Here is a 57,671-nt window from a genome sequence, read left to right on the forward strand (position 1 = left end):
GAGCAGAGGAGCAGGGGGGCAGGGGGGCAGAGGAGCAGAGGGGCAGGGGGGCAGGGGGGCAGGGGAGGAATTCCTGACTCTTGACTCTTCTATTAGCCTTGAGAAGGAATAAATTCGCTTTCTGGTTTTGGCGCTTCTTGATACATTTGCCATTCCTGCCAGAGTAAAGCAGACAAATGTACTATGGCGAGAATTAGCGTCGCTACCGAAATCAGATAACTGTGGATTGTGTAAAGGTGTTCGACGGTAATTGTGTTAATGGCTCCACCACCAGTCAGGATTTCGCGCAGTTGCCCACCAATCAAAGGAATGGCTTCGATGGTTCCTAGCTCAATGCTAAAACGCCAGTACCCTTCCTGAGTCCAATCTAAAATCATCGCTGTCCAATCCAGCCCGATCGCACTTAAGGTTAACAAAATCACACTAATCCAAGCGGCCAGCCAACTCTTACGAAATTGCCGACCTAAAAACATCACCACAATTTGAATTAGAGCGATCGCAATTACTCCGTTACCAGCAATTTCATGCGCTCTCCAAAACAACCAGCCGTATGGTAGTTGTGTATTAATCATCTTCAATGAGTTATAAGCTCCGCCTGCTGTCGGTTCATAGTAAAAAGACAGCAAAATTCCGGTAGAGATATAAATTAAACACAGAGTGAAAATCACGACTGATAATATCGTCGCTATTCGTCGCAAAATCTTATCGAACTGGGTGCTTTGCATGGCTCACCCCTCCTGTTCTTAACTAAGTATTTATTCTTATTACAATTTTAGCTAAGAAATTTTAATAAATTTTACTTTTCTTATATAAAAATAAAGTTTTTTAAATCAAATATTGCACCCAAGCTTTTAAGGGTTCTGGTGAACCATACCAAATTCCAGGACTTCTGGGAGAATGCTTGACACCTTCAATTACCAGATTTTCCGCCCCCTCCAAATGAGCAGCTTCAATGGGCGTAATGCCATCTCCCCAAGTGTTACCCTTACCACAGGTTAATTGGTAACTACTGTAAGCTAACCAACTACCAGGCCGCCTTTTCCCAAAGATAGTTTTGCCAGCCACACAAACGTAACGAACGTTTTTGTAAAAAGCTCCTGGGTAGTTATTGGTGACAAAATCTAGATTGGAGCGTGTCCAGCGTTCTTGGCTAATATGAGGTGTACCCAAGGTGACGAAAGTAGCAACCAAGGGATGGGCTTGCCAGAGAAATGGTTTGACATCACCGCCTGCTAAATAGGGCTTTTCTCCCATGTAAATCCGGGATATCCAACCTCCGGCTGAGTGACCAATTAAGTTAATTTGAGTAGCATTATGTTGCTGCAATATATGCTCGATCGTGCGATCGAGTTGTTGCAAAATCGATATTACGGGTCTTACTCCCAGAGTGGGGAGCCAGTCACGCCGTCGCAGTGGCACTGTAACTGTGGGAAAATTTAACTGCTGTAGGGATTGTTCTAGTTGACGATAAGCGATCGCACTTTCTAGATATCCAGGTAAAATAACTGTCGGTAACGGCATTGAAAATTTTGGATGCAATGATTGAAGGTTTGAACTTTTTTGACGAAGAAGTAGTCATATTCAAGAGTTAGAATTGCGATCGCCTGACTTACCCCTTAGAGAAAAACCAATAGCTTTGGTGGAATTTAAGGCTAGAATGTCAATAAAATTGTACAGTTTGCAACAGTTTGAAGGGCTACCGATGTGGTAGTATTTTCAAATAGGGCCTGGTCTCGAATAAACACGTGTGTCATCTGTTACAGAAGTGTAGTTGACTGAAAAACAGTTGAAAAAACAAGGCAACTTCGGCAGATGTTTTGATGTATTCAAGCTTGTGCGTTTACTTAAACTTTATAAAACTCCCAGATATTAATCTGAATTGTGTGCGTCATAAGAATAAAAAATCAAAAGTAGTAATTTTTCAAATATCTGTTTAGCAAGCTCGAATTTTGAAAATATGATACAGCGTCATTAGATTAATAAAAACTTGAATAAATGGCAATTTTGGCGTTTTGATTGCCAACCGGGGAAGTTATTATTTCCTTATGAAGAACGCATATTTTGCAAGATATTGCAATGCCGGAAAGAGAAAATCGCTAGTCAACTGCAACTGAGTGAGTGAACGATAACAGCCATGTCTTACGTCTCCCTGCTGAAAAATATACCAGAAATCTTAAGCCAGCCAATTGGGATAGCAGCTATAGCATCCCTTGGTATCCACGGTGCGATCGCCATGATCGTACCATTGATGCCGATGGAGTCTAACAAGCCCAAAGAAACAGCATCATCCAAAACAGTTGGACTTTTGGAATTGAGCCAAGCCGATCAAAACCGTTTGCCGCAAAGCACACCCCAAATTGGTTTACAACAATTACCTCCAGTCGCCCCACTTGCAGCTCCAAACTTTAGCGTCCAACCGGGATTAACCCCATTAGCGCCATCACCATCAAGCCAGCTGGTATTACCTCCGCTACCGGCATCATCGAATAACTATCGAGTCTCTTCCTTGCCTACAAAGCAGTCTTTGCGGATGATTCCTAGTGATAATTTGCGGTTTGACGCGTCTAAATTTGATAGTTCTAAATTTAATACCAGCGCCAGATTCTCTCGACCAGTTTCTCGTGTGAATGTGAATGAGAGCGTCGCCAAATACGAGCCACCTAAGCCGCTAGCTGTAAATAGGTTGCCAGAATTGCAGTCACAGCAAATACCTGCCGATCTTCTGCGGAATCCCCAGCCTCCAATCTTATCTGACACTGCACCCGTTGCAACAGCACAGGTAAATACAGCACAGGTAAATACGACTTCGCAACCAATGACGCAACCAATTCCGAATGCGTCATCTACAATTGCTCAAAACCCGCTAATAAATTCTCTAAAACAACCTCCCAGGAATGGGGATACTTTAATTGGAACTAGGGGAAGCACCCTACAAACAGCGGATTTATCGGCGAAGGGAACTCAACAGACAATTGCACAGCTAGACTCCTACGCCAACCTGAGAAAGGAAGTCCAGCGACAATACCCCAACGCTGAACAAAAACCAGTCATCCGTCAAACATTATCCACGAATAAGTCAAATCTAGAAGGTGCTGTTTTGGGAGTATTGGTTGTAGATCCTGATGGTAAGGTCTTAGATATCAAATTTCAAGACAAGTTAATTTCCCCGGAATTGCAATTAAAAGCAAGGCAATACTTCAACAAGCAGTCCCCCAAGGGTGATAAACAGATTAGTTCCTATCCATTTAACCTACGTTTCCAAAACAGCACGAGCAATCTTACTGGGACTACTCAAGAGCAAAACCCCTCGTCATTATCTACACCGGGAATCAATAACAATCAGCTTACCCCCTCACCAGCAGCTACTTTTAAACCATTACCTAATTTACAAATCAGGAATAACCCGCCTACGTCCTCACCAACAGGTACTCTAAAACCATTAATTACACCAGCAGCTACTCCCAAACCATTATCTGAACTGCAAATTAAAAATAACCAGTCTACGCCTTCATCGGCAGCTACTACTTCTGAACCTTTATTGTTGCCAAGAATCAATCAGGGTCAGTCTACATCTGCTGCTGAATCAGATAAAAAATTAGTAGAACGGTTGCGCGAAGTCAAGGAAAACAGACAAAAGTCTAATCCAGAAAAATAATCGCCCGTTGATAATTTCGGATTCAGGTAGGGGTAATATTATCTAGACCATTTGCAGTGTCTCATAAACAAGCAGTTACTCTACGAGTTGTCCCCTGGAGTAACCGCAGGGTATTATCCCTATCTGAAAAATTTTTTGCATAACTCCTGTTTAAAATACAATACGTTTGGGTTAAGAGTTATTGGTGTAGTTTCAAGACAGGATAAATCGCGTCTCTACATCATGGTTTTGGGTTTAAAATATTGTTTTTGGTAGTTGACAAATTAGCGATCGCTAGTTCGTCATACATAATACTTAATTTAGAAGTTCGTTAAAAGGTTCCAAGAAAGAAATGCACAGAGGGATTTCCAACAAATAAATTCTCTAATGTTTTCGGGTGAGCGTCTAGCTAGCTATTAACTAAAGATAGGCAAACGCTCACCACAAAAAAACTATACAGTATAGCTACTTTACCAACCTTGTTCTGCATTTTGAAAAACGTAAGCAGCTACCTCTAGAATCTCCTCAGAACTTAACTTGGCTTTAAAAGCAGGCATGGCATTTTTACCATTTTGTACTTGATGGATAATCGCCTCGATTGAGTCTTGATTATAATTTTCTAGGTACTTTGACAATGCTTCCTTTTTCAAGGTTTTCTGGTTGATAAGGATGTTACCGCCACCTATATGGCAAGAAGCGCAGTTAGCCTCGAAAATTTTAGCACCGTTAGATGTTTCGGCAGCTAGTGCTGGACTAATGAATGTGAATTTGAATAGGGCGATCGCCGACAGTAGAATTAATAAAAGTATTCTCAACAGTATTTCCTCGCAACAAGCCTCCAGCAAGAGTATAAACGCGATTAATCCCTGATTAAGTCAAATTTGATCAAAATTGGCGGTAACAAGTTCACTCCTCGATACGCTACACATTGTTTAGCGTCTTAGGGAAGGATAGAACTCGTTACCGCCATTTCTGCATTTTGTGCGTCACTCTAGGAGTGTAGCGTGTGGCGATGAGCTAATTTCACTGAGTAATCATCTCGTGTCAAACGCTGGTGTTTCTAGCTATTGGACAGTGATTGTACCAACCATACCAGCACCACGATGAGGTTCACAGTAGAAGGTGTAGTCACCAGCAGGTGCGTCTGCTGCAAAGGTGGTTGTTTCCTTTTGGCCAGGACTCATGAGCAACTTCTTATGAGACAGAGATTTAGCTAAATCGGCGCTTTTAGTGGGGTTTTTGGTAGCATCAAACACAACATTATGGGGAGGAACTTTATTGTTCACCCATTCAATAGTGTCACCTGGTTTGACGGTCAACTTTTTCGGTTCAAATGCTAGCAGTCCTTTATCGCTACCCAATTTCACCTGGTAGGTTTCAGCCGAAGCACTGGGAGTAAAAACAGCAAAGCTGCTAACAACTAAAAGGATTGTCAACACAGCTAAACTAAGGCGTCGCCAGCTTGCCGAAATTAATTTCATAGCTCTCTCCTAACAAACAATTTTTTTCCCTTTCTCATTTTAAATAAAATCAACACCAAATATGACAATCTGTCATAGATCAATTTTTTTTTTAAGAATGGAGAGCAATTTATTGCAAAAAGCTGTCCAATAAGCAGTAAATGGGGAATGGGGAACGGGGAATTAGGAGTAGGGACTGAATTCTTCCCAATACCCTATTCCCAATGCCCAATACCCTATTCCCAATGACTCAACTCCGGGATTTAGTAATAGATTTTTCCGCCTCCCCACTTAGTACCAACGATTTTGGGTTGTAAGAGAATATGACCGGCGATCGCTTCCAAGTCATCATCCGTCAGATTTCGCACTGCTGTGAAAATATCTGCACTTTTGAGACTGGGGTGTATTTCGGAAATTTCTTCTTCCCCGTCGTAAGTAGTGGGATTTTTCAGGTAATCTACTAAACCTTCAATGTTGTTACGGTTAGGTGTTGCCAGTGCCAAGTCCTCTGGAGTGAGTCCCACGTTTTGGTTTGTCTTGGTAACTCCACCAGCATGACATTGGGCGCAAGCGTAATTAAATAAGCGTTTGCCTTCTTTGACTTGTTTAAGGCTGAGTACAACGGTATCACCTTGAGCATTTAATGGCACTGTTCGGGTAGCTTTGTCTAGTTCCACTGCTGTCGCGCTACCGACAATCAACTGAAACGAGAGTAAAACAGTAGCCACAACAACGCCAATTAGTCTTATAAACATGTTTCCCCTTAAAGATTTTGACGCTCAACACAGCTAAGAACGCGATTCTCAATCTCCAAGCTGCTAATTGCTAATGACTCATTAGTTTTTTATCATTAGCTATCAGTTATTAGCGAAAGTTCTGAGATAACCCTTCAGGGGACTTCGTTATCACCCGCTGAGTTACTAGTACCTTTCGGGCGCATCTCAGACGATATTTGGGAAATAATTGCCCTTGCATCTTCTAACGCCAAACGGGTCTTTTGGTGTTTGTAGGCGATTCCCAGTTGGTTGCACAGAGAAAACACTTGTTCTACAGGAATGCTGTAGTCAGCTGCTATCTCTGCGATCGATAGGTCTGCAAAACCCATAATGCTTGTTTACTGATAGATAGAGATTGAGTCGCTGTAATACCAATATCACGTTAGGAGTGCAATTTGTTGCCCAAAATACTGTTTTGGGAATAGGGCATAGGGAATGGGGCGTGGGGAATCGGGCATAGGGAACAGAGAGAGCAAAGGAGAATAATTAACGCCCAATGCCCAATGCCCAATGCCTATTAACCTTTTCCCCCGGTAAAGGTGACGCTTTGAATAAAGTAACGATTAAAAAAAGCATAAATACCTAAAGCTGGCAGGGTAAAGACCATAGAAGCCGCCATAATGTAGTTCCAATAGCTGATGTATTGACCTTTGAAGGTGTTCAGCCCCAAAGGAAGGGTAAACATTTCTGGGTCAAATAGGATAACTATGGGCAGTAAAAAATTATTCCAACTTCCCATGAACACAAAAACTGCTTGTGCTGCTAGTGCTGGTTTTGCCAAAGGTAAAACAATGTGTCGAAAAATTCCAAAGGTATTTAAGCCATCGAGTTGAGCTGCTTCTTCTAGCTCTTTAGGAAAATTAACGAAAAACTGTCGCATCATGAAGATAAAAGTGGCATTAACCATGCTAGGAACAATCATGCCTTGATAAGAATTCAGCCAGCCGATCGCTTTCAAAATCAAAAATGTGGGAATTAGGGTGATTTGCGTCGGTACTGCCAGCACAGCCAAAATTAGGAAGAACCAAAAGCGCTTGCCCACAAAGCGCAGTCTTGCCAAAGCATAACCAGCCATTGAATTTAACAATAAGTTTAAAAGCGTGACGCTGACAGCGATCGCTACACTGTTGAACAACCAGCGCCAAAACAGCGGTTCTTGGAGAAAGATTTGTCTGTAGTTATCGAGAGTAAAATTCTTAGGGAGAAAGTTGGGTTCACCACTGACAATCTCTGTTAGCGGCTTAAATGATGCTGAAAGTGCCCAGAGAAAGGGAATTAGGGTAACGATCGCATAGAGTGTCAGCAAGACGTACAACAGGGCTTTGAGCCAGGAGAAGCCAGAAATGTTAGTCAAATCTGTTCGCCTCCAAAAAGTCGCCGCTGAATCAAAGTGATGGCAATGATGACTGATGCTAACAGAAATGCGATCGCAGATGCATATCCCATTTGTAAATTTCGAAATACAGCTTGATAAATCAGCAGCACCACAGTTAAGGTAGCGTTGTTTGGCCCGCCAGTACCGCCAGAGAAGATGTAAGACTGGTCAAAAAGTTGAAAAGTCCCAATTACCCCCACTGTTACCACAAAGAAGGTTACAGGCTTAAGCAAGGGAAGAGTAATGTGGATAAATTGCTGCCATCCATTTGCGCCATCAAGTTCCGCGGCCTCGTAAAGTGTTTGGGGTATATCTTGCAACGCCGCCAGATAAATCACCATGAAAAACGGTGCAGTTGACCAAATGTTCATGATCGTAATGCCTTTGAGCGCAACTGCTGGATCGCCCAACCAATTATAAGTAGGTAGCCCCACAAAGGCGAGAAAATCGTTTAGTAGCCCATCAGTGTTATAAATCCACATAAAGATGAGCGTCAGCACTGCTGAAGAGGTGACTGTCGGCAAAAAATAGAGGATACGCCACCAGTTTTTACCGCGAATCCCAGAATTCAGAGTTACTGCCAGAATTAAAACCAGGATAGTTTGAGTTGGCACAACAATAGCTACATATTCGGCTGTGTTTCTCAAAGCAATCCAAACTCTTTCATCTTCAGCTAATCGCGTGAAGTTCCGAAAACCAATGAATTCGTACTTAATACCGCCAAGAAGTTGGACTTTTTGCAGGGAAAGAAAAACGGCGTAGAGAATGGGTAAGACTACAAAAGTTCCTAAAACTAGAATGGTGGGCATCATGAACATATACCCAGCCAAGTCTTCAGTGATGTTCCATCTGGAATTTCTGCGCCGCCTGTTGATTTCAAACACTACTGAACCTCCGCTTAATCCCGCATTAACCCGACTGTAGCGATGGGTTGTGCATGATTATTTATCGTACTCCTGTACAAAAATATTTAATCTCATTAAATAATTCTCTACCTTTGGAAAGCGTAGATAAAAGCAGCAAGTCAAAAGACATCGCTTGTGTAAGTTAGCTGGATATGCAACTTAGGTTTCATTGTCCATCGGCATTAGAAATTCAAGCTCATCAGCAAGAAGATGCTTTAGGATACTCGGTAGATAGAGTTCCTAGTAAAATTCCTTTTACTTTTACTCTCAGGTGTAAATACCCAAATGAAGCTTCTATTGAACATAAAGAGGAAGTGTACGCCCATTTCCGTCTACTATTGGAACTTCCATATTATGAAATAGAGGAAGATGATGCATCTTTGCAAAATTATTTTGTAGAATTACAAAAGGCTCAAATACAAGCTGAGTCTCAGTTATTGCTGAAGATGAAAGCTGAACATTTTTACACTCTGAAATGGCAGCAGGAAAGTAAAGAATATATCTATCTTAAATATTTTGCTATTAAAACATTGGAAATTCTAGGATATGGATTGTCTAATGTCGGCTGTGAAGTTAAGTTGACTTCTAGAGATGAAGATACATCAGACGATGACGAAGAGTACCAAAGTGAAATCATAGAGGTCTATGTAAAAAATCGGATAGTGGTTGAGATAGAAACTCTAAAATACCAAGAATTTCAGGATAACAATCTCTTTTTAGATTCAATTAAAAGAGTTTTGAGGAAATCAAAAGTATGGCCAAATAAACTAGAAAGTCTTTGGTTGGTAATTTCCGGTTTTGAGATAGCACGCAACTATTACCAACTGAAAAAAGTGAAGGAAATATTAAAATATAAGTTTTCTGGATATTATGGCGATCGCTTCCAGGTTGTAATCATGGCTCCTGATTATGAAAAACACCAATTAGTCCCAGTATCCTTTGACTCTATCGACTATCCATCTTTTAATTATGGAGCTAAAAAACCTAGTTTAGTACAAGCATATCCAATTACTAACCGCGTCAAAGAATTTAAACTTAACTTTAGCCAAGTACAAGGGCTGAATGAAGAAAAAGAGAAACTAACTAGACTCCTGAAGCTGCAATCTAAAGGATATAAGAGTTCAATTGGTGGAATTCTTTTCTATGGCTTACCGGGATGTGGTAAAACTTTACTAGCAAATGCCTTTGCTAATGAGTCTGGGAGATATTTCTTGAAATTCTCTCCTGCTGATATTGTCAGTGTTTGGATAGGGCAAAGTCAAAAGAATATTCGAGATATCTTTGCTCAAGCTAAGAAAAAAGCTCCTTCACTTTTATTCATTGATGGGTTAGACAGTATTGGGTTTAATCGTAACGATGACAACGCACACACAGACCAAAAGGCAACTATCAACCAATTACTCATAGAATTAAATAATCTGCAAAATAGTGATGTAATTGTCATCGCTGCTACTAATTATTTGAGTGGTATTGATAGTGCTTTGAAGCGTTCTGGTAGATTGGATTGGAAGATTCCTGTTTTCCCACCCGATCGAGTAGAAAGAATAGATTTATTCAAACACTATCTGTCAAAAATAGATATGAATCAGCTAGTTAACTTTGAAATTATAGCAGATAAAAGTGGGAGATTTACTTCATCAGATATTGAGTTGGTTTGCCGGGAAGTCAGAAATGCTATTCTTCTAGAAGAAATAAGTTCGGCTTTAACAACTTCAGATGTAATTACTTACATTAATAATTTACAAGATGGTGGCTTAAGTCTTAACGAAGGACAAGTCAAAGATTTTTTGGAAGAGTGTAGGAGAATGAGTGTCAAAAATACTAAGTTAGAAACTCTGAAATTAGAATGGGGATTGTATTAGCAATAGGCTAAGAAAAATGGCTTAGGCGTAGCCAGTCGTAGACATCGCACCTTTTAGCAGTGTTGGAAAATAACTTTAGTAAAATGCGATACTTTCATTCTCGTAAACTGCTACTAAGAAGTATAAAAGTAGTAGCGATCGCCTACATTTAAACTTGTCTATTACTACTTTTTCGGCAGCGTTATTTTATCTTTCGTCCTACTTCGCAATTTTTAACACTACCGAGTTACATTGACTTCAAACTTCCCTACAAGGATGAACGCTTACCCATTGCTAATTCTGATGAATACATCCACGCCTGGTGGATTCAAGCGCCATCAGCCCAAGAGAAACTCTTTCCTATCCCAAATAAACCTGTAATATTTCTTAAATCGCCAAAGGTGATTTTATATTTTTGTGGTGCTGCTCCTGAACCCAAACAACTTTTATTAATTCCAAAAGTAGAACATTTCTAAATTTACCAACCTGGAATAAATTCGTATTTGCAAGGAATGCAAAAGTTTATCGAAAATGTGGAGTCTCGCCAGAAAATGGATAGTGAGAAATAGGATAATTTTTAATTGCTTAATTCATTGTTTTAATTTGCTGATTTGCTTCATTCTCTGCCTTCAGCATCGCTTGTTTTAATGGTTGTTGCCTCAACAAGGCGCTGACAAACTGATTTTCAAAGTTATTTACGATGCCTACGGCGGGCTACGCCTACGCACTTGGATACTGACCCACCTGCCACGGCGTAGCGTAATTAACACCCGCGACTAATGGCGATCGCAATGAGTCTTGGTGATAGCCGATAAATATTGAGCAATAGTTCATGCTATATCCTCTTAGAATATGACTATAGTCATGACTACGGTTATTATGAAATCAATTTCCAAAAGTAAACTCAAATCTCAACTTCTTGAGTTCTTGCGACTTGTGGAGTCAGAAGGAGAAGAAATAGTAGTTACCGATCGCGGTAAGCCAGTGGTGAAAATTTCCAAATACGCACAAGCACCTTCAACAGAAGAGTTATTTGGGGAAATGCGCGGTAAAGTGAAGTACTTTGAGGATTTAACTACACCAACCACTGAGGAATGGACACAATTGTGAAGATAGTCCTTGACACTTGTGCCCTAATCTGGTGGAGTTTAGATCCAGCCAAACTTTCTGAACAAGCTAAAGAAGCGTGCAACCAGATGGAAAGGGATAAAAATGGTCTTGTCCCTTCCATAGCTATATGGGAAATTGCGATAAAAATCAAAAATAAAAAACTAGATTTAGGAGTTAATCTTAACGATTACGTAGTGAGGCTGAAAAAGTCTAGTACCGTTCAGATTATACCCATTGATGAAAATATTTGGATGGAAAGTGTCAATTTAGAATGGGGTCATCGAGATCCAGTAGATCGAGTTGTTGTTGCACTAGCCAGAAGTAATCAAGCTGCAATAATTACATCTGATAAGGAAATAGCAAATTTTTACTCAGAGGTGATTTGGTAGAGGCAAGAAAGATTACTTACTTAGACTAAGCATTACTCCATCGTCTTAATTTGCTGATTTGCTTCATTTTCTGCGTTCAGCATCGCCTGCTTTAATGGTTGTTGCCCCAACAAGGCGCTGACAAACTGGTTATCAAAATTATTCACGATCGCACTTGGATATTTCCCCACCTGCCAGGATGTAGCATAATCCACTCCTGCCACTAATGGCGATCGCAATGGATCTCGATCGTAGCCTAAGTTCTTGGCCACTGATTTACGTGTTGGCAAAGCAAAGCCTGTTCCTGTCCATTTTTGCATTCCTTCTTTACCCGTGAGATAGGAAATCAATTCCCAAGCTTCGGCTTTGTGCTGTGCAAGATTATTCATCACGTAGGCAACGGTAAACACCATCGTCCCTTTTTTATCATTAATACTAGGTACTGGTGCAGTAGCAAACTCTACTTGGGGAAAGGTTTCAGTTAGATAGGGAATTGCCCAGTTACCTTCAATCACCATTGCTACTTTACTCTGACCAAACATTTCACTACCTGAGTTTGTCCCTACATCAGATTTTTGGGCAGAGGAGCGGTCTTTTTGATACTGGTTTATTACCAACTCTAAACCCTGTAAACCTGACTCACTGGCAAAAGTAGCATAACCATTTTTATCTACGAGTTGTCCACCAAAGGCTTTAATTTTATAAGCCTGACGCGCCAATTCTGGAATTTCGCCAAAACCGTATCTGTTAATTTTGCCTGTCAATTGCTTCGAGTAGTTACGTAATTCATCCCAAGTCGCTGGCGGATTACTCAAGCCTGCCTTGGCGAAGGCTTTTTTGTTATAAAACAGAGCCAGGGTTGAATAGTCTTTGGGAAGACCGTAAATCTGATTTTGGTATTTGAAACTGTCAAGTAGGGCATCCTCAAAATCTGTTAGGTCAAATTCGGGGGTGATGTAGTTTTCTAACGGTTCTAAGACATTCTGACTCATTAAGAAAGGAGCTTCCAGCGCATCCAGATAAAAGACATCGGGCGCAGCTTCCCCAACTAAACGAGTTTTGATTACATCCATGTATTGGTCGGAAATTACCTCATATTTGACCTTAATAGTTGGATGTTGTGCTTCAAAGTCTTGCAGTACTTGTCTCAAGAGTTTTTGCTCAACGGGAGAGCCTCCCCAACCACTAAGTTTGATGGTGACTGCGGTAGATACTAACGGTTTGCTGGGTAATTGTAGGCTTTGACAAGCAATAATAGCGATCGCGATCGCCATCATTAATGCCAAAAAATTAAATAATCCTTTATTGTTCACAAACAAATAATATTCTCTTTCCTCGCTTATACCTTGTGTTATTAAGGAATGATATTTTACTTATTTGAAATTTTGGCTGAAAATTGCAAGCTAAAATAACGAAAAATTATCAGCAATGCTAATTCAAGCATACTGAGTCCCTTTCCAACCTGATTTGTCCGAGGATACTTCACCCATAATTTATGTTGATGGATTCTGTTCAGATTGAAACAACTGCGCCACTGACTCTGGAATTTACCCAGATTGCCTCACCACCAACAGCAATCTCTTCAAACTCTCGAATTCCCAAGGATACTATTCGCACTAGTTTAAAAGCTTCCACTGCCGATTCTGTCTTAGCAGCGGTTTACTCCCTTGGAACTGGCGGGATTTTACTCAGCAATTTCTTAGTGGAATTGGGTGCTAGTCCAGTGGTATTTGGGATGCTGTCCTCTATCCCCATGTTGGTCAATCTCATTCAGCCGTTAGGTGCTTACTTGTCTGAACGCAGCACTAGCCGCTTTCAATATGCTCTTCGGACACACGGAATTGGTCGGCTGCTATGGCTGGTTTTAGTGATTGGTATTGTAAGTGCAAGCTGTGGAGTAATTAATACTCACCAGTTAGTGATATTGACACTCTTGATTGTTCTATTCAGCAATCTTTTGGGGGGACTAGGAAGCGCATCGTGGCTAAGTTGGCTAGCAACGATCGTTCCCCGGCGATTGCGAGGCAGGTATTTTGGAACACGCAATAGTGCCGCTAGTCTGACTAATTTGATTTGTGTACCAATGGCCGGTCTAGTTGTATCACATTGGTATGGGGGATCTCTACAAGGTTATGGGGTAGTCCTACTAGTAGGCATTGTGTTTGGGATTGTGGGATTGGGGTGTCAATATTTCCAGGTGGATATGAATCCGCGATTGCAAAACACTTATTGTGGTAAGTTAGTTCAAACAAGTGAGATTCAGGCAGAGGTCGTAAAAGATGAAGCAGAAACTCTACCTGAATCAAATTGTCAACTCTCTATACCTACTCCAGAAAACCAATCTGATAACAGCGTCTGGAAAAACTCTAACTTTTTGAGATTTCTCCTGTATTTCAGCTTCTGGACGCTTGCTGTTAACCTCAGCAGTCCTTTTTTTAACCTCTATATGCTCGACACCCTGAATTTGGATGTGAGCTATGTGACTTTCTACAACAGTCTTCAGGCGGGGGCGACTTTGCTGATGCTTATCTTGTGGGGAAAATTAGCAGACAAGATAGGCAATCGTCCCATCCTCATCTGTGTTGGAATTTTGGTTGCAGCCACACCACTGCTTTGGCTGGGGATTGGTGTTAACTACCTTGACATCTGGTTGTGGTTACCCCTGTTACACATCTTGCTTGGAAGTACTTGGGCGGCGATTGACTTGTGCAACAACAATATACAATTGGCGATCGCACCAATTAAAAATCAGTCTATCTATTTTGCGATCGCAGCTGCGGTTGCTGGAGCGAGTGGTGCTTTAGGCATAACTATAGGCAGCTTCATCGTCCAATTTGCTCAGTTTGGAGGCTTATTGGGCTTGTTCGCCCTCTCTAGCCTATTTCGATTAGCAGCACTTGTTCCACTCATGTTTCTTCAAGAGCCAGGCAGAGGATGAGAAGAATGAGGAGGATAAGGTAGTATTTTCTCCCTTGTCTTCCCCTGCTTCCCCTGCCTCCCCTGCCTCCCCTGCTCCCCCTGCCTCCCCTGCTCTACTCTGCGGCAGTAGAAGTCAAGGACATTGTTTCCCACAACACCATGTGAGGTGTTGTTAATACAGGCTGGTGTAGGGCAATCAGCTGGGCTAGAGTGTTCTTTAATTGGGTACGGGGTACGATATCATCAACAAAACCGTGCTGGAGCAAATCTTCAGCAGTCTGGAAATTTTCGGGTAGTTTTTCCCGCAAGGTTTGCTCAATCACTCGCCGACCAGCAAAACCAATGGTTGCTTTGGGTTCTGCCAAAATTAGATCGCCCAACATTGCAAAACTAGCGGTAACGCCGCCCGTTGTCGGATTGGTCAAAACTGGAATATATAATAGTCGGGCATCTTTATGGCGCTGTAGGGCTGCGGAGATTTTCGCCATCTGCATCAAAGAGAGCATTCCTTCTTGCATTCTCGCGCCACCGGAGGTGCAGATGATAACTACAGGATACCGCCGTTGAGTGGCTTGCTCAATCATCCGGGTGAGTCTTTCTCCCACGACCGAACCCATACTACCACCCATGAAGCGGAAGTCCATAACCCCAAGGGCAATGGGCAAACCATTGATTTGACCTAAACCAGTTCTAACGGCGTCTATTAAGCCAATTTTATCTTGTGTTTCCCGCAAGCGATCGCTGTAGAGTTTGCGATCGCGAAATTCCAGCGGATCGGTTGGACGCAAATGCTCGTCTAGCGGTTTCCAGGTATTATTATCTATCAATTGACGGATGCGCTCATCGCTGTCTACCCGATTGTGATGGCCACATTCGGCACAAACCATCTGATTTGCTTTCAGGTCTTTTGTGTATGCCAACACGCTGCACTTAGAACATTTATGCCATAAACCATCAGCAATTTCACGTTCTTGGCGCTCAAGGCTGGTAGATCCTGATTTCCGTCGATTTGCAAACCAATCAAATAGAGACTTTAAACCGCGTGATTCTTCGTTGTTAGCCATTTTTTATTTTATTTTAAGTGGGCATGAGGTCGAAAACATGTCAAACCGTATTGGGTTGTCCTTAGCCTTTTGTCATTTGTCTTTATTAATGACCCTTCGGGTTCGCCAGTTACTCATGGGGGAAACCCCCAAGACCGTACTGGCTCACTAAAGGCTACATCGTCAAACTACGCTTTTAAGCAATTCAGACCTTAATTTTCATCTTTGGTTGCCAGCTTAACGAAAATACTTATGCCAATACAAGTCTCTTGGTCTTTATTTTCAGCAGACTTAATTATATGGACGTACTGACAAAGCCATGAGAATACCAACCTCCAAATTAAGATGCTCTCCCTCTCCCACCCAAATCAATGATTCATATTGCTAGGTTTTGAACGATCGGCATCTGTTGCACTAGTTGTGCTTGCCAACGGTTAATCGTCGTTAAGAGGGTAATACAAGTCACAAGCAGAATATTATCAAAATATGAAGGGTTGATGGGGTAATGTTGGTTACAGTCACGAATTATAAAGAAGAGGCAGAGGGGCAGAGGGGCAGAGGGGCAGAGGGGTAGAGGGGCAGAGGGGCAGAGGGGTAGGGGGAAAGGGGGAGAATAATAAAATTAATCTCTTTCTCGGGAGCAACGCGAAAGAGCGAGATCCTCGTGAAATAGGCAAGGGAGGCAGGGGAAGAGAAAGAACTAAATGTATAAGTAATCTATTTCGGTAGTAAATAAGTACTAAAAATGTCTCTTTATTCCCCCTGCTCCCCTGCTCCCCTGCTCCCCTGCTCCCCTGCTCCCCTGCTCCCCTGCTCCCCTCCAATTCAAGACGCTGGAAAAAATAACCGCAGGTAGCTAGACAAAATGGCTTCGCCGCTAAACAGAGTAATTACAGATCCTAAAGCCAGAAAAGGGCCAAAAGGCATCTTTTGTCCTAAGCTTTGTCGAGATTTTTTTTGACTCGCGGTGCCTCTACGCATAATGACAGCACTACCAATTAACGCTCCCAGGAAACAAGCAATAAAACTAGCCAAAAGTAAATATTTCCAGCCTAACCAGGCTCCCATCATGGCTGCTAACTTGGCGTCACCTGCACCCATTGCAGTTTTACCAAAGGCAATGGAACCCAATAAGGCGATCGCATCAAATAACCATAAGCCCAATACTGCACCAACTATCGCCATCATCAGGTGATTTACCAATGCCACAGAACTAGCCTCTGGTAAAAAACCAACCACCATTTGAAACAAAATCCCCACCACTAAACCCGACTGAGTAAGCGGATTGGGTAGAGTCATTGTATCTAGGTCGATAAGCGATAGCGCCAATAACCAACTACAAAAAGCCCAATAGCCTATTGTTAAAATCGAAACTTGAAATACTAAAAAAATTAGCAAAAAAATTATGCCCGTCACCCCTTCTACCACGGGATAACGGACAGAAATTTTGCTTTTGCAATATCGACACCGCCCTCTTAATGAAATCCAGCCGAATACTGGTACATTGTCGTAAGCTTTTAGCTGGTTTAAGCATTTAGGACAACGAGAAGGTGGCCAAAGAATTGACAACCCAGCGGGTAGCCGATAAACAATAACGTTGAGAAAACTGCCAATAGATGCACCCAAAGCAAAGACCATTACACTCGCCGGAATGGCGAACAAAATGTCCATACAGTCATTTGTCCTTTGTCAATTTGTCCTGTGTCATTTGTCCTTTGTCATTTGTCCTTTGTCAATAACAAATGACCAATGACTAATGACCAATGACCAATGACCAATGACCAATGACCAATGACCAATGACCAATGACCAATGACCAATGACCAATGACCAATGACTAATACATGTGTGATTCAATTTGACTTAAGGGCACAAAACATTCTTGAGGTAACAGAACTGGTTGGTTAGTAAAAATAACCTTACCTCGATGAGTCACACGATTAATTGCTACACCGGAAGGTTGCCCAGCTATTTCGGGATGAACTTCACAGTGAGTATAGTATATTTGCCCAGCAGCTCTGATTACAGCAGGATCAATCAAAGGCGATTGGTTCTTTGGGGCGGTAAAATTTACTTGACCTTGTCGTAATGCGTACACTATCGACTGTTATTTGATTGCTAGATTTCCCTTTAGTCTACCCGAAACTTATAGCAAAGGTTGCCAAATTGCCCAACTTGCTCTACAAAATTATTTTTGTTCAAGAGCCTTAATGAGTGAGTCTCCCATAGCACGGCAACCCAGGAGGTTTTTTCCTGGAGAAATTATATCCCCTGTGCGATCGCCTTGTTCTAAAACTTGCAATACGGCTTGTTCGATGCTATCTGCCGCTTTTGGTTGGTCTAAACCGTAGCGCAACATCATCGCCACACTCAAAACCTGTGCTAGAGGATTTGCCTTATCAAGTCCGGCAATATCTGGGGCGGAACCATGAACTGGTTCAAATACACCAGGCCCAGAAGCGCCCAAACTCGCTGAGGGTAACATCCCAATACTACCGGTAAGCATGGCAGCAGCATCAGAGAGAATATCGCCAAACAAATTACCTGTAACGATGGTGTCGAACTGCTTGGGGGCGCGTACCAACTGCATAGCAGCATTATCTACATATAAATGAGAGAGTTCGATATCTGGATATTCTTGTGAAAGTTGGGTGATGCGATCGCGCCACAGCTGAGATACTTCTAATACGTTCGCCTTATCCACCGAACAAAGTTTTCCACCGCGTTTTTTAGCCGCTTCAAAAGCGACTCGCCCAATGCGTTCAATTTCCGATTCGGTGTAAACCATTGTATTTACACCGCGTTTTTCACCGTTTTCTGTAGCAAAAATCCCTTTGGGTTTACCGAAGTAAATCCCACCAGTGAGTTCGCGCACCACCATAATATCCACGCCTTCGACAATTTCGCGTTTCAAAGTGGAGGCATCGATTAGCTGGGGCAAAATTTTCGCTGGGCGCAAATTGGCAAATAGTCCTAAACCTGCGCGTAACCCTAACAAACCTGCTTCTGGGCGTAAATTGGATGGCAGGGAATCCCACTTGTAACCACCAATTGCTGCAAGTAATACAGCATCACTGTTACGGCAAGCCTCTAGAGTGGCAGATGGTAGGGGTTCCCCTGTAGCGTCAATTGCTGCACCACCGATGAGGGCTTCTTGGAATTCAAACTTCAGATCGAATTGCTTCCCTACGACTTTCAGCACATCTACCGCCACTGCCATAATTTCAGGGCCAATGCCATCGCCGGGGAGTAGAGTAATGCGGTAGTTCTGGGTCATAGCTGGTTATTACTAGGTAAATGCTTTCAGATCAAATATCATACCTAGCAAAATGTACTGATGGAGTTTTTAATTTATTTGGGTGCGGCTCTAACGTAATCATCTGGCATTGGATGAAACTACTAAAAAAGTCCTATATCCCTAGTTGAGCGGATCGAAACGCTGCAAGATGAGAGCTATAAACACCACTGGCAAACCTACACCCATACAAATGAGAGCTTGGATAAATGTCAAAGGTGTGGTATCAAACACTTGATTCATCATGCTCCACTGACTGAACACACATTGTAAAATCACCACAACCACAATTCCGATCGCAGGTGCATAGGCTACGGGTGTGCGTTTACCTTGGATTCTCACGACTAGAGATGGTAAAAACTGGGTAATGCTTAACAGGTAAAAGACTTCTGCTGCCACCAATCCATTAATTGCCATCGTGCGAGCTAAGGCTTCATTGCCTGTAGTTTGAAGTATCCATTGAAACACCCCAAAAATTACTACCCAATTGAAAGCAGAAATCGCTAATATGCGCTTAAGTAAACTACCTGATAAAAGCTTTTCTCTCGGATTGCGTGGTGGTTGCTGCATCACCTGTCCAGATTTTGGCTCAAAGGCGAGGGGAACAATCAACCCTACTGAACTGACCATGTTCAACCAGAGAATTTGGATTGGTAAGATGGGAAGCACAGTTGCCAGGAGAATGGCAATCAAAATCGTCATGGATTCGCCAACGTTGATCGGCAGCAAGAAGGCGATCGCTTTTCGCAAGTTGCGGTAAACACCACGTCCTTCCTCCACAGCAGCTTCTATTGAAGCGAAATTATCGTTAGTTAGAAGCATATCCGCCGATTCTTTAGCAACCTCTGCCCCAGCTATGCCCATCGCTACACCAATATCTGCCTGTTTGAGAGCGGGAGCATCGTTGACACCATCTCCAGTCATGGCAACAATTTCACCCTGAGACTGCAACGCTTTCACCAGATGCAATTTTTGTTCTGGGGCAACTCGCGCAAATACCATACCTTGTTCAGCCGCTTGGGCAAATTCTTTTTCATCCATCTGAGCTAATTGCTGTCCTGTGAACACCTGTTCTTCAGTCGAGCAAATTCCCATTTGACGGGCGATCGCAGCTGCTGTGAGCGCGTGGTCGCCTGTAATCATTTTTACCTGAATTCCAGCAGATTGACAGGCTTTTACTGCGGCGATCGCTTCCTCACGAGGCGGATCGATTATGCCTTGAAGTCCCAGAAACACCAGTCCTCGATCGATATCATTACGATCCAAGGATCGCTTAGTGGCAACTTCTTTGCTGGCAAAAGCTAGCACTCGTAACCCTTGGTTTGCCATGCCAGCAACTTCCTGTTCCACTGCGGCAGGATTGAGACGAGCGAGTTCTCCTTGAGCATCAAGCATCCGATCGCATCGTTGGAGAATTGCCTCTACAGAACCTTTGAGATAAATGATATTGAGCGATCGCTTTGCATCTAATTCATGCAAAGTTGCCATGTATTGGAATTGAGACTCAAAAGGAATAGTGTCTATTCTAGGTAATTGCTCTAGATTCTCTTGCGTCAATCCCGCTTTATTGGCAGCCGTAATCAATGCTCCCTCAGTTGGCGTTCCTACTAAGTCCCACTGTCCATCTCCCCATTCAATATGAGAATCATTGCAGAGCAATCCGGCTTCCAGGGATTCCCAAAGAGCAATATGTCCATCTGCATTGAAATCAACAGGCTGTCCATTCATCAAGATTTCACCGTCTGGGGCATAACCAATACCGCTAACAGTGTAGTGTTGCCCACCCGCATAAATCTTTTGAACCGTCATCTGATTCTCAGTTAACGTCCCAGTTTTGTCAGAGCAGATAACAGTGGTACTTCCCAAGGTTTCCACAGCAGGTAGCTTGCGAATAATCGCTTTACGTCGTGCCATCCGGGAAACTCCGATCGCCAAAGTGACGGTAACAATCGCAGGCAATCCTTCGGGAATCGCGCTGACTACCAGAGCCACACTCGCTTTAAAAACATCAATCCAAGATTCGCCTTGTCCTAATCCGACTGCAAATGTCAGGGCAGCTAAACCTAAAATTACATACAACAAGCTTTTACTAAACTTATCAATATTTCGCGTTAGCGGTGTTTTCAGATTTGTGCTGCTTTCAATTAACTGCGAGATGCGACCGGTTTCAGTGGCATCTGCGATCGCTACTACAATCCCTTCTGCCTGTCCAAAACTAACGAAACTTCCTGCATACACCATATTGCTGCGTTCCGCTAATGGTGTTTCAATAGGCAGGGATGCCGTTGCTTTCTCAACCGGAACGGATTCGCCTGTTAAGGCAGATTCGTCAACTTGCAACCCACGCACACTTAATAACCGCAGATCGGCGGGTACTTTATCCCCAGATGCCAGCAATACCAAATCACCCAGAACAAGTTCAGTCGAAGCCAAACGAGTTTTTTGACCATCGCGAATCAAAGTTGCTTCAGTAGTGACAGCTTTGGATAAAGCAGCGATCGCGCCTTCTGCTTTCGATTCTTGAATGTAGCCAATGATGACATTAATTAGGGTGACACCAAAAATTACTCCCGCATCTATCCAATCTTTGAGCAGCAGCGTCACCAGTCCCGCCGTCAACAAAATATATAGTAGTGGTTGATTAAATTGCTCTAAAAATCGTAGCCAAGGACTTTTTCCACTTTTACCAGTCAGTTGATTTGCACCCATCTGCTGGTGTCGTTTGGTAGCTTCTTTATCGGTCAAACCTGCTTCGGGATGGCTGGCTAACGTTTGCACAACCTTTTGTTCGCCCAGAGTATGCCATTCATAGTTGAGTAAATCTTTTGTTGTCTCAGAAAAAGTATTTGTAGCGATCGTATTTGCTGTCATCTCAGTCTCCAAATTGAAGTAACCTTTAAACTAATTCGTAATTAAGACTCATCAGATTTAATATCGATTTCTCTGTTTGAGTCTCTACCTTTTTTTCAAATTTGTGTTACTAACGAGGATCTTTTGTTAAGTTCATAAACATGCCACTCTCGCATACCCCAGTAACGGAGAATAGATTCTGCTTGCCAGATTTCATCTGCTGTTCCTTCTACCTTCACCAAAAATTTTTCTTGGCAGGTGGCTGGCTCACAGAGTCTAGCTTGCCTTTCAGGAGCAAACCAACCTTGAAATGCGCCATAAACACTGCCAAAAATTGCACTAGCTCCACCCGCTAGCAGTGTACTCACCACAGATTCAACCGCTAATGCCGGCCCAAAACCGGGAATAACTAATACGCCAAGTCCGGCTGTGAGTGCCAATAAGCCCCCGGCTTTTCCTCCTGTAATTGCGCCTGCTTTAGCACCTTCGATCGGAGTTATAGGATGTTTATCCGCATTAGCATCCTCGTGCAACTTTTCGTCTTCAGAGTCTAAAGTGAACACAGAAATTTTCTGCATGGGAAAGTCAATTGCTCTGAGTTCATCAAGCACCTGTGTTACAGCCTGACGGGTAGAAATGATGCCAATCGCATTTTTAACTGCACTGAAATTCATCACAACATCTCCTATAAAAATCAGTAAGTTTAAAACGAAGCTTTATTAATTTCCAAATAGCAAAAAACTATAGTTTTATAGTGTGAGCATGAACCGTATTAGTTCGGGTATTCGTTTTAAACCTCAGTTGGGTTAGTTTCGTTTCTCTGCTTCTTTTCCAGGATTGCTGATGAATGTGAACGAAAAGTGAATAAATCGTTTATCTACCTAATTTCACTTTTAAATCACATTTGTCCCTCAAGCTAAGAGAATGTCTGAAAAGTTTTTTTGTATACATCTTACCCTTGGAGATCCCCCTAAATCCCCCTTAAAAAGGGGGACTTTAAGACTCTTTTCCCCCCTTTTTTAAGGGGGGTTAGGGGGGATCAAGAAATATTTGATACTTCTCAGACATCCTCTAAAAGACAACAAATGAAAATGAAGTAATTGATTATTGGAGTTGGATATGAGCTTTAAGAAGATTTTGGTGGCAGTCGATGATTCACCTGCGACTGCAACAGTGTTTGCAAAAGCGCTAGAGTTAGCCCATAGAGATACTGCTCAGTTAATGATTGGTCACAGCATTGAGCTAGCAGCTTCTAGTCAACTCACTGTGAATTTAGTAGACCTGGAAATAGAAACACGACAGGCACAAAGTTTACTCCAGTTGTACTATCAGAAAGCGAAAATACTAGGCATTATGGCAGAATCCAGTTATCAAACAGGAGATCCTGGGACTAACATCTGTGATTTAGCCCGGAGTTGGGGAGCAGATTTGATTGTGCTTGGTCGTAGAGGACTTAAAGGATTTGCCGAACTTTTAGCAGGAAGTGTGAGCAATCACGTAGTTCATCACGCTCCATGTTCCGTCCTGGTTGTTCAACGTCAGTAGTTCCTTCAGAACCATACGTGTCAACTTAACGTGAAACCCTTGTAATGACGTGATATTCAGTTCTCTGGCTTCCTATCACCATTCGCATCACCCCACCCTAACCCTCCCCTTGTCAAGGCTACGGTGTACACACAAGTCTGAAGTTGTTCAAGAATCTGGGTTTTACCCCACCCTAACCACTGCTTGAATTCAATGAACAATACCTCCAATTCAATAAACGACCACCCGAATTCAATAAACGACCACCCGAATTCAATAAACGACCACCCGAATTCAATAAACGACCACCCGAATTCAATAAACGACCACCCGAATTCAATAAACGACCACCCGAATTCAATAAACAACCACCCGAATTCAATATATTTATTGCATAAATTCTCAAAACCTTACCTGAAACCTGATTTACTAAGGTTTTAGGTTTAGTTTTACCCCACCCTAACCATCAGTGCGATTAAGTTGGTAATGTTTGGGATTTAAGAAGAAATTCGACTTGTGTGTACACGGTAGCCTTGTTAAGGGGAGGGAACAAATTTCCTGTTTCCCCCCAAAACATCGGGGATATTAAGGGGGGTAAAACGCCTGTGGGACATGCATTTGAGCTTAAGTTGACACCAATGCTTCACAATTGTCTACCAACCGCCAGAATTTTGCTGTTAAAACGTAAGTTTTCCACGAATAGTATTCATTATGCTTTACAAGAAACAATCTAGTTTCTTCGTAGTCCACTAAAGAAACTTTATATGGTTTATTTTATGGTAGGAAAATCAAGTTATTTTCTCCCCCTGCTTCCCCTGCTTTATCTACCTACCTTCACCCGTAATTTTTGGGTTAGTCGATTACTAGGACTAGAATACATGGGGTTGTTTTTAGCAGGAATAACCGTTTTAATTGTGGTTTTTCTATCAACTCATACCCATGAAAATCTACACTGAAATTGAAATTCAGGCATCCGATGAACAAGTCTGGAACCTACTCACTGATTTTGCCAGTTTTCCACATTGGAATCTGTTTATTCGTCAAATTAGTGGTTTGCTGAGTGAAGGGGCACAGCTAACCGTTCACTTTCAGCCTCCGGGTAGAGATATTATGACCTTTCGACCTACGGTGATTACGGTAGAACCTAATCGGAAACTGCGCTGGTTATGGCACTTTTTGCTCCCAGGGTTATTTGACGTTGAACATAGCTTTATCATTGAACCGTTAGCAAGCGATGTCTACGACGGGCTACGCCTACGCGTTCGCTTCATTCAGCAAGAATCTTTCCAGGGTTTACTAGTACCTCTGCTGGCTCGTCGATTAAATATTGACGTTCGCCAAGGGTTTGAAGCCATGAACCAAACATTGAAAACCAAGGCAGAACGCATTGAAAATAAAAATCAGGAGGTCAGAAAGTTTATATAATCAGCTTTTTTCAACTATAGTAATAGCCTGAAATCGGATCGATGTTATTCCACAATCTCATAGCGCACTAACTTTCTAACATCTTCACGGGGTAGACCTAGTTCTTGGGCAATTGTCGCTTCTATTTGGCTGAATTCTATTGTTGGAAGTTCTAATTCCAGTCGCTTCAGGATGGGGTCTGCTGTTTCCACTTCTACCTGGGTAATTTTTTTAGTTCGGTTGACGGCGGCGTTAATGAGCAATACATTGACTGATACCCGTGCTTCAAGCTGAGTATCTGACTGAAGTTTTGTCTCGGTGGAGTAGGGTCGGTTTAACTCTTGAGCGGCTAGGAAATTACAGCCAAGCCAAAACACAACCGCTACCAGTGGTAGAGGCAACCAAAACTCTAATCCCAGCCCTTGCAGCCAACGTTTACTAATACGCCACACACTACACCTGCTTCTGATTTTGCTAGGTCACACTTCATGTATATCCTAATGGCACTAAGAAAAGATGAAACTGAGTCAGGGCAGGGTGTTGGGTGTAGGGTGTGGGGTTAAGGGTTGGAAGAAGATGTTGTTCTATTTGATGCACTAAAATTCAATTTTCTTAAACACTACACCCTACACCCTACACCCTATACCCAAAAGCCAGTAATATAAGGGGTTTACGCTTATCTTAGTGCCATTCATGTATATCCTAATGGGGTAGACAATCCTCTGAAATCTTACTGATGAAAGACGTTGAGATTGCTTCAATAGATTATTCTAAACAAGCACAAGTGTATAAAGGTGATGAAAATCTTACTGGTAGAGGACGATCCAAAGCAATTAATGCCGCTGCAAATGGTTCTCTCTCAGGCGGGACACAGCGTCGATGGTGTCAAGGATGGTGAAACTGCTCAATGGCTTTTGGCTGAAAAAGAATATGATCTGCTGATTTTAGATTGGATGTTACCTCGGATTAGTGGGGTGAGTTTGTGTCAACAGTACCGGGCGGCGGGAAAAACAGCTCCCGTATTAATGATCACGGCAAAAGATACCACACCCGATAAAGTCATAGGATTAGATGCCGGAGCAGATGATTACCTGGTAAAACCGATTGATATCGTAGAGTTCATGGCACGAGTGCGGGCATTGAGGAGGCGATCGCCCCTTTGGCAAGGAGACACCCTCTGCTTGGCAGACCTCGAACTTCATCTCGATAGACTAATTTTGGAGCGACAAGGGGCGATCGTATCCCTTTCCAGCCAAGAATTTCAGTTGCTAGAGTACTTCATGCGTCATCCTAAGCAAGTCCTGACTCGTAACCAGATTGAGCAAGCTGTATGGGAGTGGGGTAGTGAGCCAGAAAGCAATGCAATCACCGTTCTAGTTCGTAAACTTCGCCAACGTTTGCAAACATTAGCAGCAGCCGATTGGATTGAAACTGTCTACGGTATGGGCTATCGCCTCAACCCTCCAGAACCATCTTGAAACTTGATAATGGCAACGCAGAGTAGGGAGTAGTGCAATACGGTTCAGTTAAGGCTAAAACTCTGTTACCAAAGTCAATTTTTTAACGAACCGCCAAGGCGCAGAGGACGCAGAGAGAAAAAAGAGATGCTTAACTGAACCGTATTGGGGAGTAGTGTAGTTCAATTACTTGAAAAGTCTTGTAATTACGTTAGCGTAGCGGTAGCGAGTCCGCGAGCGTCATTACGAATTACGAATTACGAATTACGAATTAGTATGAGTTGTGTTTAACCGCAGTCGTCGTAACTTAGCTCGTTGGTTTACCCTTTCAATGGGGTGCATTCTGATTCTCTTTGCTGGAGTCATTTACAATCTTGAGGTGAAAGACAAGCTCAAAGCATTAGATAAACTGCTTTATAAAAGAGCAGAGCTAATGGCAGCCAGTTCGCAGTATCGGCTGGATCGAGGACAAAAAGAAGTCGATCTGAGCAATATACCGCTATTAGGTAGTGGTTCTCACCCAGCTGATATTGAACTAGTTTATGTTCGCTGGTATGACCCAAATGGCAAAATCAATCGTTTTTTTGGTACTCCACCTCCAGAAAAGTTAGAAATAGCATCTGAGTTTCTCACGATTAAGTCCATTGAACAGTTTACAGGTGAGACGCTTTGGCTTCGTCAAGTCACGCTACCTGTTCAAGGAGGAAATTCGGTCATTGGTTATCTGCAAGTTGCTATCCCGCTGACAGAAACTCAAAACGAACTCAGGAAATTTCAGTTAATGTTGACTCTTGCTGTGCCCGTAGCGCTTGGGTTAATTGGACTTACAGGTTGGGTACTCAGTGGTATAGCTATGCAGCCTGTTCAGCTAGCTTATAATCAACTGCAACGCTTCACATCAGATGCTTCTCATGAGTTGCGATCGCCCCTTTCTGCGATTTTGACCAATGCCCAAGTTGGGTTACTAATGGCAGCAGACCGTCCTCAGCTTCATCCCACACTAGAGAACATCATCGATAGCGCCAAGTCGATGAGTACCTTGGTGAATAACTTATTACTGTTGGCTCGGCATCAGGGAAAATTAACTCCGGAATCTCTCAAAAAGGTTAATCTTAATAGCTTGCTAGAGAATTTAGCTATTTATTACAATACTGTTGCTGCAAAAGCGTCGATCGAGTTGATCGGCCATTTACCAGAACAACCTATTGAGTTGTGGGCTGACCCCGATTTGCTGCGGCTAGCTGTGGAAAACTTACTCAACAACGCTTGCAATTACACTCCATCTGGTGGAACTGTCTGGTTACGCTTAGAACCTCACCCAGATCGAGCAGTAATTCAGGTTATTGATACTGGAATTGGAATTCCAGAGGCAGATTTACCTTACATTTTCGATCGCTTTTACCGAGTTGACACAGAACGTACCAGAGAAAGCGGCGGATTTGGGTTGGGATTAGCGATCGCTCAACAAATTGTCCAGGCTCATGGCGGTAACATTCATGTGATGAGCAATGAGGGTAAAGGCTCGACGTTCCAGATAAAGTTACCGTTTATGAGCCATTCCTAAATCACTTTTAAGAGATGATTCATAATGAAAATCTAAAACAAAGAGCTATATTTAACGACCCGCTAACAGAGAAGGCACTGTTAGCGAATTCAAGTTAAATTAATCCAAAGGTAGAATATTACAAATACATTTTAGAGGATGTTTGAAAAGTTTTCTTCTCGGTAACAAAACGTTCTAGATCCCCCTAAATCCCCCGATAAATTGGGGGACTTTGATTCCGGTTCCCCCCTTAAAAAGGGGGGCTAGGGGGGATCGGTTAGTGCCTAAAATCACGCAGAAATTTGAGATCGGGAGCAAAGATTGATACGCCAGGCAAGGATTAAATCTTGCAAAATCCCAGTATCGATTGACATCTTTGCTCGAATTGAGGAGTGGAAAAAACAGCAGTAAAGTGAAAAGTAGATAATTTTGCAAGAAAACATTTATTTATATTTTTTGCCCAAAACTGTTCAGACATCCTCCGAGAACAGTTTCCTATCTGCTGCACATTACAGCAAAAATTAAAAAAAAGTATTGATATATCATTTTGATTTAATTTCTTGTATGTTTATTGTATTTAATATTCACAGACAAAAATTATGGATTTTAGACAAATTAGCTTAGTTGCTAGCCAACTTTTAACTCAGTTTGGGTTGAAAATTTTAGGTGCGATCGCACTGTGGCTGATTGCTCAACGCTTGATTGACTTTGGATTGAAGCTAGTACGACGTGCTTTCCGAGGTCAACACGTCGATCCAACACTCATCAACTATCTTTTGAATATCATTGGTGTCACACTGAGAATTATTCTAGTTGTGGCAATTCTTGGCTTCTTTGGGGTTGAAACAACTTCCTTTGCTGCATTGCTAGCAGGAGCAGGCATTGCAATTGGTGCAGCATGGGGGGGTTTACTAGCTAACTTTGCAGCCGGAGCATTTTTAATTGTTTTTCGACCTTTCAAAGTTGGTGATTTCATTACCACCGCAGGCGTGACAGGCACTGTTACAGAAATTGGACTGTTCACAACTAATATCAATACACCTGATAACGTATTGACAATTGTCGCCAATAATAAAATCTTTGCTGATAACATCCAGAATTATTCTGCTAACCCTTACCGTCGGGTCGATCTGGTGGCTCAACTCCATCATGATGTGAAACACAACGAAGCGATCGCACTTTTGAAAGCGAAAATTAGCCAAATTCCTAATGTTCTCCAAAATCCAGCACCGGATGTGGAAATTCAGAATTTCAACTTTGCAGGGCCTGTACTAGCAGTACGTCCTTATTGCAATAACGATCACTATTGGCAGGTTTACTTCGACACTAATAAAGCTATCCGTGAAACCTTTGGTGAGGCTGGATATCCAGTTCCCGAATACCGTTATGCAATTAGCGCTTCATCTGGTAATGGGGTTAATAACGTCATCCCACCACTATCGGAGATAACTTGACACTAAAGAAAAAAGTCAAGGCTTAATTTGCAAATATTTCATAAATAGCAGAATCAGAATTAATAAGTAGGTAGGGCGTATGTCTTACCTACTTTTGCTAAGTTTATGACCTATTCCAGTGAAAATACCATTGCCTATTGACCAAGCGGTTGACTCTAATATCATCAGGTTTGCAATATTAATACTAGAGATTTCTAGCTTTAGTATTCCCCTTAGCAAAAATTAATAGTTGGTATTATTTAAAACTTTAGTGAAAATAGGGTAAATAATGCCCAGAACTCAAAGCAGCTTTAAATAAAGCTAGTTTCAATTTTGGAAACCATCCTGACAAAAGCTGTAAAAAAAGTTAGGTTAGCGGTTAATCACAAGCCGCACCTTAGCAGCGATGGTAAAAGAATTAACAATTTGTACCCGTGGACTCACTAAGCAATTTGACCGGCATGTTGCTGTCAATGATGTTGATTTAGAAATCCAGGCGGGGGAAGTATATGGACTGATTGGGCCGAATGGTGCAGGTAAAACAACTCTCATCCGTATGTTGGCAACTGCTGAGGAAGCAACTACGGGTGAGATTTATATTAATGGCGATCGCCTCATTCGTGACAACAGTAACCTCAAACTTAAGCGTCATCTTGGCTATTTACCCGATGACTACCCACTATATGAGGATTTGACAGTCTGGGATTACTTAGATTACTTTGCGCGTTTATATCGTTTGCGAGAACCGCGCCGCACTAAACGCTTACATGAAGTTTTAGAACTTATTCAACTTGGTAATAAACGCAATAGCCAGATTTCTACTCTGTCGAGGGGAATGAAACAGCGTTTAAGTTTAGCGCGAACCATTATCCACGAACCAATTTTACTATTACTCGATGAGCCTGTTTCTGGGCTTGACCCTATTGCGAGAATGCACTTTCGCGAAATTATTAAGGCTTTGCAAGAAGCTGGAATGACTGTCATCATTTCCTCCCACGTTCTCAGTGATTTAGCAGAAATTTGTACTTCTGTAGGAATTATGGAACTTGGCTTCTTAGTAGAAAGTACTTCCCTACAGCAACTTTATCAACGTCTAGCCCATCAGCAAATTGTGTTATCAACTCTAGGAAACTTAGAGACACTTTTGAACGAGCTTAAACACCATCCTTTAGTAGAAGAATGGGAGGTTATATTAGGAAAAAACAGTGTGCGGGTGAATTTTTCCGGCAAAGATGAAGATAGTGCCGAGTTATTGCGATCGCTCATCAAAGCGGACATTCCTCTAACTGATTTTCACTGCACGCAAGAAGACTTAGAAAGTATTTTCTTAAAATTAGGTCACAAACAAGCATCTTGATTCATCAATAAATCTTACTCACTATTTTGGAATAAATTTTTCATCCTATGCTCAATTTAATGGACAAAATCGGCGATTTGAATCCGCAATTATTCCGCGAACTCAAAGGACAATTTAAATTTGTTAATGTAGCGATCGTAGTTGTGACATCTTTACTATTGCAACTAGTAATTATTTTATATCATTTAAGCAATTCTCCTGATAATGAATACTCCCTAACTGGTACATACTGTCATTTACGTCAAATATATGAACCGCAACAAACACAGGTTTTTAAGGAATCAAATCAATCTAAAATTGATGAATTAAATGATTTCTTTTCAAAAAACTTTTGTCCCCAAAATCAAATTGATTGGCAGATGTGGTGGCGAGATCATTGGGAATATATATTCTTAACATTTAGTGTAATTTTTATATTTACACTACTAGTTGCAGGAACTTATTTGCTAATTAACGATTTCGCTAAAGAAGAAACTCGCGGCACACTAAACTTTATCCGTCTTAGTCCCCAATCAGAAATAAGTATATTGACTGGCAAGTTGCTAGGAGTTCCGAGTTTAATTTATCTCATGATTTTAGTAGCAGTTCCTTTACATTTATGGGCTGGGCTTTCTGCGAAAATTGCTTTCAGTTATATTTTTGGTTACTATGCAATTCTTACTGCTAGTTGTCTTTTCTTCTACAGCGCTGCACTACTACTTAGCTTATTTAGTCGTTCATTTAGTGGTTCTCAACCTTTGTTAGGTTTATTAGTTAGTGGTATAATTTTTATGTTTTTGTTCATAACGATGTTACTTGCATCGTCTTCTAACAACAGTTTATATAATTCAACTGCTTGGTTTAGACTTTTTAATCCTTGGGATACAACTAATTATCTATTTCCTAACTTATTTAATCTATCTAATGGCTCGGATATTAAAAAATTGCAGTTTTTCTATTTGCCATTAGGGAAAAATATTATTAGTGTTGTTGGCTTTCATTTATTAAATTTGGGATTGTGCAGTTACGGAATTTTGCAAATTCTTAAACGTTGCTTCCGTAATCCTCAAGCCTCAATAATTAGCAAGAAGCAAAGTTATTTGTTAGTAGCGTTTTGCCAGTTGATGATCTGGGGTTTTACTCTACAAATTGGTGAAAATAGTTACACATTAGATCGACAAGTTGGGGAAAATTACATTTTGCTAGCATCATACAACTTAGTGTTAATTTTAAGTTTAATTGCAGTTCTTTCCCCTCACCGTCAAGATGTACAAGATTGGGCAAGATATCGACATCAGGGAGTTTCTAGCCATAAGAGTATCTGGCAGGATCTAATTTGGGCCGAAAAAAGCCCTGCACTCGTGGCGATCGCAATTAATCTTACAATTGTTACTATCCCCTGGCTAGTCTGGATTTCATTTACATCTATTTTTGATACCAACAATCCCCAAACTTGGCTGGGTAACGATATTGACAGGTTTAAAGCACTTTTAGCTATAGCTTTATCTATCAGCGTAATCATGATTTACGCTACCATCGCCCAATTGATACTTTTGCTGAAAACTCCCAAACGTTCTTTCTGGGCAATTCGGATTATAGGTGCAGCAGTGTTCCTGCCACCAATAATTTTAGAATTTATCGGCATCACATCACAGGTGTCTACTGTGGTGTCTACTGTATGGCTGTTTTCAACTTTTCCTTGGGCTGGTATACAAGGCTCTGGAACGACAACAATTTTTATGGCATTCCTCGCTGAGTTAACTTTACTAGGATGGTTAAACTTGCAGTTGACCAGACAAGTGAGATTAGCAGGCGAATCTGCTACGAAAGCATTATTAGCATAACATTAGCTCGGTAGTTATCAATAAACTTAGAACCTCAATTTCTCAAAAAAATTGGGGTTTTTGTTTTTTATGAATGCTTTAAGACTCAATACGATTCAGTTAAGGCTTAACTTTTTGTCAAAGTCAATTTTTTTAACGAACCGCCAAGGACGCCAAGTACGCAAAGGAAGAGAAGAAAGAGAAGGGAGAAATGCTTAACTGAACTGTATTGCTTTAAGACTGCTATATTATTTATTATTTGTTATTAACACAAGTATCACAAAAATCTGAAAATCATGTTAAATATCTCTACTCAAGACCTACGCCATACAGCCATCCATTTTTTAGAACAAAGTCCCCCACAACGTCTACAAATTCTTAAGCAACTGGGCATCGCTCGTTATGAATTTTTAACTAAAATTCAACTAAATGAAGCTAATATCATTTGTATAATGCGATTTTTTAAATATCCCAGTCAGCTAAAATTTCCTAATCTAATGGGAGCAGATTTATCTGGTTTAAATTTAGATGGGGTCAACTTTATTCGAGGAAATTTGTCAGAAGCAAATCTCCAAGGTAGTAGTTTAGTAAATGCAGACCTTTTATTTGTAAATTTTACGAAAGCTGATTTGAGAAATGCAGATTTACGAGGTGCAACTCTGAACGAGACTATTTGGTTAGAGACTCTAGTAGATAAGTGTCAGTTTGGCGTAGGTATTGGTTTAAATCATCTACAACGTCAAGATTTAGAACTGCGAAAAGCTATATTTAATTCTTGAGAAGTTAGTAATGAAAACCCAAAAAATTATAAGATGATTGAATTGATCTTGACTTGGATAAGTTAATGAGTATTAAGTTGCCCCAAAAACTGATGTTGCTGGGTTCAGGAGAATTAGGCAAAGAATTTGCGATCGCAGCTCAACGTCTTGGTAATTATGTGATTGCCGTTGACCGCTACGCCAATGCTCCGGCGATGCAAGTTGCTGATGCTTATGAAGTGATTTCTATGCTCAGTGCTGATGATTTAGAAGCTGTAGTGACAAAACATCAGCCAGATATTATTATACCAGAAATTGAAGCAATCCGAACAGAAAAACTCATCGAATTTGAACAGCGAGGGATTACAGTTATTCCGACTGCGGCTGCTACTAACTATACAATGAACCGCGACAGAATTCGGGAACTAGCACATCAACAATTGGGCATTAGAACAGCTAAATATGGTTATGCAACAACTTTAGAAGAATTGATTACTATTTCGGATAAAATTGGCTTTCCCAATGTTGTTAAACCTGTGATGTCATCATCTGGGAAAGGTCAATCTGTAGTGCAGGATAAGACTGAGGTTGAGAAAGCTTGGATTTATGCGATCGCTAATTCTAGAGGAGACAGTCAAAAGGTGATTGTCGAAGAATTTATTAACTTTGAAATTGAGATAACTTTACTAACAATTAAACAGTGGAATGCACCGACAATTTTCTGTTCTCCCATTGGTCATCGCCAAGAAAGAGGCGATTATCAAGAATCGTGGCAACCCGCAGAAATTTCTGAAGATAAAATATTAAAATCCCAAGAGATAGCTATAAAAGTCACTAATGCTTTAGGAGGAGTCGGAATTTTTGGTGTTGAATTTTTCATTACCAAAGATGAAGTGATTTTCTCAGAGCTTTCTCCTAGACCTCACGATACGGGAATGGTGACATTAATCTCACAAAATCTCAATGAATTTGAACTACATCTACGAGCTATTTTAGGCTTGCCAATTCCTCATATAGAACAGCTAGGAGCCTCAGCCAGTGCGGTAATTTTAGCTTCAGAAAAATCTGATTCTATTATTTTTAATGGTGTAGCCGATGCTTTGTCAGAAAAAGATGTAGATATTAAATTATTTGGTAAACCTAATGCTCATCCATATCGGCGAATGGGCGTAGCTTTGGCGAAAGGTGTGAATATCCAAGAGGCTAGGGAAAAGGCTACTAAAGCCGCAAGTAAAATCACAATTATCTAATTACTGTAGGAATGCACAGCTGTCATTGGTGTAAACTTCAGCCAAAACCCTTTTAAAATCTCGTTTTCAGCCTTTGGCTGGAAATGCTACTCCTAGCTGGCTCTGCCGCGAGTTTGGAGGCGGAGCCTCAATGAGGGGCATTCCCAGTCTGAGACTGGGAACGAGATAATCTGCTAAAAGCTTTTTCTAGACTGGCTTCAACCTTAAGTTGACACTAATGCACAAATGTACGCCCCTACTGCTATCTCGTAACACGATTATCTAAATCAACCGCAGCAACTGGATTCGGCTGATTCAGGTAATTGTAAACAAGTTGGGAAACTTGACGAATAAAGTCTCTTCCCCTGGTGTCCTTATAAGGACGGGTGACGAAGATAGCCGCCAGGTAACGCTTACCATTAGGCATAGTTACAAACCCCGCATCGCCGATGAGAAAACCGATATCTCCGGTTTTGTTGGCGATAACTGCACCTTTCCCTAAACCGGCGGGAAGCAGTGTGTGAATTGTGGTGTGACGCAGAATATCTAAGGCTTGCTCCCGACTTTGTGGCGAAACTAGCTTGTTATTCACAACTAAAGCCAGCACCCGCGCCATATCTTGAGAACTTGTGGTGTTAGTTCCTCTCAAATCAGCTAAAAGATGGCGAATTACTGTGTCTTTCAGTCCCCAACTACGAAAGCGCTGATTTAGTTTCCCCGCTCCACCTAAGCGATCGATAATCATATTGGTGGCAGTATTATCACTAATGGTAATCATCTTAGTGATGGTTTCCAAAGCTGTGTACTTTTTCCCAACGCGCTCATATTGCATACTTCCAGAACCATTGGTAACTAAGTCACGCCGCATAGTCAGGTTTTCCTGAAGGGTGACTTTACCAGCATCTAAATCTTGGAAAAATGCGATGAGTATTGGCAGTTTGATTGTACTAGCAGCGGGGAAAACGCGATCGCCTCCAATATCCAAATAATCCCCAGTCTCCAAATCCAGAAAAAACATTCCTGTTTTCAGAAAACTGTAGCGACTCATCAAGGCTTTAATTTGAGGTTCTAGCGCTTTCATCGGTGAATGCATTGGAACCACACCAGCAAAGAGAGTCCTATTATCATTCACTCTTGGAGAAATACTCGGAGTTATCTCTAAATATTGCGGCTGGGTTGCAGTCAATCGTATTGGCTTGGGTAACTGCACAGACCAATGATTGGGGGATTCCTCTTGCAGTTGCACCTGTGCTAAATCAAAGGTGTAGTCGGGTGCTAAAGTAACTACCATGCGGGTAGTCTCTGCATTAAACTGCTCGATGCGAATGTCTCTAATTACTGGCCCCACTCTTTGACTAGTCTGTGGATATCCTAATGTAACTCCAGACAAATCAATTACTAGACGAGTCGGGTTGGTAAGTAGTCGTAACTTCGGTTGAACATTCTCATCTGTGGTGAAGTCCAGATGATTGCGATTGCTATCAAAATGCCAATTTGCGATGGCTACGCCCGCCGCAGGCATCGCAGTATTAGCTTTGACAGTAGAGCCAAACAGAATCAAGCTTAAGAAACTGGGTAGAAGCCAGCTAAATTTTACAATGTTTTCTTTGTGTGTGAGTAGCATCAGCGATCGCTTTGTGTGGAAGATTCTTGAATGGACAAAAGCCGCCCACCATTAAAGCACAGTTATGAAAAGTTTTGTAAATTACAGTGAAAAGGCACGGTAAAGAACTAACCGAACCGATTTTGAGCGTGGCGTAACCTATCGCATCCACGCACGAATGCGTTTGTGTATCGCCGCTGATGACTGTTTCTCCGGCGTGAGCCGCAATGCCTCAATTGTGTCACTGAAGGCTTTTATTGCGAAATATACATTAGATATTCGATCGGTATACCACATAAACATAAGTGTTATCCTGACATAGCATTGACATCAAAATGACATATCTAAAAAGTATATAATCAACTATATTTTTAACAAATCACTATATCTCAATACAATATTGAAACAATAAATGTGATGCTATGATTCTGTTTCAATATCTCTGCTTGATTCAACAGCAATAGCAATCTGGCAGAATCTGTCTATAGGTACTTTCATATATTTTTCTACCTAAAAGTATACATATTTAGCTAAAACTTGAGTTATTGATTTAGAGAAATCAGTACTACAAGAAAACTGTTCATGGTCTCCCAAGATAAACCAAATCCAAAAGATTCACCGCAAGTATCAGCTTCAGCGCCTTACCATACCATTTTGCCCACTGCCCCATTGCCGGAAGCTATTAGTCAAAATATCGAGACTATTATTGCCCTGCACAGACGTTATGAAAAAGACGTACCTCAACATCAACGATTTGTAGAAACAGTAACAGCCTTTTTTGATCGTCCGGTATTCCTGTATAGCATTTTGTTAGGAATTATTCTGTGGGTAACACCCAATATTTTACCACGACGTTTAGGGATATCAAGATTCGATCCACCCCCATTTTCTTGGCTACAATTTTCACTCACCGCAGGTTCCCTGTTAGTCACAACAGGGGTGTTGATAAAACAAGAGCGTCAGGAAAAATTAGCAGAGCAACGGGCGCAACTAAGCCTTCAGCTTAACCTGCTCTCTGAGCAGAAAATCGCAAAACTTATCGCTTTAGTTGAAGAATTACGCCAAGATATTCCCAATGTCAAAAATCGCTCCGATCCGCAGGCCCAAATAATGAAAGAAGCTGTTGATCCGCAAGCAATTGTAGATGCGTTAGAAGAAACTTTAGCATCAGAATTAGCTAGTTTTCAAAACCAAAAAATAGCAGATTTGGAGTAATAAAGCTTAATATTGTATTAACAAAAGCACTAAATTAGTAATTTTTTGATTGTATTTACTACCTATCTCAATCCGGTTTAGATAAGCTGGGGAGGTGACTTGGATGGCGCTTAAAGTGAAGAGATTAAATTTAAATACTTTTGCTTCCCCAGCGCTTTCCTCTACCTCCGCTCAAAGAACTTGCTTTAACAGATAAGTTTATTAACTAAACTGTATTGAGAGTTACTCAGATTGTTAGGGTAGCTATCAGCTTCACTAGTAAAGCTATCCGCTTACTAGGTTTTTTGTGTAGGCTATTTCTGTAATTAAAATCCTAAATCTACGGCAATACGGTGGGCGCAAGCAAATCCAGAAAAAGCGACTGCATTCAAACCTTGACCCGGAAATGTACTATCCCCTACACAATAAAGTCCTGAAATAGCTGTGCGATTAAAGGGCATATTCAATAATCCCCACAACTTACGCCGGGGAATTGGCCCATAAGTGCCATCCTCACGACCCAAAAAGCGGCGATGGGTGCGCGGTGTTCCGACTTCTAAATAATCCAATCCGGCATCTAAACCCGGAAAAAGCTTCTCTAGGCGGTCAATAATTCGCCAAGCTGCCTTTTCTTTCTTCGCTTCGTACTCACTCACAGAAAGTTCTTGCCAATCATCAATCCAGTGAGGCGTGAAGGCATGAATGATGTGATATCCATTTGGTGCTAAATCTGGGTCAAGCAGTGTGGGAATCGAAACAAACACTGTGCCTTCTGCTGCTGTCATCTTTTCCCAGTCTTCCAGCAAAATATGATGACACTCTGTTCCCGCAGGTAAAACTGACTCCTTTACCCCGATGTGCAAACTCAAGAAGCTTGGAGATTTTTGGTAGTTTTGTTGCCATTTTTTCTCATTATTTGGCATTGCTTCTACTGGTAATAATTGTGTAAATGTATCCCAGCGTGTAGCATTAGAAACTATGCGTTTACCCCGGTATACTTTACCATTAGCCAGTTGCACACCTACCGCTTTTCCCTGTTCTGTAAGAATTTTGGTGACTCTAGCTTGGTACTGAATCTGACCTCCAGCCTTCTCTAGACCTTCCACTAGTTTTTGGGCAATTTGCCCGACTCCGCCTTTGGGATAGTTAACTCCGCCATAATGCCTATCAGAAAAGACCATTCCAGCATTAATCATTGGTGTCATATCTGATGGAACCACCGACCAGCAATAACATTCCATATCGATAAATTTCAATAATTGCGGGTCTTTGATGTAACGCCGCGCCACATCCCCGGCATTTTGCGGCAGATACTTGGCTAAACCGAGACACGCCAAAGGATGCTGGAAAAATACGCGCAGCAAATACCGAGGTTCTTCCAGTGACAGCAAATCCATGCTGTTGAGACACTTAAATACTTTTTGACATTCGTCATAAAAGCGACGAATCCCTTGTTCTTCATGGCGAAAATGAGCAATAAGATTTTGCAAAAATTTTTCATAAACCCGGTCAACCTTTAGGTCTAAACCTTGGGGTAAATGATAGTGAATCTGCACCGGATCTGCGATCGCTTCTTGGCTGACATTTACAGCTGATAATGCACGGGTGAGTAAGTTGGTAGTACCGTTCTGTCCCAACCCAAAAATCATTGATGCGCCAACATCAAATCGATAGCCTTGGCGTTCAAAATAACCAGCACTACCGCCGGGAATCAAATAACGTTCCAATACCAGCACTTTCGCTCCCTTCGCCGCTAACTGGGTCGCTGTTACTAATCCGCCAATCCCAGACCCAATTACGATCGCATCAATTGTCATTTGTCATTTGTCCTTTGTACTAAGCGTTCGCGTAGCGTCTCGTAGAGAAGTATTTGTCCTTTGTCTAGAGTCAATCAATATTTAATTTAACTAATGACTAATGACCAATGACGAATGACCAATGACTAATCAAAAAAAAAGAGGGACGAGCCTGCTACTGCTGGCTAATCCCGTCTGCCGATCCTTAAAAGAGAGGAGAACACTTTATAAGAATATAGTCTTGATTGAGAATACATGTCAACTACTAATGAAAAATTTTATCAATAAAATTGAGATTGTTAATTTTAAGCTGTCAGCCGGATGCAGGAAAGAGTATTATGGTGTTTCAGTTCTTATACAATAAAAAGGCGCCTATTTCTGGCTATGACGCTACAATTGCGCGTTTATGTTCCACCCCATCCCCTGATCAAGCACTGGCTAGCAGTTGCCCGTGATGCAGGCACGCCTTCAGTATTGTTCCGCAGTGCCATGACTGAGTTGGGAAGATGGCTGACTTATGAAGCCGCACGAGACTGGTTGCCGACTCAAGAAACAGCAGTACAGAGTCCCTTAGATACCTGTCCAGCAACGGTGATCGATCCGCAAGTGCCTATGGCAGTAGTGCCAATTCTGCGGGCTGGGCTAGGATTACTAGAGGGGGCGCAAACTTTACTGCCTTTAGCATCGATTTACCACTTTGGTTTGGCGCGAGACGAAGAGACGCTGCAACCTCATTGTTATCTGAATAAGTTACCAGAAAAATTTGACCCCGAAACACGAGTGTTAGTTACCGATCCAATGTTGGCAACCGGAGGGTCAATCATGGCAGCAATGGCAGAATTAACACAACGGGGCGCTGACCCAGCCCTGACGCGGATTGTTTGTGTAGTAGCAGCTCCACCAGCTTTACAAAAATTGAGTGAAGCTTATCCAGGTTTAATAATTTATACCGCTACTATTGACGAAAAACTGGATAGTAAGGGATATATTGTACCGGGATTAGGAGATGCAGGCGATCGCATCTTTGGGACTTAAGCTAGTATGCAGCTAGGGCAGGAAAATAGCATAACTACTGTAAAAGTTGCAAGGTTTGTTGAAGGCGGTAAAGATATGAGTCAGCGAGATGGTTTTGGCAGTGGTTTTGTAGCAGGGGCGTTTGTTGGTGGCGTATTTGGCGGTGTTATCGGGGCGCTGATTGCTTCTCGACGCGATCCAGAATTGTTAGTAGAAGAAGAGACAGAACTGACAGATAGCCAAGCCGAAGCTAAGAAAATAGCAGCAAAGCGGCGTCAGATGAAAGCCTCAGAAAGCGAAAGCATCGGCATAGAAACGGCCAGGCGATCGCTAGAAGATAAAATTGCCCAGCTAAATGCCACAATTGATGAAGTGCGAAAGCAATTGGGAAATGTTAATGGCGGTTCACCCCAAGCAACCAATGACCGCTCCCTCACTAAAGACTCCTGAAGTTTGTTCAGGCGTGGTGAAAGTGTCAAGTGTGGTAAACGTGAAATCCGCAAACACTTTTGACTTTGGACTAAATTAAAATTAAAAGATAAGACCGCGTTTGACACCTAGTAGGAAACCAAACTATCCATGAGTTTACTGATTACGACACTAATTACCTTTGTCAGCTTTTATAGCTATTTGCTAATTATCCGGGTTTTGCTAACCTGGTTCCCGACAATCAACTGGTATAATCAGCCATTTGCCGCTTTAGCCCAAATAACTGACCCTTATCTGAATCTATTCCGCTCAATTATTCCCCCATTGGGCGGTATGGATTTTTCGCCGATCTTAGCTTTCTTAGCACTTAATCTAGTTAGTGGGCTTCTGAGTGCCATTCCAGCTAACCTGCCCTTATAGAAAGAAAGATTTTGATTACTACTTTGGTAAAAAATTGTGTAGAGACGTTAAGTATACAAGCGTCTCTACAATTTTTTACGAATTACTAATTAACCCAAGTTGCTAGTTATCAAAAAATACCATTATGCGACACTAATTAGCAACTTACGTTAATTACCTAGCCTGTTTCTCGCCTTTTGCGAGTACTACGAATTAAGAATTACTTACGCACTTGACCGCTAAACCCCGCAGCCTTGAACTGTTTTAGCTTCAACGGAGTAGGCTGATTCGCAGGTACAGAAATTCTCAATTCAAAATCGCTAATACCTGGTGGCACCTCAGTAATAGAACCTAAGCGGGTGCGGTTTTGCATTACCGAGTCATTATTGGCATCATAGATGCGTCCAAAAATATCTGCGTCGTAGACTGTTTTATTAGTGCCATTTTCTGCTTTGCCAACGACAAGAAAACAATTGGCAGCAGCGCTACCACTACTAATAACAGCCCCTTCTGCTAGTTCTGGTGGACAATCTTTATAAGAGACATCAAATAGTTTAATCTGTGTCAGGGCTACAGCTGGGGGAATAATCACCCACGATAAAAAAGTAATGAGACATGAAATAAAAACGACTGTGAGTGAACGCAACCGCATAAAAGACCCCGTGATTAATTCAATAATTATTAACTGATAACCTCAGCTTACAACATACCCCTACTCTCTATTCTTTACTTCCCTGATTAATTCGCCACTGCAAATACCTGCTCCACTATCAATTCCCAATTAGGTACTATATCTGATGCAATGGTCGCCGTACCCTTCAAGACCGTATCTTCATATTGTCCCTCGACCCACTTGCAAACGGTGATTTGTTTTAACTCAGGATCGACAATCCAGTATTCAGTAATGCCTCTAGCTGCGTATTCTGTGCGCTTGTAACGGTAATCGCGGCTGCGGTTCTCAGTTCCGGGACTGACGACTTCAACCACTAGTGCAGGCGGAGGCATATCGCGGGTAATTAGATTGCGAGGACTGCCAATCAAAGCCGCTTTCGATTCCGTATGCAACACCAGACGGGTAGGCGACAGGTTGCTCGCCGCCCACTAACTTCGACTTCAATATCCTTGTAAGCCAGTGAGGTAATAGGAAAACGCTTTGCCAACTCGAATAATAGAAATTTGGCAATATCACAATTTTCCTGGCTCTGGGTTGGCATTTCTACTAACTCTCCATCTACTAACTCATAACGAGTATCAGTGCGATCGTCATAAGCCAGAAATTCTTCAAAAGTCAGGAGTTTTGTGGGATGCTGAGTTTGAGGCATGGCAATTTACCTAACTAGGTGATAAAGGAGGTCAACACTAGAAAACACTAAACCGATACCAAGAACTCAAAAGACAGGAGACGGGATCGAGTTTTTCTGCTGACTCCTGACTTCCTTGAATATTAGGCATCTTAAATTTAATTATGTCTATATTTAACTACAGGGTAATTAGAGACTTGAATTTAACATTTGTAATAATTAGGGGAATAACCCCTCAATTGCTATGAACTTATGACTCCAGATGAGATTGAAGTAGCTATGTTCGCAGCCTTTAATGATTGTGATGCAGCAAGCTGTCCTCTCACTGACGCGCAGAAACAGATATTACTGCAAGTGGTTGAGCAAATTCAGGGAAATTCTAGCTCTGGGATGTCAAATATTGCTAATCCTTTAGACGAACTTACCCCAGAGGAGTTAGAAGCATTTTTACAATTTGTTAAGGAGGAAGAACAACGCAACCGCACTTGGAAAGTGCAATTACTCAACGACTGGTTGTTGGAAAATGACTCTGGAACGGTACAATTTATTCGCCAACGCTATGGTTTACAGTGGCTGAATCGGGTTGAGTCATATCATTTTGACAAGTATTCTTATTTTGAGGATGCACTGAAGTTAAGAGTAGGCGATCGCATTGAAGTTTCCAATGCACTATGGGAATGGGTGCAGGATGATGGCCCTTGTAAGCGGGAATGGTTTCCCTGTATGGTGATTAAGGTTGAGGAAATTAGCGATCGCGATGATTCCTCTACTAATTGCGTCGTCCGCTTCTTCAACGGCGCTGAGTATGAAATTCAAGGAATGTATAAATGGAATCGCTATAACTGGCGCTGGCCTCAAAAGGAGTAAGGAAGGCTGAGTTTTTAATGCTTGTGAATGAGTCTGCGAATAAAATCATTGCCTCAACAATGCCCAAGCCAAAAACCTCTCAGTATAATACAACGCTAATTGATTGCTCACACCGTTGAAAACAGCATCAAAAGCGTGTTCTGCCCAAGGAATTTCTAGAAAAACCGCAGTGTTACCAGAATCATGTAAACGTTCATACATCTGTCTGCCAAATCGCGCTTGCACCAAATGGTCGCGACTGCCGTAAATTAATAAAGTTGGCGGTAAAGGGTGCGTTAGGTAATTTATCGGTGAAGCAATTTCATACCGATTAGGCAATTCTTCTAAAGAACCACCAAGAAATGCTTTTAAAACAGCGCGAGAATTTATAGGATCGGGATTTGGTGGTGTTTTGTATCCTTCAGTTAAGTTAACAGGGCCGTAATAGTTCACCACGGCACGAATGGGTGGTGCATCGGGTTGATAAGCCGCTAGCATTGCTAGATGTGCCCCCGCAGAACGTCCTAAAAGTACCATACGTTCTGAATCGGCTTCATATTCAGCTGCATGTTTGCGAATAAAATTTAGGGCTGTACGCACATCATCTAATTGAGATGGAAACTGATATTTAGGTGCGTGTCGATAGTCGATCGCAAATACCGTATATCCATGATTAGCAATATATTGATTAAACTCGGTATTGGCATGAGTATTGCCATATTGCCAAGCTCCACCATAAATTACTACCACTGCTGGATATTTCCCTACCTCTGGGGGTTGGTAAACTTCCATTTTTAAAGGCACTCCCCCAGGAGAAGCAAAGAGAATATCTTTTTGATGACGTGTTTTACCTAATGCAATACCCCGAAAGAAATTAACTAAGCCAAAGGGATGGGTTTGCATATTAGCCCTGACTTGAACTGGAATTTGCTCTACATAATTTGCTCCCAACCCTTGTTTCATCGCTTTAGCCATCTGCATTTGAGTTAGTGGGATATTCACTAGCACCCATCCGCAAATTAGCAATCCGATTAAACTGAAAATGCAAACTAGGCGTTGTAGTTGACGGCGACGGATATAGAATAAAGACAACAATAAAAAGATAAAATTTAATAATAATAACCAAGGACTGACTTCTGGCGCTCCTACTGCTAGTGTGAGTAAAAACATATTTGGAGCAGGAAGAATAATCCAAGCACTAAGAAATAGACTTGCAAAACTGAGTAACAATGCAAGCGATGATAAAAATATTTTGGGTTTAACAAACATAGATTAAAATGCGGTAAGAATGGCTTTAAAGAAGTACAATTTATCCGCTAATGTTAAGGTTGGCAATAGTTCTATAGCGGTTCTCAGTTTAATCCAATACAGACCTAACCCTCAACCCTTTTGCTTCAAGGTAAGGGGAGTAAGACTCAAAGCGCCTCTCTTTTTAGGAGCTACGGTGTACACACAAGTCTCTCGACCTGCACCTTTGTTGAATCGACCTGCACCTTTATTGCATCGACCTGCACCTTTATTGCATCGACCTGCACCTTTGTTGAATCGACCTGTACCTTTATTGCATCGACCTGTACCTTTATTGCATCGACCTGTACCTTTATTGCATCGACCTGTACCTTTATTGCATCGACCTACAAAAATTAACCCACCCTACGTTACATAGCAACTTTAAAAGACTTGTGTGTACACTGTAGCTTTTTAGCAGAGAGGTCTAAACTGTACTGTACACAAGTGAGAACTACTATATATTTTGAATAATAATGACAGCATACATTATGGCTGTTGTATTTGCTTTTGTACCCAACGACGAAAAGCTTTGAGCGTTGCATTTCTGCCTGCTGTTGTACTTTGCTCCAGATATTGGGGAATCACTTCAATTAGTGGAAATATAGGAAAATTTAGGCTTTGCTGTGATTCTACATAACGTCCGTCTTGCAAAACATTAATTTGGAGCTTTCCTCGATCGAAACGCCAAAGTTCAGGCACTTTTAGCGCTTCATAAATATTAGGATGAGTGCGAGAAGTAATATCAATTTCTAAAGCTAAATCTGGAGGAGGGTCTACCGCTAAATCTAGTCGCTTTTTGCCGCGAATCTTAGATTCATTTTTTATATAAAAACACTGGTCGGGTTCTATAACTTTAGCTATTGATTGGTTATTGAAAGTAGTAGAACCAAGGCATCTAAACTCAATGTCTAATTCTTCCAAAAGAGCTTTGACTAAATCACCAATAATTTCTTTATCGTCTTCATGTTCTGGCAGTGGTGCCATAATCTCCAGTATTCCCCTATCATAAGCAATTCGTACTGCTCGGTGTTCCCCTAAATCTTCTAGAATTGCTTCCAATTCCTGCCAGGTTACATCTCGTAGTAGCACTCTTTGTCCTGGTGGAACATGGATGCGCTTTAATTCCAACAACATCATCTCCACTCCCGATAGTTAAAACCTAAATTTAGCTTACTCTAGTTGACCTGATAGGGGCGACGATTTTTGCTGCTTTATAGAAGTGTATGCTGGAGCGATCGCTTCTATAGCAATCCTATTTGAGTTGTGAAAAATATAAATTAGAAAACGAACCGCCATCGCGCAGCGTCTCGTAGAGAAGGACGCCATCGCGTAGCGTCTCGTTAGAGAAGGACGCAAAGGAAAGAAAGAAGAAAGAGAGATATAATTTTCACGAATGATTTAGGACTGCTATATAAAGATGAATAGGTAGAGAAAAACCTCTGGGGACTCCAGAGGTTTTGGTTCCTGATTTAGTTTCTACTTGTTACTCCAATTTGTTCTTAGTCATTTCCCGATAATGGAGAAAATGATTTGAACAACAAGATCCCCGACTTCTTAGACAGTCGGGGATATGAACCTTGCGATTTTATTTGAATACTGAGTATCTACCCATCTACGCTATTAATTCTTTGCCTGTGGCTGCGAACCAGGAATCGTTACATCTATTGGTGTTACCTGTTTAGCTAACTGTGTCAATGGCGGTTGAATGGCGCTTTGATTCCCCACTACTAGAGTCACAATCTTTTCTGGTTTGAGATATTCTCGTGCTACCCGTTGAACATCGGCTGCTGTGGTGGCGGCGACGGCTTTTTGATAGCGAAAGAGAAAATCAGCAGGATAGCCGTAATATTCGTATCGCATCAACCGTGATAAGGTTTGGCTGGGGTCTTCAAAGTTGAATACAAAGGAGTTGAGTGTAGACTCTTTGGCATAAGCTAGTTCTTGTGCTGTCACTCTTTGAGTTTGGGTGCGCTTGATTTCAGCTTGTAAGGCTTTGACAAACTGGACGGTAGCATCCGATCGCGTTTGTCCACCAGCGATAAATATGCCAGGATAATCGTAGCGGGGACTCCACTGTCCATAGACAGAGTAAGCTAAACCTTGACGCGATCGCAATTGATTAAATAAGCGTCCACCAAATCCATTTAACACTCCATTCAATACATCCAGCGCTGCATAATCGGGATTGTCGAAACGTCCGCCTAAATGCCCGATAAGCACACTACTTTGCGTCAGTTGGGGTTGATTGACAAAAAAGACTCCACCTGTATTAGCTGGCAAAACCTTTGGTAATGTGGGTTTAGCAATACCTGGGTTACGCTGCCAATCGCCAAACTTGGCTTGAATCAGCGATCGCATTTTCTTACTCTCAAAATCGCCCACAATCCCCAAAATCATATTATTGGGGTGGAAATATTGCTGATAAAACTTGAGCAAATCCTCACGCTCAACTTTATCCACCGTTGCATACTCGATTGTGCGAGAGTATGGGCTATCTTTGCCATAGATCAATTTCTTAAATTCTCGACTAGCAATCCCGTCTGGATTGTCATTACGACGGGCAATGCCACCTTTGGCTTGAGTTTTCGCCAAGTCTAGCTTTTCTTGAGCAAATACAGGCGATCGCAGTACCTCCGCAAACAGCCCAAACACTGTCTCTAAATCTTCACTGAGAGCGTCAAAGCTAGCACTACCAGAAGTTTCACCAATACCAACTTCCACTGATGCTGCCCGTTGTTCTAATATTTCGTTGAGTTCATCAGGCGAATGCTGCTTAGTTCCTCCAGTTCGCATCACTGCGCCTGTAAAACCAGCCAACCCAACTTTCTCCATTGGTTCCAAGCGATTCCCTGTGCGTACAAACGCTGTACCATTCACCAACGGTAACTCGCGATCTTCCATTAAATAGACAACCAAGCCGTTTTGCAGCACAAACCGTTCATACTTGGGTAACTTAATTTCAGGTAGCGGTGGTAGCTGCAACTCTGTGTAATGTTTCGCCTCAGCCGTTGCCGCCAGAGAAAAATTACAAGTTAAAAGTAAGCACGCAAAAACAGCAACCAAAGCATAAATCAACCCTTTCTTATTTTGAATTTTCAACGCTATCTGCCTTTTACCCTTCACCTTAAACCTCTGCATATCTCTCTTCCTTTGCGCCCTTTGCGTCCTTTGCGGTTCGTTTTTCATGCTGCTTTCGATAACAGCTTCCCAATCGTGCGATTTTTCGGCGTAAAAGTTTCTTTTGCTACCCGTTGAATATCAGCCGTCGTCACCGCTGAAATGTCATCCAACTGCTTAAACAAATTCCGCCAAGAGCCAGTTTTCACTTCATATTCCAACAATTGTTGAGCCATGCCCATATTGGAATCGAGAGTACGTAACAAACCCGCCCGTGCTTGGGTTTTCACTCGTTGCAAATCAACTGCCGCTACAGGCTCAGTTTTTAATTTGTCAATTTCTTGACGCAAAGCCACCGCCAACTCATCAACTGTATGACCAGGAGCTGTGAGAGCATAGAAAAAGATCAAGTTTGGGTATTTATCTCCAGGAAATCCACTGTAACCTTGAGCATTTAGCGCCAAACGTTGCTTTTCTACCAAAGACTTATATAGCCGCGATGTGCGTCCATCACTTAATAAACTGCCAATGATTTCATAGACGGCATTATCTGGATGAGTAATCGCCGGACGATGATAACCTTCTAAATACCAAGGTTGAGAAGGTAGCTGTAAAGTCACTTCCCGTGTTTGTTGTTGTGGCGGTTCTACTGGGATTTGTTCAACAGCTTTGGTTTTAGCTTGAAAGCGACCAAAATAAGTTTGTGCCAGTTTTTTCACCTGAGTGGGATTGACATCTCCGACAATAGCGATCGCTAAATTACTTGGTACGTAGTGAGTATCAAAAAACTTTTGGACATCTTCTGGTGTCAAATTGCGGATATCTTCGTCATAACCAATCACCGGACGCCTGTAGGGATGGGCTTTGTAAGCAGTATCGATAAACTTTTCCACCATCAATCCAATCGGTGAATTCTCTATCCGCATCCGTCGTTCTTCTAAAATTACATCTTTCTCTTTATAAAACTCACGACGAATTACCGGATCGAGAAATCGCTCTGACTCCAACGACATCCAAAGTTCTAGCTTATTGGCAGGAAAGCTGTAAAAATAACGAGTCGCTTCGGTTGAAGTATTGGCATTTAAACCCACACCTCCCGCTTGTTCGACAATTTGCCCCAATTCATTTTGCTTGACTAGCTTACCTGCTTGCGATTCCACTTGCTCAAACTGAGTTTGTAACCGAAGAACCTCAGCTTTTCTGCCATCGGCTTTCGCGGTTTTAATTTGAGCATTCAACTGCTCTAAGGTATCTAGTAGCGGTTTTTCTTTTTTGTAGTCTTGTGTACCAATGCGCGTTGTGCCTTTGAACGCCAAATGTTCCAGAAAGTGAGCTACACCAGTTTTACCATCTGGCTCATCCACACCACCCACATTCGCATAAGTGAGAAAAGAAACCACGGGCGCTTGATGCCGTTCCAAGACAATAAATTTCAAACCATTGTCGAGGCGAAACTCCGTTAACTGTTTAATAACTCGATCGAGATAAGGTTGGATTGAACTTTGAACTGGCGGGGTTGGAGTTTTAGTTTCTTGAGGAGGAGGTGCTGTCTGAGTTTGAGCTAGAGCCACTTCTGGCAGCAATCCCCATGAGAAGATAATTAAAGTCAAGAAAGTGACAAATAACCGCCGTAATCTGACAGATACGCGATCTAACCAATCCAAAATCGTTCGACTGAGCGAAGTCGAAGTCCCCAATCGTTCGACTGAGATGTTTGGCGATCGCTCAGTCGAGCCACGTTCGCGACGAAGTATAAAATCCAAAATTGACCGACTGCTCTGGTTCATAAGCGAGAAGTAAGATAAAGTTACATTACCTAAATAACAGGATACTTAGCAAAAGAGCGTTAATCTTGTATTAAGCTTTCAGTAGCTCTTTGCACTTGACGTTAGACAATAATGCTACAAGCCTTGTTACGGATATCTAACCATAACTGTTATGCGAGTTTTTAATTCTTCCCCACCCTCAGAGGCTCAGACGCGCACCCGGATTTTGCAGGCAGCACAACGGTTGTTTGCCTCTCAGGGATTTGACGGCACTACCACCCGCGATTTAGCACAAGCGGCAGGTGTAGCTGAAGGTACTCTATTTCGTCATTTTCCAAATAAAAAAGCAATTTTGGTGGAAGTAGCCACGAGTGGCTGGGTAGAGATTCTTACAGATTTGCTCACAGAATTAAGTGAAATGGGCAGCTATAAAGCCGTCGCTCAGGTGATGCGTCGCCGCATGTGGAATTTTCAAAAAAATGCCGATTTGATGCGCGTTTGTTTTATGGAGGTGCAATTTCACCCCGATTTGCGCGATCGCATTCAATTAGAAGTGATTACCAAAATGACTGATGTCGGCGAAGCATTCTTTCAAACAGCGATGGATAAAGGTATTTATCGTCAAGGAGACGCGAAGTTAGTTGCGAAAGTTTTCTTAGGAATGTTTGCGATCGCAGGTTTCTCTAACAACACCCTCATCGAACCTGATGCCTCTCCCCAACAAATGCAGGAAATGGCCGAAGGACTCGCTGATATTTTTCTTAATGGTGTTTTAGCTAAAGAGTAGGGAATTGGGAAAGAGGAGGCAGGAGGCAGAAGGCAGGAGGCAGGAGGCAGAAGGCAGGAGGCAGAAGGCAGGAGGCAGAAGTTCTTTAATTTTGAATTTTGAATTTTGAATTGATTCTCCTTAATCCCACTCCCCACTCAGCACTTAGCACTCAGCACTATTTTCGCTTGCTGACTCCATTGTTGTACTAGCTCAATTGCTGGACACAAATCTCGGCGCTGCATTGTTGCTACTTGTAAGCGCATAATTTGTTGGTGCAATCTGTGAGTGGGAGTTTGAGCTAACTGCACTACAGAACCAATACCTGCATGGAGCAATAAACCACAATATTGTGTCCCTACGCTGGGAATACGCGCCAAGTCAGCTAAAGCCATCCATTTATTTACATACTGAAGATGAATCTGTAGTTTATTTGCTAATGCTAGTCTTGACTCTAGAGTTTTACCTTGTTTGACTAGCGCTACTGTGCTAGTAATCCCACAATTTTGGAGTTGGGATTGTTCCTCATGGCTCAATCCAGGTAATTGCTCAATTGGCCAATCACGAGATTGGATAGGATTTATACTATCTTTGTGTTTAGCAGACATTTTTGAAATCAAAATATAGCTTGTTAAATATTGTGACAGTTGCTTCTCCTTTAAAAGTACGCTCTTGTGGTTTAGTGTTTGTATTGATGTGCAATTTTAAGCCAATCTTCTGCAATGCGATTGTTTCGCCTAACAATGCGATTGCATCGACTAACAATGCGATTGTTTCGCCTAACAATGCGATTGCATCGACTGACAATGCGATTGCATCGACTAACAATGCGATTGTATCGACTGACAATGCGATTGTTTCGCCTAACAATGCGATTGCATCGTCTGACAATGCGATTGTTTCGTCTAACAAATATTAGATATCTTGCAAAACTCCTTAACACCCTTTAACCAAATGCATTGACAGCTATTTTAGGCAGGTAATGCCGAGCATATCGGGATAGTCAATGTAATCCTGCCAGAACTCGGAGCCAAATTTTTGTATGCCTTTAGGAGAGACTATTGGATGATGCCAGTGGATCTCTTTAAAACCAGCACTCATCAAGACCCATTCATAAGTCGCTTTGCTAAGGTAGTAGTTATCAATACTGATAGACTCACCGTCATCAGGAATGCTCAATGTTAAGGTTATGGGCGTACCTTCCTTGAGCGAGTCAGCACATCTCCTAGCAATGCCATATTTCTGATGTTTATCATAAAACTCTGGAAGCAGTTCTAAATTATTGTTCAAACTGACGAATCGACCACCAGGTTTAAGATGAATTGCTATGGACTGACACATTTTGAGTAGTTGCTCTTTAGTTGAAGCGTAATTGAGCAAGTAGGAGGCTACCACAAGATCGAAGCTGCCAATAGAACCAATTTCCATGACATCAGCGATGATATATTCAATTTCAAGTGGCACAGACGCTTCTTCAAGTCTTGCCAACTTTATCATTTCTGAGGAAATATCCACACCAACCAAACGTGCAGCGCCATTCTGTTTGAGCAATCGTGTGAAAAATCCTTCTCCACAAGCTAGATCGAGGATTGATTTCCCGGCAACATCTCCGATCAAATTTAAGTATGTATATGCCTCACCATACAAGCGATAAGGCAATTTGTTAAGTTTTTGAAACTGGAGAGCTATGCGATCGTACTCGGCTGCCATTTTTTCACCTCACTTGCAAAAGCTTCCTTGACGTTAAAATGGGCGTAAAGTATCTCCAATTTAGGTAGTATACGGTAGATTCCAGCAAGCTCATGACCCAGATTCCGAAAACCGCAGCCCAGTTGTATGAAACAGACTTTGCAGCATGGACAGAAAAAACTGTACAACTCATTCGTGCTGGACAATTTGGACAAGTAGACTGGGATGCTGTGATTGAGGAGATTGAAAGTTTGGGACGGTCAGAACGACGAGAGTTGAAAAGCCGCTTAGAAGTATTATTACAGCATTTGCTCAAGTGGCAATATCAATCTAGTTTGCGGAGTGGCTCTTGGCGAAATACTATTGATGAGCAGCGCCACAAAATTGCAGATTTACTGCAAGAGAGTCCCAGCCTCAAGTCTTATTCAGAAGAAGTTTTAGCCCAGTGCTATCATCGGGGATTGAAAGCTGCTAGTAATGAAACTGAACTACCAATAAATGCGTTTCCAGTGGAATGTCCTTATTCCATTGCCCAAGTTCTTGATGGTGAATTTTTGCCGGATGTTATTGATTTGTAATATGAGGTTTATGCGGTAATTAACTCGCCTCGTAGCACAGTTACCGCTTGTCCGGCGAGTAAGACGCGATCGCCACCGTCATAATACACCTTCACCACGCCACCGCGACTGGATGCTTGATAAGCCAAAAACTCATTTTTGTGCAAGCGATCGCTCCAGAACCAAGCAAGACAGCAATGAGCCGCTCCTGTAACTGGGTCTTCATTAATACCTAATCCCGGTGCAAAGAAGCGAGAGACGAAATCATATTCAGAATCAGAGTCAGTGAGGCTGGTGACAATGACATTAGGAATCGGCAACGTTTTGAGTAGTTGAAAATTAGGCTGTATTTGCCGCACCAATTCTTCAGATTCCAATTCCACTAGATAACCTAGTGAATTCTGCAAGACAGATTTGTAGGGTATACCCAAAGCTTGCTTGAGTTCTGGAGGAGCGACTGTTGCTTGTGAGTGATTTACTGGAAAATCTAACTCAATCCAATCACCTTGTAACTTCGCAATCAGCACTCCACTTTTGGTATAAAACCGTGCAACTTCATCAGGTAACAAATGTCCCTCTGACCAAAGTACATGGGCACTAGCTAAAGTTGCGTGACCGCAAAGCGGAACTTCTACTGTGGGCGTAAACCAACGCAGATTAAAGCCATCATCTTGTCTGACTAGAAAAGCTGTTTCAGATAAATTCATCTCCTGCGCCACGTTTTGCATCCAGCGCTCATCTTGGGGAGTAGGCAAAACACAGACAGCAGCCGGATTACCTGCCAAAGGTGTATTGGTAAAAGCATCAACCTGAGTAATGATTTGTCCCATTAGATAGACTCACCTTGAAAGTTAGACAACAATATATTTATCAGGAGTATATTAAAGATTTATGCATCGTAGTATTTTGTCAAGCTAGCTTTGAGGGTTTGTAGTAAAAATTTTAATTCTTAGAAAATAAGGACTAAAGTCCTTACTACGAAATTGTTTAATGAGAACCACTATATACAGTACCTTAGAAATTAGGAATACAATCTCCAAAAACTAGAGTCAATGTTAAAGCAAACCGAAAACGTGAGGATAAAAATCTTCAGAAGCATCTTTGCTGCTGTCAACTTAGCGCTAATTTCTGGAGGATTAGTTAGTTGTGTTGTTGAAGCCCCGCAGCCACTTGCACCAATTGAGCAACAAAAACCAGAGTTACAACCTAACCAGAACGACAAAGATGACGATCGCAAAGATGACGATCGCAAAGATGGCGATCGCAAAAATGATAAACAAGATGACGATAAAGACGATAACGACTAAATACAGGCAAAACTGTCACCTTTATCCTTTTCTTTGAGTTTACATTTATGCTTATCTCACAAACTTCTACTTCCCTCGCGGAAACTTTACGCCACCGACGACAACAACTAGCCAAGCTGATTGATTTTCCAGCAATTCTGTGGGCGGGTAGCAATAATCCGCGCAATTTTCCCGCCAATACCTTTCCATTTCGTGCTAACAGTCATTTCCTTTATTTCGCCGGACTGCCATTACCAAAGGCGGCAATTCGTCTAGAAGCAGGCAAACTAGAACTATTCATCGACGATCCGTCACCCAGTAGCGCCCTTTGGCATGGAGAAATGCCAACGCGCGAAGAAATAGCCGAGAAGATTGGGGCGGATGTGGCAGGGCCAATGGCAGAATTAGAATCTTGGCTAGAAGATGCCGCTACACTTGCCGTCCAAGATGCAGCTACTTGGACGCAGCAATCGCAGCTATTAAATAGATGGGTTTTACCACAAAGTCCTCCCCAAGGAATTGACTTGGAGTTAGCGAAGGCGATCGTTTCACTCCGCCTCACTCACGATGATGGTGCATTAACCGAGTTGCGAAAAGCTGCGGCACTCACTGTCAAAGCTCACAAAGCGGGGATGGCAGCAACACCCCAAGCCAAACTAGAAGCAGAAGTTCGGGCAGCGATGGAAGGGGTGATTATTGCCCACAATATGACTACCTCTTACAACAGCATTGTCACCGTTCGCGGTGAAGTTTTGCATAACGAGCAGTATCACAATAGTTTGCAACCAGGTGATTTACTACTTGCCGATGTTGGTGCTGAGACTGAGACTGGTTGGGCAGGTGATGTGACTCGCACTTGGCCAGTTTCGGGCAAGTTTTCATCCACCCAAAGAGATATTTATAATGTGGTGTTGGCAGCCCATGATGCTTGTATTGCCAAAATCCAGCCTGGTGTAGAGTATGGGGATATTCATCTGCTAGCGGCTACTGCGATCGCTGAAGGTTTAGTAGAGTTAGGCATTTTACAAGGAAATCCCCAAGATTTAGTAGAGATGGATGCCCACGCGCTGTTTTTTCCTCATGGGATCGGCCATCTACTGGGTTTAGATGTGCATGATATGGAAGATTTGGGCGATTTAGCCGGGTATGAAGAGGGGCGTGAAAGGAGCGATCGCTTTGGCTTAAGCTATCTCCGTTTAAATCGTCCCCTGCGTCCAGGAATGTTAGTCACAATTGAGCCTGGTTTTTATCAAGTACCAGCAATTTTAAATGATCCTAATGTCCGTTCAAAATATCAGAATGTGGTGAATTGGCAGCGTTTATCTGAATTCGCTGATGTCCGGGGAATTCGCATTGAAGATGATGTTTTAGTTACTACAAAAGGCAGCGAAGTTTTAACAGCCGCATTACCAAACGATGCCGATACTGTAGAAAATCTAATTAATGGCTAAGTTTATACTGACAGGCATCCATAAAGGATGCCTAATTACTGGATCGATCTTTAATGTAGCCGAGCATTTGATTTCGCACATCACGTTCAGATCGTGAATCCAGCAAGATCCCTAACATAGAGACATCACGCTCATCATCCGTGTTAGAGTACTGCGCTGGATCTCGATTTACCTGTACTTCTGCAATTTTTACGCTTTCTGCAACCACCTCAAAACGCACTTTGAAAATACAAAAACCAGTCCAACTACGATGCAAGTATAGCCAAGGAGCCTCATAGAAAATGAACCACTTATCTTCCATCTGCTCTGGAATGACTCCAGCAGCAATTCGGTCGAATTCTTCCTGTGAGTAAACTTTTTCTAGCGTTAGATTTTTGCATACAGAAGGCATAAGTTCTGTTTTCCTATAGACATCTTGCAAAAGTAACTTTTGCTTTCCGGTTGGGGAAAGGTTAAAGGTTAAAGGTAAAGGGGAAATTCCATCCCTTTTCCCTTTAATCCTTCGCCTTTCCCCCACTTCTGCAAGAAGTCTAATCATTGCGTTTGGCTATTCGCATAGTTTTGATTTCATTCTATTACCATTGTGAAAAAGGGTATTTTACTAAATTGCTGTTGAAATATCTAGAGTCATCAGAAACTTCTTGTCCAATCCAGTTTGGTAATTCAATTTGCTGATTTTCATCAGTGAGTTCAACTTCTGCTAATATCAGTCCTTTATTAACACCATCAAACTCATCTATTTCCCAAATCAAACCACCCGACTCTATTTTATATCTGGTTTTTTCTATAAAGGGACGTTGACATAATGTCTCAAGTATTTCTTGAGCATCTTGAACAGGAATAAGATACTCAAACTCTAATCTCGAATATTTAATATTGGGGCCTTTAATCGTCAAATAACTTTTTTCCCCTATTATACGTATGCGTACAGTTGCTTTATCTTGTGTAGCAATATATCCTTGACGATATACACTACCTTCAGCTAATCCTCTCCAACTATCTCCTCTCACTAAATATTTACGCTCTATTTCTTTTGCCATTTTATTTACCAAATTATTTGCTTTTTTATATCACAAATAATATCGCAATCGTAAATATTTTCACAAATACGCGTGTAATTCTGACAAATCAGAGTAAATTTGTTGAAGTATTGATATTGACTAATTGATAATTAGCGATCGCTTCTACTGTAGTACAATAATTTACATCATGACGACGATTTGATGCTATTTGCACTAAATGATTGCAATTAGCAGTAAATTCGTAATTTTTATCCTACTTATTTCAAGGTGCAGTGAATTGAAAGACTTTTAATCCTCCATCCCATGCTCAATCACTAACCCTGAATTCAAACATTTGTTATATGTAAGAACTCACTAAATTCTCTTGTTTAATTTGTTCTTTTGCTAAAGCCAATGCTTGATGAGCATTTTTAAACTTTGTTTCATCTGTAAATTTATGCTCAAAATTCTTTAAATAAGCTTCCAAATATCTAATACGTAAGTGTGGGTCGGCCGGATTCTGAAGAAAAGGGAGGTCAGCTTCAACCATAAACCGAATAGCCAACAAGGGGATAGGGCTACGAAGTGGACGAAAGTTTGGGTTGTGCAGACCAGGACTTTCATTACGTTTATGAAATTCTCCTATCATCAGTCCTGACTCGACAAACAAAGGTTTAAGCTTTTGTTGGACACTATCTATTATCTTAGAAGCATCTTCTATATGGATGTCAGGAAAAATAAGTAAAAAAGCTTTATTAATTGCTAATTCCTGCTCTTGAACATCTATTTGTAGAAATATATCTCGATAGCGTCCAACAATCTCTTCTAATTGTTCTGGATACAAATCTTTTGTGTGAATAACTGCTAGACGAATACTGTTTGATTTGAGAGAGTAAGGTACAAAGGGGCAAACTGCGCCGGGTCTACCTAAGTGAGGATGAGACCTTCCTAAAAAGGTTTTTACCCACCCCATAATTTCAATTAAGGCAGAAAGGTCTTCATGTTGTTGGAGTTGTTTGATTTCACGAGTTGTATAGAGTTGCATAAGCTTGAGTGAAATGGAATAATTGTCTAATTCTGAATTCCAAATTAGTTTTACAAGGTGAAACTAATTATTTCAGTACATAAAACAAGCCTTTTGTTGTTTATTTTTGATTAATCTGTGGTTTGCAGAAGATAACAATGATCTCCTACTTTTTTGTGAACTTAAAGTAATTTACGTCGATACATATACAAACAATATTTTGCATCAAATAACCTGTTTTTATTTGTTTTGATAGTTTGTAATATCTTATCGACAGGATTAATATTTGAATCTTGAAATCCATGTAAGGTGTGCTACAGTTTGCTAACACACCCTAAAATTACTTGACAGATTTTTTCAAAAACCATTTACGATTTCTATACAATACGTATGTATCATCATTATTCGGCATCTGCTCCTAGTTTTTTACACTCTTAAGCTTCTGTTATTTTTATGAATACATTATAAATTTTATGTGTAAATAGTTATTTTTACTATAAAAATTTGGTGTAGATTTAACAGCAACTTTAGGGCTACTATCAAGGTATTATACTTGTAGTAAGTAAAAAGTTTACACAGAATTGGTATAAGGCTAATTTTATAAACTTTATATTACTTACAGCGGATTACAAATTAATAAAGTAACTCTCCCAAATAAATTGGAGAGGATGCTTGATAGGGTGGGTGGGGTAGTTAATCCACTTAGATGAAAAGTACTATATTCTCGATTGGTCGATCTCAACGTTAGGTATTTGTAGCGAGTATCAGTATTTTAGGCTTTATTTAGTCTAAAAATCAAAATGGTAGGGATAGTTAGAATAAGCGGCGACTTCTACCGTTCCCCATATCCCTATTCTTAAGTAAGCTACTCACAAAATTAAATATTTTAGGACTTACGGTACTATACCAATTAACCATAATATGCATTATGTCAAATTTCTATTTCGGGTGCTGATTGCAACCCCGATTTTGTTGCATATTTACTGTTCTGGGTATTAGAAATAGTTCAAAAGCCCAAAATTAGTATAATTAATATGTATGATACGTAAGTCCTATATT

At 41.6% G+C, this 57,671-nt stretch carries 57 protein-coding genes and 1 pseudogene; 24 read left to right on the forward strand and 34 right to left on the reverse strand.

Annotated elements, in window-relative coordinates; translation table 11 throughout:
• Positions 1-92 precede the first annotated feature (92 nt).
• Together AC1F2U_RS09450 and AC1F2U_RS09455 are read right to left on the reverse strand one after the other, a co-directional pair.
• Positions 93-725, reverse strand: a complete 633-nt coding sequence (locus AC1F2U_RS09450; protein WP_480260873.1) for a cytochrome b N-terminal domain-containing protein — start codon at positions 723-725, stop codon at positions 93-95.
• 100 nt (positions 726-825) lie between these two features.
• On the reverse strand, positions 826-1,521 hold the full coding sequence (locus tag AC1F2U_RS09455) for an esterase/lipase family protein (RefSeq protein WP_480260874.1): 696 nt from the start codon (positions 1,519-1,521) through the stop codon (positions 826-828).
• Positions 1,522-2,134: 613 nt separating this feature from the next.
• On the opposite strand from AC1F2U_RS09455, the gene AC1F2U_RS09460 reads away from it, so the two are divergent.
• The gene (locus tag AC1F2U_RS09460; protein ID WP_480260875.1) at positions 2,135-3,655 is read left to right on the forward strand and encodes a hypothetical protein; all 1,521 of its coding nucleotides are present in this window, start codon (positions 2,135-2,137) and stop codon (positions 3,653-3,655) included.
• A 449-nt stretch (positions 3,656-4,104) separates the two neighbouring features.
• On the opposite strand, the gene petJ is transcribed toward AC1F2U_RS09460, so the two are convergent.
• The 6 genes from petJ to AC1F2U_RS09490 form a co-directional block, all read right to left on the reverse strand.
• Entirely contained in the window at positions 4,105-4,449 is a 345-nt protein-coding gene (gene petJ / locus AC1F2U_RS09465; protein WP_335005395.1) for a cytochrome c6 PetJ, read from the reverse strand.
• Between the two features lie 249 nt (positions 4,450-4,698).
• Entirely contained in the window at positions 4,699-5,115 is a 417-nt protein-coding gene (petE, locus tag AC1F2U_RS09470; RefSeq protein WP_480260876.1) for a plastocyanin, read from the reverse strand.
• 242 nt (positions 5,116-5,357) lie between these two features.
• Positions 5,358-5,849 (reverse strand): photosystem II cytochrome c-550, encoded by a 492-nt coding sequence (gene psbV, locus AC1F2U_RS09475; RefSeq protein WP_322671792.1) that lies wholly within the window; start codon positions 5,847-5,849, stop codon positions 5,358-5,360.
• A 134-nt stretch (positions 5,850-5,983) separates the two neighbouring features.
• Entirely contained in the window at positions 5,984-6,199 is a 216-nt protein-coding gene (locus AC1F2U_RS09480; RefSeq protein ID WP_480260877.1) for a hypothetical protein, read from the reverse strand.
• A 188-nt stretch (positions 6,200-6,387) separates the two neighbouring features.
• On the reverse strand, positions 6,388-7,224 hold the full coding sequence (locus AC1F2U_RS09485) for a carbohydrate ABC transporter permease (RefSeq protein WP_480260878.1): 837 nt from the start codon (positions 7,222-7,224) through the stop codon (positions 6,388-6,390).
• Positions 7,221-8,129: a carbohydrate ABC transporter permease gene (locus AC1F2U_RS09490; protein WP_480260879.1), complete on the reverse strand. Its 909-nt coding sequence runs from the start codon at positions 8,127-8,129 to the stop codon at positions 7,221-7,223. The genes AC1F2U_RS09485 and AC1F2U_RS09490 overlap by 4 nt, the downstream gene beginning before the upstream one ends.
• Positions 8,130-8,302: 173 nt before the next feature.
• Between AC1F2U_RS09490 and AC1F2U_RS09495 the strand changes: the two genes are divergently transcribed.
• Entirely contained in the window at positions 8,303-10,012 is a 1,710-nt protein-coding gene (locus AC1F2U_RS09495) for an ATP-binding protein (protein WP_480260880.1), read from the forward strand.
• A 564-nt stretch (positions 10,013-10,576) separates the two neighbouring features.
• Here AC1F2U_RS09495 and AC1F2U_RS09500 read toward each other — a convergent pair.
• Positions 10,577-10,804 (reverse strand): annotated as a pseudogene (locus tag AC1F2U_RS09500) (hypothetical protein); the annotation flags it as partial.
• A 51-nt stretch (positions 10,805-10,855) separates the two neighbouring features.
• Here AC1F2U_RS09500 and AC1F2U_RS09505 point away from each other — a divergent pair.
• Both AC1F2U_RS09505 and AC1F2U_RS09510 read left to right on the forward strand, forming a co-directional pair.
• Entirely contained in the window at positions 10,856-11,101 is a 246-nt protein-coding gene (locus tag AC1F2U_RS09505) for a type II toxin-antitoxin system Phd/YefM family antitoxin (RefSeq protein WP_335031008.1), read from the forward strand.
• Positions 11,098-11,490 (forward strand): type II toxin-antitoxin system VapC family toxin, encoded by a 393-nt coding sequence (locus AC1F2U_RS09510; protein ID WP_480260881.1) that lies wholly within the window; start codon positions 11,098-11,100, stop codon positions 11,488-11,490. The genes AC1F2U_RS09505 and AC1F2U_RS09510 overlap by 4 nt, the downstream gene beginning before the upstream one ends.
• A 32-nt stretch (positions 11,491-11,522) precedes the next feature.
• Here AC1F2U_RS09510 and AC1F2U_RS09515 read toward each other — a convergent pair whose 3' ends face one another.
• Complete coding sequence (locus tag AC1F2U_RS09515) at positions 11,523-12,743, reverse strand: ABC transporter substrate-binding protein (protein WP_480261104.1); 1,221 nt, start codon at positions 12,741-12,743, stop codon at positions 11,523-11,525.
• Positions 12,744-12,970: 227 nt separating this feature from the next.
• On the opposite strand from AC1F2U_RS09515, the gene AC1F2U_RS09520 reads away from it, so the two are divergent.
• Positions 12,971-14,407, forward strand: coding sequence for an MFS transporter (locus AC1F2U_RS09520; RefSeq protein ID WP_480260882.1), 1,437 nt, complete (start codon positions 12,971-12,973; stop codon positions 14,405-14,407).
• A gap of 94 nt (positions 14,408-14,501) precedes the next feature.
• Here the strand turns inward: AC1F2U_RS09520 and accD are convergent, their stop codons facing one another.
• The 6 genes from accD to AC1F2U_RS09550 form a co-directional block, all read right to left on the reverse strand.
• Positions 14,502-15,452: an acetyl-CoA carboxylase, carboxyltransferase subunit beta gene (gene accD / locus AC1F2U_RS09525; RefSeq protein WP_335031014.1), complete on the reverse strand. Its 951-nt coding sequence runs from the start codon at positions 15,450-15,452 to the stop codon at positions 14,502-14,504.
• 804 nt (positions 15,453-16,256) lie between these two features.
• Positions 16,257-17,102, reverse strand: a complete 846-nt coding sequence (locus AC1F2U_RS09530; protein ID WP_480260883.1) for a prepilin peptidase — start codon at positions 17,100-17,102, stop codon at positions 16,257-16,259.
• Positions 17,103-17,268: 166 nt separating this feature from the next.
• Positions 17,269-17,529 carry a hypothetical protein gene (locus AC1F2U_RS09535; protein WP_104908437.1) on the reverse strand — a complete coding sequence of 87 codons (261 nt, stop codon included), beginning with the start codon at positions 17,527-17,529 and terminating at the stop codon, positions 17,269-17,271.
• Between the two features lie 90 nt (positions 17,530-17,619).
• Positions 17,620-18,708 (reverse strand): 3-isopropylmalate dehydrogenase, encoded by a 1,089-nt coding sequence (leuB, locus tag AC1F2U_RS09540; RefSeq protein ID WP_480260884.1) that lies wholly within the window; start codon positions 18,706-18,708, stop codon positions 17,620-17,622.
• Positions 18,709-18,849: 141 nt separating this feature from the next.
• Complete coding sequence (locus AC1F2U_RS09545; protein WP_480260885.1) at positions 18,850-21,597, reverse strand: HAD-IC family P-type ATPase; 2,748 nt, start codon at positions 21,595-21,597, stop codon at positions 18,850-18,852.
• A 95-nt stretch (positions 21,598-21,692) separates the two neighbouring features.
• Positions 21,693-22,250 carry a hypothetical protein gene (locus AC1F2U_RS09550; protein WP_480260886.1) on the reverse strand — a complete coding sequence of 186 codons (558 nt, stop codon included), beginning with the start codon at positions 22,248-22,250 and terminating at the stop codon, positions 21,693-21,695.
• A 445-nt stretch (positions 22,251-22,695) separates the two neighbouring features.
• On the opposite strand from AC1F2U_RS09550, the gene AC1F2U_RS09555 reads away from it, so the two are divergent.
• A complete protein-coding gene (locus AC1F2U_RS09555) occupies positions 22,696-23,121 on the forward strand; it encodes a universal stress protein (protein WP_480260887.1) in 426 nt (141 codons plus the stop codon).
• A 918-nt stretch (positions 23,122-24,039) separates the two neighbouring features.
• Positions 24,040-24,525 (forward strand): SRPBCC family protein, encoded by a 486-nt coding sequence (locus AC1F2U_RS09560; protein WP_480260888.1) that lies wholly within the window; start codon positions 24,040-24,042, stop codon positions 24,523-24,525.
• A 44-nt stretch (positions 24,526-24,569) separates the two neighbouring features.
• Here AC1F2U_RS09560 and AC1F2U_RS09565 read toward each other — a convergent pair whose 3' ends face one another.
• The gene (locus AC1F2U_RS09565; RefSeq protein WP_480260889.1) at positions 24,570-24,956 is read right to left on the reverse strand and encodes a hypothetical protein; all 387 of its coding nucleotides are present in this window, start codon (positions 24,954-24,956) and stop codon (positions 24,570-24,572) included.
• Positions 24,957-25,301: 345 nt separating this feature from the next.
• Here AC1F2U_RS09565 and rppA point away from each other — a divergent pair, with 345 nt between their 5' ends.
• The 7 genes from rppA (at position 25,302) to purT (ending at position 34,104) form a co-directional block, all read left to right on the forward strand.
• Positions 25,302-25,982, forward strand: a complete 681-nt coding sequence (gene rppA, locus AC1F2U_RS09570; protein WP_292723872.1) for a two-component system response regulator RppA — start codon at positions 25,302-25,304, stop codon at positions 25,980-25,982.
• Between the two features lie 262 nt (positions 25,983-26,244).
• Positions 26,245-27,525 (forward strand): sensor histidine kinase, encoded by a 1,281-nt coding sequence (locus AC1F2U_RS09575; RefSeq protein ID WP_480260890.1) that lies wholly within the window; start codon positions 26,245-26,247, stop codon positions 27,523-27,525.
• 578 nt (positions 27,526-28,103) lie between these two features.
• Complete coding sequence (locus tag AC1F2U_RS09580; protein WP_480260891.1) at positions 28,104-28,958, forward strand: mechanosensitive ion channel family protein; 855 nt, start codon at positions 28,104-28,106, stop codon at positions 28,956-28,958.
• Positions 28,959-29,343: 385 nt separating this feature from the next.
• Positions 29,344-30,294, forward strand: coding sequence for an ABC transporter ATP-binding protein (locus tag AC1F2U_RS09585; RefSeq protein WP_480260892.1), 951 nt, complete (start codon positions 29,344-29,346; stop codon positions 30,292-30,294).
• 47 nt (positions 30,295-30,341) lie between these two features.
• Positions 30,342-32,117: an ABC transporter permease subunit gene (locus AC1F2U_RS09590; protein WP_480260893.1), complete on the forward strand. Its 1,776-nt coding sequence runs from the start codon at positions 30,342-30,344 to the stop codon at positions 32,115-32,117.
• A 275-nt stretch (positions 32,118-32,392) separates the two neighbouring features.
• Positions 32,393-32,875: a pentapeptide repeat-containing protein gene (locus tag AC1F2U_RS09595; RefSeq protein WP_480260894.1), complete on the forward strand. Its 483-nt coding sequence runs from the start codon at positions 32,393-32,395 to the stop codon at positions 32,873-32,875.
• A 65-nt stretch (positions 32,876-32,940) separates the two neighbouring features.
• Positions 32,941-34,104 (forward strand): formate-dependent phosphoribosylglycinamide formyltransferase, encoded by a 1,164-nt coding sequence (purT, locus tag AC1F2U_RS09600; RefSeq protein ID WP_480260895.1) that lies wholly within the window; start codon positions 32,941-32,943, stop codon positions 34,102-34,104.
• Positions 34,105-34,345: 241 nt separating this feature from the next.
• Here the strand turns inward: purT and AC1F2U_RS09605 are convergent, their stop codons facing one another.
• Entirely contained in the window at positions 34,346-35,707 is a 1,362-nt protein-coding gene (locus AC1F2U_RS09605) for a serine hydrolase (protein ID WP_480260896.1), read from the reverse strand.
• Positions 35,708-35,845: 138 nt separating this feature from the next.
• Positions 35,846-35,989, reverse strand: a complete 144-nt coding sequence (locus AC1F2U_RS09610) for a hypothetical protein (RefSeq protein WP_480260897.1) — start codon at positions 35,987-35,989, stop codon at positions 35,846-35,848.
• A 279-nt stretch (positions 35,990-36,268) separates the two neighbouring features.
• On the opposite strand from AC1F2U_RS09610, the gene AC1F2U_RS09615 reads away from it, so the two are divergent.
• Complete coding sequence (locus AC1F2U_RS09615; RefSeq protein WP_480260898.1) at positions 36,269-36,901, forward strand: DUF1003 domain-containing protein; 633 nt, start codon at positions 36,269-36,271, stop codon at positions 36,899-36,901.
• Positions 36,902-37,206: 305 nt separating this feature from the next.
• On the opposite strand, the gene crtH is transcribed toward AC1F2U_RS09615, so the two are convergent.
• Entirely contained in the window at positions 37,207-38,697 is a 1,491-nt protein-coding gene (crtH, locus tag AC1F2U_RS09620) for a carotenoid isomerase (RefSeq protein WP_480260899.1), read from the reverse strand.
• A 363-nt stretch (positions 38,698-39,060) separates the two neighbouring features.
• Here crtH and upp point away from each other — a divergent pair, with 363 nt between their 5' ends.
• The 3 genes from upp to AC1F2U_RS09635 all read left to right on the forward strand — a co-directional run bounded on the left by upp (position 39,061) and on the right by AC1F2U_RS09635 (position 40,539).
• Entirely contained in the window at positions 39,061-39,711 is a 651-nt protein-coding gene (upp, locus tag AC1F2U_RS09625) for a uracil phosphoribosyltransferase (RefSeq protein WP_480260900.1), read from the forward strand.
• A 75-nt stretch (positions 39,712-39,786) separates the two neighbouring features.
• Complete coding sequence (locus AC1F2U_RS09630) at positions 39,787-40,140, forward strand: ssl2009 family thylakoid membrane protein (RefSeq protein WP_480261105.1); 354 nt, start codon at positions 39,787-39,789, stop codon at positions 40,138-40,140.
• 129 nt (positions 40,141-40,269) lie between these two features.
• Entirely contained in the window at positions 40,270-40,539 is a 270-nt protein-coding gene (locus tag AC1F2U_RS09635; RefSeq protein WP_322660280.1) for a YggT family protein, read from the forward strand.
• Between the two features lie 199 nt (positions 40,540-40,738).
• Here AC1F2U_RS09635 and AC1F2U_RS09640 read toward each other — a convergent pair whose 3' ends face one another.
• From AC1F2U_RS09640 to AC1F2U_RS09650, 3 genes are all read right to left on the reverse strand, one after another.
• A complete protein-coding gene (locus AC1F2U_RS09640; RefSeq protein ID WP_480260901.1) occupies positions 40,739-41,170 on the reverse strand; it encodes a biotin carboxylase in 432 nt (143 codons plus the stop codon).
• Positions 41,171-41,256: 86 nt separating this feature from the next.
• Entirely contained in the window at positions 41,257-41,586 is a 330-nt protein-coding gene (locus AC1F2U_RS09645; protein ID WP_480260902.1) for a Uma2 family endonuclease, read from the reverse strand.
• Positions 41,556-41,840 carry a Uma2 family endonuclease gene (locus AC1F2U_RS09650; protein ID WP_480260903.1) on the reverse strand — a complete coding sequence of 95 codons (285 nt, stop codon included), beginning with the start codon at positions 41,838-41,840 and terminating at the stop codon, positions 41,556-41,558. The genes AC1F2U_RS09645 and AC1F2U_RS09650 overlap by 31 nt, the downstream gene beginning before the upstream one ends.
• A gap of 231 nt (positions 41,841-42,071) precedes the next feature.
• Between AC1F2U_RS09650 and AC1F2U_RS09655 the strand changes: the two genes are divergently transcribed.
• Positions 42,072-42,686, forward strand: a complete 615-nt coding sequence (locus AC1F2U_RS09655) for a hypothetical protein (RefSeq protein ID WP_480260904.1) — start codon at positions 42,072-42,074, stop codon at positions 42,684-42,686.
• Positions 42,687-42,731: 45 nt separating this feature from the next.
• On the opposite strand, the gene AC1F2U_RS09660 is transcribed toward AC1F2U_RS09655, so the two are convergent.
• Positions 42,732-43,934 carry an alpha/beta hydrolase gene (locus AC1F2U_RS09660; RefSeq protein ID WP_480260905.1) on the reverse strand — a complete coding sequence of 401 codons (1,203 nt, stop codon included), beginning with the start codon at positions 43,932-43,934 and terminating at the stop codon, positions 42,732-42,734.
• Positions 43,935-44,109: 175 nt separating this feature from the next.
• Between AC1F2U_RS09660 and AC1F2U_RS09665 the strand changes: the two genes are divergently transcribed.
• Entirely contained in the window at positions 44,110-44,331 is a 222-nt protein-coding gene (locus tag AC1F2U_RS09665; RefSeq protein ID WP_480260906.1) for a hypothetical protein, read from the forward strand.
• A gap of 110 nt (positions 44,332-44,441) precedes the next feature.
• On the opposite strand, the gene AC1F2U_RS09670 is transcribed toward AC1F2U_RS09665, so the two are convergent.
• The 3 genes from AC1F2U_RS09670 to AC1F2U_RS09680 form a co-directional block, all read right to left on the reverse strand.
• On the reverse strand, positions 44,442-45,089 hold the full coding sequence (locus AC1F2U_RS09670; RefSeq protein WP_480261106.1) for a Uma2 family endonuclease: 648 nt from the start codon (positions 45,087-45,089) through the stop codon (positions 44,442-44,444).
• Positions 45,090-45,575: 486 nt separating this feature from the next.
• Positions 45,576-47,093: a M16 family metallopeptidase gene (locus tag AC1F2U_RS09675; RefSeq protein WP_480261107.1), complete on the reverse strand. Its 1,518-nt coding sequence runs from the start codon at positions 47,091-47,093 to the stop codon at positions 45,576-45,578.
• 44 nt (positions 47,094-47,137) lie between these two features.
• Positions 47,138-48,859 carry a M16 family metallopeptidase gene (locus AC1F2U_RS09680; RefSeq protein ID WP_480260907.1) on the reverse strand — a complete coding sequence of 574 codons (1,722 nt, stop codon included), beginning with the start codon at positions 48,857-48,859 and terminating at the stop codon, positions 47,138-47,140.
• 151 nt (positions 48,860-49,010) lie between these two features.
• On the opposite strand from AC1F2U_RS09680, the gene AC1F2U_RS09685 reads away from it, so the two are divergent.
• Positions 49,011-49,625, forward strand: a complete 615-nt coding sequence (locus AC1F2U_RS09685; RefSeq protein WP_480260908.1) for a TetR/AcrR family transcriptional regulator — start codon at positions 49,011-49,013, stop codon at positions 49,623-49,625.
• A 137-nt stretch (positions 49,626-49,762) separates the two neighbouring features.
• Here the strand turns inward: AC1F2U_RS09685 and AC1F2U_RS09690 are convergent, their stop codons facing one another.
• Genes AC1F2U_RS09690 through AC1F2U_RS09700 form a run of 3 tightly spaced genes read right to left on the reverse strand, consistent with a single transcriptional unit; the run spans position 49,763 to position 51,314 of the window.
• Positions 49,763-50,212 (reverse strand): DUF4332 domain-containing protein, encoded by a 450-nt coding sequence (locus AC1F2U_RS09690; protein ID WP_480260909.1) that lies wholly within the window; start codon positions 50,210-50,212, stop codon positions 49,763-49,765.
• A complete protein-coding gene (locus tag AC1F2U_RS09695; protein WP_480260910.1) occupies positions 50,202-50,516 on the reverse strand; it encodes a hypothetical protein in 315 nt (104 codons plus the stop codon). Before AC1F2U_RS09695 ends, AC1F2U_RS09690 begins: the two co-directional genes overlap by 11 nt.
• A gap of 54 nt (positions 50,517-50,570) precedes the next feature.
• Positions 50,571-51,314 (reverse strand): class I SAM-dependent methyltransferase, encoded by a 744-nt coding sequence (locus tag AC1F2U_RS09700; RefSeq protein WP_480260911.1) that lies wholly within the window; start codon positions 51,312-51,314, stop codon positions 50,571-50,573.
• A 92-nt stretch (positions 51,315-51,406) separates the two neighbouring features.
• Here AC1F2U_RS09700 and AC1F2U_RS09705 point away from each other — a divergent pair, with 92 nt between their 5' ends.
• A complete protein-coding gene (locus AC1F2U_RS09705) occupies positions 51,407-51,871 on the forward strand; it encodes a DUF29 domain-containing protein (protein WP_480260912.1) in 465 nt (154 codons plus the stop codon).
• An 8-nt stretch (positions 51,872-51,879) separates the two neighbouring features.
• On the opposite strand, the gene AC1F2U_RS09710 is transcribed toward AC1F2U_RS09705, so the two are convergent.
• The gene (locus AC1F2U_RS09710) at positions 51,880-52,680 is read right to left on the reverse strand and encodes a PhzF family phenazine biosynthesis protein (protein WP_480260913.1); all 801 of its coding nucleotides are present in this window, start codon (positions 52,678-52,680) and stop codon (positions 51,880-51,882) included.
• 222 nt (positions 52,681-52,902) lie between these two features.
• Between AC1F2U_RS09710 and AC1F2U_RS09715 the strand changes: the two genes are divergently transcribed.
• Together AC1F2U_RS09715 and AC1F2U_RS09720 are read left to right on the forward strand one after the other, a co-directional pair.
• Entirely contained in the window at positions 52,903-53,157 is a 255-nt protein-coding gene (locus AC1F2U_RS09715) for a hypothetical protein (protein WP_480260914.1), read from the forward strand.
• A gap of 47 nt (positions 53,158-53,204) precedes the next feature.
• Positions 53,205-54,587 (forward strand): aminopeptidase P family protein, encoded by a 1,383-nt coding sequence (locus tag AC1F2U_RS09720; protein WP_480260915.1) that lies wholly within the window; start codon positions 53,205-53,207, stop codon positions 54,585-54,587.
• A gap of 31 nt (positions 54,588-54,618) precedes the next feature.
• Here AC1F2U_RS09720 and AC1F2U_RS09725 read toward each other — a convergent pair whose 3' ends face one another.
• From AC1F2U_RS09725 to AC1F2U_RS09735, 3 genes are all read right to left on the reverse strand, one after another.
• Complete coding sequence (locus AC1F2U_RS09725; RefSeq protein WP_480260916.1) at positions 54,619-54,978, reverse strand: hypothetical protein; 360 nt, start codon at positions 54,976-54,978, stop codon at positions 54,619-54,621.
• Positions 54,979-55,162: 184 nt separating this feature from the next.
• A complete protein-coding gene (locus AC1F2U_RS09730; protein ID WP_480260917.1) occupies positions 55,163-55,627 on the reverse strand; it encodes a CYTH domain-containing protein in 465 nt (154 codons plus the stop codon).
• 319 nt (positions 55,628-55,946) lie between these two features.
• Positions 55,947-56,633: a DUF6875 domain-containing protein gene (locus AC1F2U_RS09735; protein ID WP_480260918.1), complete on the reverse strand. Its 687-nt coding sequence runs from the start codon at positions 56,631-56,633 to the stop codon at positions 55,947-55,949.
• Positions 56,634-57,671 lie beyond the last annotated feature (1,038 nt).

The organism is Nostoc sp. LEGE 12454, assembly GCF_056620565.1.

Bases quoted from the DNA above. Each gene is read 5' to 3' on its own strand.
- AC1F2U_RS09605 (WP_480260896.1), bottom strand. From the start codon at position 35,707: ATGCTACTCACACACAAAGAAAACATTGTAAAATTTAGCTGGCTTCTA.
- psbV (WP_322671792.1), bottom strand. From the start codon at position 5,849: ATGTTTATAAGACTAATTGGCGTTGTTGTGGCTACTGTTTTACTCTCG.
- AC1F2U_RS09480 (WP_480260877.1), bottom strand. From the start codon at position 6,199: ATGGGTTTTGCAGACCTATCGATCGCAGAGATAGCAGCTGACTACAGC.
- purT (WP_480260895.1), top strand. From the start codon at position 32,941: ATGAGTATTAAGTTGCCCCAAAAACTGATGTTGCTGGGTTCAGGAGAA.
- AC1F2U_RS09730 (WP_480260917.1), bottom strand. From the start codon at position 55,627: ATGGCAAAAGAAATAGAGCGTAAATATTTAGTGAGAGGAGATAGTTGG.
- AC1F2U_RS09680 (WP_480260907.1), bottom strand. From the start codon at position 48,859: ATGAACCAGAGCAGTCGGTCAATTTTGGATTTTATACTTCGTCGCGAA.
- AC1F2U_RS09550 (WP_480260886.1), bottom strand. From the start codon at position 22,250: ATGAATTTCAGTGCAGTTAAAAATGCGATTGGCATCATTTCTACCCGT.
- AC1F2U_RS09585 (WP_480260892.1), top strand. From the start codon at position 29,344: ATGGTAAAAGAATTAACAATTTGTACCCGTGGACTCACTAAGCAATTT.
- AC1F2U_RS09685 (WP_480260908.1), top strand. From the start codon at position 49,011: ATGCGAGTTTTTAATTCTTCCCCACCCTCAGAGGCTCAGACGCGCACC.
- AC1F2U_RS09505 (WP_335031008.1), top strand. From the start codon at position 10,856: ATGACTACGGTTATTATGAAATCAATTTCCAAAAGTAAACTCAAATCT.
- AC1F2U_RS09700 (WP_480260911.1), bottom strand. From the start codon at position 51,314: ATGGCAGCCGAGTACGATCGCATAGCTCTCCAGTTTCAAAAACTTAAC.
- AC1F2U_RS09710 (WP_480260913.1), bottom strand. From the start codon at position 52,680: ATGGGACAAATCATTACTCAGGTTGATGCTTTTACCAATACACCTTTG.
- AC1F2U_RS09635 (WP_322660280.1), top strand. From the start codon at position 40,270: ATGAGTTTACTGATTACGACACTAATTACCTTTGTCAGCTTTTATAGC.
- AC1F2U_RS09660 (WP_480260905.1), bottom strand. From the start codon at position 43,934: ATGTTTGTTAAACCCAAAATATTTTTATCATCGCTTGCATTGTTACTC.
- AC1F2U_RS09455 (WP_480260874.1), bottom strand. From the start codon at position 1,521: ATGCCGTTACCGACAGTTATTTTACCTGGATATCTAGAAAGTGCGATC.
- AC1F2U_RS09655 (WP_480260904.1), top strand. From the start codon at position 42,072: ATGACTCCAGATGAGATTGAAGTAGCTATGTTCGCAGCCTTTAATGAT.
- AC1F2U_RS09735 (WP_480260918.1), bottom strand. From the start codon at position 56,633: ATGCAACTCTATACAACTCGTGAAATCAAACAACTCCAACAACATGAA.
- AC1F2U_RS09630 (WP_480261105.1), top strand. From the start codon at position 39,787: ATGAGTCAGCGAGATGGTTTTGGCAGTGGTTTTGTAGCAGGGGCGTTT.
- AC1F2U_RS09615 (WP_480260898.1), top strand. From the start codon at position 36,269: ATGGTCTCCCAAGATAAACCAAATCCAAAAGATTCACCGCAAGTATCA.
- AC1F2U_RS09675 (WP_480261107.1), bottom strand. From the start codon at position 47,093: ATGCAGAGGTTTAAGGTGAAGGGTAAAAGGCAGATAGCGTTGAAAATT.
- AC1F2U_RS09720 (WP_480260915.1), top strand. From the start codon at position 53,205: ATGCTTATCTCACAAACTTCTACTTCCCTCGCGGAAACTTTACGCCAC.
- crtH (WP_480260899.1), bottom strand. From the start codon at position 38,697: ATGACAATTGATGCGATCGTAATTGGGTCTGGGATTGGCGGATTAGTA.
- AC1F2U_RS09640 (WP_480260901.1), bottom strand. From the start codon at position 41,170: ATGCGGTTGCGTTCACTCACAGTCGTTTTTATTTCATGTCTCATTACT.
- AC1F2U_RS09725 (WP_480260916.1), bottom strand. From the start codon at position 54,978: ATGCCTTCTGTATGCAAAAATCTAACGCTAGAAAAAGTTTACTCACAG.
- AC1F2U_RS09580 (WP_480260891.1), top strand. From the start codon at position 28,104: ATGGATTTTAGACAAATTAGCTTAGTTGCTAGCCAACTTTTAACTCAG.
- AC1F2U_RS09670 (WP_480261106.1), bottom strand. From the start codon at position 45,089: ATGTTGTTGGAATTAAAGCGCATCCATGTTCCACCAGGACAAAGAGTG.
- AC1F2U_RS09515 (WP_480261104.1), bottom strand. From the start codon at position 12,743: ATGGCGATCGCGATCGCTATTATTGCTTGTCAAAGCCTACAATTACCC.
- accD (WP_335031014.1), bottom strand. From the start codon at position 15,452: ATGGCTAACAACGAAGAATCACGCGGTTTAAAGTCTCTATTTGATTGG.
- AC1F2U_RS09650 (WP_480260903.1), bottom strand. From the start codon at position 41,840: ATGCCTCAAACTCAGCATCCCACAAAACTCCTGACTTTTGAAGAATTT.
- AC1F2U_RS09460 (WP_480260875.1), top strand. From the start codon at position 2,135: ATGTCTTACGTCTCCCTGCTGAAAAATATACCAGAAATCTTAAGCCAG.
- AC1F2U_RS09590 (WP_480260893.1), top strand. From the start codon at position 30,342: ATGCTCAATTTAATGGACAAAATCGGCGATTTGAATCCGCAATTATTC.
- AC1F2U_RS09705 (WP_480260912.1), top strand. From the start codon at position 51,407: ATGACCCAGATTCCGAAAACCGCAGCCCAGTTGTATGAAACAGACTTT.
- AC1F2U_RS09595 (WP_480260894.1), top strand. From the start codon at position 32,393: ATGTTAAATATCTCTACTCAAGACCTACGCCATACAGCCATCCATTTT.
- AC1F2U_RS09610 (WP_480260897.1), bottom strand. From the start codon at position 35,989: ATGTTTATGTGGTATACCGATCGAATATCTAATGTATATTTCGCAATA.
- leuB (WP_480260884.1), bottom strand. From the start codon at position 18,708: ATGACCCAGAACTACCGCATTACTCTACTCCCCGGCGATGGCATTGGC.
- AC1F2U_RS09495 (WP_480260880.1), top strand. From the start codon at position 8,303: ATGCAACTTAGGTTTCATTGTCCATCGGCATTAGAAATTCAAGCTCAT.
- AC1F2U_RS09560 (WP_480260888.1), top strand. From the start codon at position 24,040: ATGAAAATCTACACTGAAATTGAAATTCAGGCATCCGATGAACAAGTC.
- AC1F2U_RS09555 (WP_480260887.1), top strand. From the start codon at position 22,696: ATGAGCTTTAAGAAGATTTTGGTGGCAGTCGATGATTCACCTGCGACT.
- AC1F2U_RS09520 (WP_480260882.1), top strand. From the start codon at position 12,971: ATGGATTCTGTTCAGATTGAAACAACTGCGCCACTGACTCTGGAATTT.
- petE (WP_480260876.1), bottom strand. From the start codon at position 5,115: ATGAAATTAATTTCGGCAAGCTGGCGACGCCTTAGTTTAGCTGTGTTG.
- AC1F2U_RS09545 (WP_480260885.1), bottom strand. From the start codon at position 21,597: ATGACAGCAAATACGATCGCTACAAATACTTTTTCTGAGACAACAAAA.
- AC1F2U_RS09715 (WP_480260914.1), top strand. From the start codon at position 52,903: ATGTTAAAGCAAACCGAAAACGTGAGGATAAAAATCTTCAGAAGCATC.
- AC1F2U_RS09450 (WP_480260873.1), bottom strand. From the start codon at position 725: ATGCAAAGCACCCAGTTCGATAAGATTTTGCGACGAATAGCGACGATA.
- AC1F2U_RS09530 (WP_480260883.1), bottom strand. From the start codon at position 17,102: ATGGACATTTTGTTCGCCATTCCGGCGAGTGTAATGGTCTTTGCTTTG.
- AC1F2U_RS09690 (WP_480260909.1), bottom strand. From the start codon at position 50,212: ATGTCTGCTAAACACAAAGATAGTATAAATCCTATCCAATCTCGTGAT.
- upp (WP_480260900.1), top strand. From the start codon at position 39,061: ATGACGCTACAATTGCGCGTTTATGTTCCACCCCATCCCCTGATCAAG.
- rppA (WP_292723872.1), top strand. From the start codon at position 25,302: ATGAAAATCTTACTGGTAGAGGACGATCCAAAGCAATTAATGCCGCTG.